This window comes from Pseudomonas sp. SDO5215_S409 (genome assembly GCF_054071325.1).
The window spans coordinates 1-56,715 of sequence record NZ_JBSVWN010000008.1; the positions used below are offsets into that span (position 1 = coordinate 1).

51 protein-coding genes, 1 pseudogene and 2 riboswitches (1 of these 54 only partly in view) are annotated in these 56,715 nt (G+C 62.8%); of the genes and pseudogenes, 24 read left to right on the top strand and 28 right to left on the bottom strand.

From position 1 onward, the window contains the following. Positions 1-408: transposase (locus ACW9H9_RS06325; RefSeq protein ID WP_457342305.1), on the bottom strand; the 408-nt coding region annotated here is incomplete at its 3' end. A 210-nt stretch (positions 409-618) separates the two neighbouring features. On the opposite strand from ACW9H9_RS06325, the gene ACW9H9_RS06330 reads away from it, so the two are divergent. After that, positions 619-1,125, top strand: coding sequence for an AAA family ATPase (locus ACW9H9_RS06330; RefSeq protein ID WP_457342306.1), 507 nt, complete (start codon positions 619-621; stop codon positions 1,123-1,125). Between the two features lie 65 nt (positions 1,126-1,190). After that, positions 1,191-1,391: pseudogene (locus tag ACW9H9_RS06335) on the top strand (transposase domain-containing protein); the annotation flags it as partial. A 36-nt stretch (positions 1,392-1,427) separates the two neighbouring features. Here the strand turns inward: ACW9H9_RS06335 and ACW9H9_RS06340 are convergent. From ACW9H9_RS06340 to ACW9H9_RS06380, 9 genes are all read right to left on the bottom strand, one after another. Further along, on the bottom strand, positions 1,428-2,048 hold the full coding sequence (locus ACW9H9_RS06340; protein WP_457342307.1) for a LysE family translocator: 621 nt from the start codon (positions 2,046-2,048) through the stop codon (positions 1,428-1,430). A gap of 330 nt (positions 2,049-2,378) precedes the next feature. After that, positions 2,379-5,036 carry an aminopeptidase N gene (gene pepN / locus ACW9H9_RS06345; RefSeq protein WP_457342308.1) on the bottom strand — a complete coding sequence of 886 codons (2,658 nt, stop codon included), beginning with the start codon at positions 5,034-5,036 and terminating at the stop codon, positions 2,379-2,381. A 13-nt stretch (positions 5,037-5,049) separates the two neighbouring features. Next, positions 5,050-5,880 (bottom strand): DUF2797 domain-containing protein, encoded by an 831-nt coding sequence (locus ACW9H9_RS06350; protein ID WP_457342434.1) that lies wholly within the window; start codon positions 5,878-5,880, stop codon positions 5,050-5,052. After that, entirely contained in the window at positions 5,877-6,137 is a 261-nt protein-coding gene (locus ACW9H9_RS06355; RefSeq protein WP_016972751.1) for a YeaC family protein, read from the bottom strand. Before ACW9H9_RS06355 ends, ACW9H9_RS06350 begins: the two co-directional genes overlap by 4 nt. A 78-nt stretch (positions 6,138-6,215) precedes the next feature. After that, complete coding sequence (locus ACW9H9_RS06360; protein ID WP_457342309.1) at positions 6,216-7,139, bottom strand: tetratricopeptide repeat protein; 924 nt, start codon at positions 7,137-7,139, stop codon at positions 6,216-6,218. Continuing rightward, the gene (locus tag ACW9H9_RS06365) at positions 7,139-7,624 is read right to left on the bottom strand and encodes a hypothetical protein (protein ID WP_457342310.1); all 486 of its coding nucleotides are present in this window, start codon (positions 7,622-7,624) and stop codon (positions 7,139-7,141) included. The genes ACW9H9_RS06360 and ACW9H9_RS06365 overlap by 1 nt, the downstream gene beginning before the upstream one ends. Beyond that, entirely contained in the window at positions 7,624-8,973 is a 1,350-nt protein-coding gene (locus tag ACW9H9_RS06370) for an AAA family ATPase (protein WP_457342311.1), read from the bottom strand. Before ACW9H9_RS06370 ends, ACW9H9_RS06365 begins: the two co-directional genes overlap by 1 nt. Before the next feature lie 26 nt (positions 8,974-8,999). Further along, positions 9,000-9,968 (bottom strand): metallophosphoesterase, encoded by a 969-nt coding sequence (locus ACW9H9_RS06375; protein WP_457342435.1) that lies wholly within the window; start codon positions 9,966-9,968, stop codon positions 9,000-9,002. Next, positions 9,965-10,855: an NAD(+) kinase gene (locus tag ACW9H9_RS06380; RefSeq protein ID WP_339531302.1), complete on the bottom strand. Its 891-nt coding sequence runs from the start codon at positions 10,853-10,855 to the stop codon at positions 9,965-9,967. The genes ACW9H9_RS06375 and ACW9H9_RS06380 overlap by 4 nt, the downstream gene beginning before the upstream one ends. Positions 10,856-10,967: 112 nt before the next feature. On the opposite strand from ACW9H9_RS06380, the gene ACW9H9_RS06385 reads away from it, so the two are divergent. Then, a complete protein-coding gene (locus ACW9H9_RS06385; RefSeq protein ID WP_457342312.1) occupies positions 10,968-11,918 on the top strand; it encodes a DUF1853 family protein in 951 nt (316 codons plus the stop codon). A 7-nt stretch (positions 11,919-11,925) separates the two neighbouring features. On the opposite strand, the gene ACW9H9_RS06390 is transcribed toward ACW9H9_RS06385, so the two are convergent. The 4 genes from ACW9H9_RS06390 to cobW are packed head-to-tail and all read right to left on the bottom strand — an operon-like array spanning position 11,926 to position 18,424. Beyond that, entirely contained in the window at positions 11,926-12,657 is a 732-nt protein-coding gene (locus ACW9H9_RS06390) for a vWA domain-containing protein (protein WP_457342313.1), read from the bottom strand. Further along, complete coding sequence (locus tag ACW9H9_RS06395) at positions 12,582-13,580, bottom strand: ATP-binding protein (RefSeq protein ID WP_457342314.1); 999 nt, start codon at positions 13,578-13,580, stop codon at positions 12,582-12,584. The genes ACW9H9_RS06390 and ACW9H9_RS06395 overlap by 76 nt, the downstream gene beginning before the upstream one ends. After that, positions 13,580-17,353, bottom strand: coding sequence for a cobaltochelatase subunit CobN (gene cobN, locus ACW9H9_RS06400; RefSeq protein WP_457342315.1), 3,774 nt, complete (start codon positions 17,351-17,353; stop codon positions 13,580-13,582). The genes ACW9H9_RS06395 and cobN overlap by 1 nt, the downstream gene beginning before the upstream one ends. 3 nt (positions 17,354-17,356) lie before the next feature. Continuing rightward, positions 17,357-18,424 (bottom strand): cobalamin biosynthesis protein CobW, encoded by a 1,068-nt coding sequence (gene cobW, locus ACW9H9_RS06405; RefSeq protein ID WP_457342316.1) that lies wholly within the window; start codon positions 18,422-18,424, stop codon positions 17,357-17,359. A 90-nt stretch (positions 18,425-18,514) separates the two neighbouring features. Continuing rightward, positions 18,515-18,715, bottom strand: a riboswitch (cobalamin riboswitch). Positions 18,716-18,756: 41 nt separating this feature from the next. Beyond that, positions 18,757-18,959: riboswitch (cobalamin riboswitch) on the top strand. A 96-nt stretch (positions 18,960-19,055) separates the two neighbouring features. Between cobW and ACW9H9_RS06410 the strand changes: the two genes are divergently transcribed. The 4 genes from ACW9H9_RS06410 (at position 19,056) to cobM (ending at position 21,170) form a co-directional block, all read left to right on the top strand. After that, complete coding sequence (locus ACW9H9_RS06410; protein WP_457342317.1) at positions 19,056-19,244, top strand: CbtB domain-containing protein; 189 nt, start codon at positions 19,056-19,058, stop codon at positions 19,242-19,244. Positions 19,245-19,255: 11 nt separating this feature from the next. After that, positions 19,256-19,948, top strand: a complete 693-nt coding sequence (locus ACW9H9_RS06415; protein WP_457342318.1) for a CbtA family protein — start codon at positions 19,256-19,258, stop codon at positions 19,946-19,948. Beyond that, positions 19,945-20,343, top strand: a complete 399-nt coding sequence (locus tag ACW9H9_RS06420; RefSeq protein WP_457342319.1) for a cobalamin biosynthesis protein — start codon at positions 19,945-19,947, stop codon at positions 20,341-20,343. The genes ACW9H9_RS06415 and ACW9H9_RS06420 overlap by 4 nt, the downstream gene beginning before the upstream one ends. Positions 20,344-20,423: 80 nt before the next feature. Beyond that, the gene (gene cobM, locus ACW9H9_RS06425) at positions 20,424-21,170 is read left to right on the top strand and encodes a precorrin-4 C(11)-methyltransferase (protein ID WP_457342320.1); all 747 of its coding nucleotides are present in this window, start codon (positions 20,424-20,426) and stop codon (positions 21,168-21,170) included. 60 nt (positions 21,171-21,230) lie between these two features. Here cobM and nfuA read toward each other — a convergent pair whose 3' ends face one another. Together nfuA and ACW9H9_RS06435 are read right to left on the bottom strand one after the other, a co-directional pair. Then, positions 21,231-21,815, bottom strand: a complete 585-nt coding sequence (gene nfuA / locus ACW9H9_RS06430) for a Fe-S biogenesis protein NfuA (protein WP_065876144.1) — start codon at positions 21,813-21,815, stop codon at positions 21,231-21,233. An 84-nt stretch (positions 21,816-21,899) separates the two neighbouring features. Next, positions 21,900-24,191 (bottom strand): fatty acid cis/trans isomerase, encoded by a 2,292-nt coding sequence (locus ACW9H9_RS06435; RefSeq protein WP_457342321.1) that lies wholly within the window; start codon positions 24,189-24,191, stop codon positions 21,900-21,902. Positions 24,192-24,355: 164 nt separating this feature from the next. Between ACW9H9_RS06435 and metH the strand changes: the two genes are divergently transcribed. Both metH and ACW9H9_RS06445 read left to right on the top strand, forming a co-directional pair. Then, positions 24,356-28,066, top strand: a complete 3,711-nt coding sequence (gene metH, locus ACW9H9_RS06440) for a methionine synthase (protein WP_457342322.1) — start codon at positions 24,356-24,358, stop codon at positions 28,064-28,066. A gap of 88 nt (positions 28,067-28,154) precedes the next feature. Further along, entirely contained in the window at positions 28,155-28,373 is a 219-nt protein-coding gene (locus tag ACW9H9_RS06445) for a DUF2970 domain-containing protein (RefSeq protein WP_457342323.1), read from the top strand. Here the strand turns inward: ACW9H9_RS06445 and ACW9H9_RS06450 are convergent. Then, on the bottom strand, positions 28,370-29,440 hold the full coding sequence (locus ACW9H9_RS06450; protein WP_457342324.1) for an ABC transporter substrate-binding protein: 1,071 nt from the start codon (positions 29,438-29,440) through the stop codon (positions 28,370-28,372). The two genes, ACW9H9_RS06445 and ACW9H9_RS06450, sit on opposite strands and share 4 nt — an antisense overlap. Before the next feature lie 422 nt (positions 29,441-29,862). Here ACW9H9_RS06450 and ACW9H9_RS06455 point away from each other — a divergent pair, with 422 nt between their 5' ends. Then, positions 29,863-31,521, top strand: coding sequence for a nitrite/sulfite reductase (locus ACW9H9_RS06455; RefSeq protein WP_457342325.1), 1,659 nt, complete (start codon positions 29,863-29,865; stop codon positions 31,519-31,521). Beyond that, on the top strand, positions 31,505-31,999 hold the full coding sequence (locus tag ACW9H9_RS06460) for a DUF934 domain-containing protein (RefSeq protein ID WP_457342326.1): 495 nt from the start codon (positions 31,505-31,507) through the stop codon (positions 31,997-31,999). The genes ACW9H9_RS06455 and ACW9H9_RS06460 overlap by 17 nt, the downstream gene beginning before the upstream one ends. A 24-nt stretch (positions 32,000-32,023) precedes the next feature. Here the strand turns inward: ACW9H9_RS06460 and ACW9H9_RS06465 are convergent, their stop codons facing one another. After that, positions 32,024-32,434 carry a MerR family transcriptional regulator gene (locus ACW9H9_RS06465; protein ID WP_457342327.1) on the bottom strand — a complete coding sequence of 137 codons (411 nt, stop codon included), beginning with the start codon at positions 32,432-32,434 and terminating at the stop codon, positions 32,024-32,026. Between the two features lie 72 nt (positions 32,435-32,506). Between ACW9H9_RS06465 and ACW9H9_RS06470 the strand changes: the two genes are divergently transcribed. Together ACW9H9_RS06470 and poxB are read left to right on the top strand one after the other, a co-directional pair. Next, complete coding sequence (locus ACW9H9_RS06470) at positions 32,507-33,739, top strand: NADH:flavin oxidoreductase/NADH oxidase family protein (RefSeq protein ID WP_457342328.1); 1,233 nt, start codon at positions 32,507-32,509, stop codon at positions 33,737-33,739. A gap of 66 nt (positions 33,740-33,805) precedes the next feature. Beyond that, complete coding sequence (poxB, locus tag ACW9H9_RS06475; protein WP_457342329.1) at positions 33,806-35,530, top strand: ubiquinone-dependent pyruvate dehydrogenase; 1,725 nt, start codon at positions 33,806-33,808, stop codon at positions 35,528-35,530. A gap of 51 nt (positions 35,531-35,581) precedes the next feature. Here the strand turns inward: poxB and ACW9H9_RS06480 are convergent, their stop codons facing one another. Then, complete coding sequence (locus tag ACW9H9_RS06480) at positions 35,582-36,139, bottom strand: NADPH-dependent FMN reductase (RefSeq protein WP_457342330.1); 558 nt, start codon at positions 36,137-36,139, stop codon at positions 35,582-35,584. A gap of 191 nt (positions 36,140-36,330) precedes the next feature. Between ACW9H9_RS06480 and ACW9H9_RS06485 the strand changes: the two genes are divergently transcribed. Then, positions 36,331-36,567 carry a hypothetical protein gene (locus ACW9H9_RS06485; protein WP_457342331.1) on the top strand — a complete coding sequence of 79 codons (237 nt, stop codon included), beginning with the start codon at positions 36,331-36,333 and terminating at the stop codon, positions 36,565-36,567. A gap of 62 nt (positions 36,568-36,629) precedes the next feature. Here the strand turns inward: ACW9H9_RS06485 and ACW9H9_RS06490 are convergent, their stop codons facing one another. The 3 genes from ACW9H9_RS06490 to gspG form a co-directional block, all read right to left on the bottom strand. Beyond that, positions 36,630-36,998: a hypothetical protein gene (locus ACW9H9_RS06490; RefSeq protein ID WP_457342332.1), complete on the bottom strand. Its 369-nt coding sequence runs from the start codon at positions 36,996-36,998 to the stop codon at positions 36,630-36,632. A 64-nt stretch (positions 36,999-37,062) separates the two neighbouring features. After that, a complete protein-coding gene (locus ACW9H9_RS06495; RefSeq protein ID WP_457342333.1) occupies positions 37,063-37,413 on the bottom strand; it encodes a hypothetical protein in 351 nt (116 codons plus the stop codon). A 139-nt stretch (positions 37,414-37,552) separates the two neighbouring features. Continuing rightward, the gene (gene gspG, locus ACW9H9_RS06500; RefSeq protein WP_457342334.1) at positions 37,553-37,999 is read right to left on the bottom strand and encodes a type II secretion system major pseudopilin GspG; all 447 of its coding nucleotides are present in this window, start codon (positions 37,997-37,999) and stop codon (positions 37,553-37,555) included. 155 nt (positions 38,000-38,154) lie between these two features. Here gspG and ACW9H9_RS06505 point away from each other — a divergent pair, with 155 nt between their 5' ends. Next, complete coding sequence (locus ACW9H9_RS06505; protein WP_457342335.1) at positions 38,155-39,072, top strand: LysR substrate-binding domain-containing protein; 918 nt, start codon at positions 38,155-38,157, stop codon at positions 39,070-39,072. Here the strand turns inward: ACW9H9_RS06505 and ACW9H9_RS06510 are convergent. The 5 genes from ACW9H9_RS06510 to ACW9H9_RS06530 form a co-directional block, all read right to left on the bottom strand. Beyond that, the gene (locus ACW9H9_RS06510) at positions 39,047-39,628 is read right to left on the bottom strand and encodes a GNAT family N-acetyltransferase (RefSeq protein WP_457342336.1); all 582 of its coding nucleotides are present in this window, start codon (positions 39,626-39,628) and stop codon (positions 39,047-39,049) included. The two genes, ACW9H9_RS06505 and ACW9H9_RS06510, sit on opposite strands and share 26 nt — an antisense overlap. An 8-nt stretch (positions 39,629-39,636) precedes the next feature. Next, positions 39,637-41,892, bottom strand: a complete 2,256-nt coding sequence (locus tag ACW9H9_RS06515; protein WP_457342337.1) for an Orn/Lys/Arg family decarboxylase — start codon at positions 41,890-41,892, stop codon at positions 39,637-39,639. An 85-nt stretch (positions 41,893-41,977) separates the two neighbouring features. After that, positions 41,978-42,712 carry a DNA polymerase III subunit epsilon gene (dnaQ, locus tag ACW9H9_RS06520; protein WP_457342436.1) on the bottom strand — a complete coding sequence of 245 codons (735 nt, stop codon included), beginning with the start codon at positions 42,710-42,712 and terminating at the stop codon, positions 41,978-41,980. Between the two features lie 70 nt (positions 42,713-42,782). Then, on the bottom strand, positions 42,783-43,235 hold the full coding sequence (rnhA, locus tag ACW9H9_RS06525) for a ribonuclease HI (RefSeq protein ID WP_457342338.1): 453 nt from the start codon (positions 43,233-43,235) through the stop codon (positions 42,783-42,785). An 84-nt stretch (positions 43,236-43,319) separates the two neighbouring features. After that, a complete protein-coding gene (locus tag ACW9H9_RS06530; protein ID WP_457342339.1) occupies positions 43,320-44,078 on the bottom strand; it encodes a class I SAM-dependent methyltransferase in 759 nt (252 codons plus the stop codon). Positions 44,079-44,143: 65 nt separating this feature from the next. Between ACW9H9_RS06530 and gloB the strand changes: the two genes are divergently transcribed. The 7 genes from gloB to ACW9H9_RS06565 all read left to right on the top strand — a co-directional run bounded on the left by gloB (position 44,144) and on the right by ACW9H9_RS06565 (position 53,996). After that, positions 44,144-44,911 (top strand): hydroxyacylglutathione hydrolase, encoded by a 768-nt coding sequence (gene gloB, locus ACW9H9_RS06535; RefSeq protein ID WP_457342340.1) that lies wholly within the window; start codon positions 44,144-44,146, stop codon positions 44,909-44,911. A gap of 98 nt (positions 44,912-45,009) precedes the next feature. Beyond that, positions 45,010-46,422: a transglycosylase SLT domain-containing protein gene (locus ACW9H9_RS06540; RefSeq protein WP_457342341.1), complete on the top strand. Its 1,413-nt coding sequence runs from the start codon at positions 45,010-45,012 to the stop codon at positions 46,420-46,422. Positions 46,423-46,620: 198 nt separating this feature from the next. Next, complete coding sequence (locus ACW9H9_RS06545; RefSeq protein WP_457342342.1) at positions 46,621-48,450, top strand: extracellular solute-binding protein; 1,830 nt, start codon at positions 46,621-46,623, stop codon at positions 48,448-48,450. Continuing rightward, the gene (locus ACW9H9_RS06550) at positions 48,447-50,285 is read left to right on the top strand and encodes an extracellular solute-binding protein (protein WP_457342343.1); all 1,839 of its coding nucleotides are present in this window, start codon (positions 48,447-48,449) and stop codon (positions 50,283-50,285) included. Before ACW9H9_RS06545 ends, ACW9H9_RS06550 begins: the two co-directional genes overlap by 4 nt. A gap of 1 nt (position 50,286) precedes the next feature. Continuing rightward, a complete protein-coding gene (locus ACW9H9_RS06555; RefSeq protein ID WP_457342344.1) occupies positions 50,287-51,360 on the top strand; it encodes a microcin C ABC transporter permease YejB in 1,074 nt (357 codons plus the stop codon). A 1-nt stretch (position 51,361) separates the two neighbouring features. Next, entirely contained in the window at positions 51,362-52,381 is a 1,020-nt protein-coding gene (locus ACW9H9_RS06560; protein ID WP_457342345.1) for an ABC transporter permease, read from the top strand. Position 52,382: 1 nt separating this feature from the next. After that, the gene (locus ACW9H9_RS06565) at positions 52,383-53,996 is read left to right on the top strand and encodes an ABC transporter ATP-binding protein (RefSeq protein WP_457342346.1); all 1,614 of its coding nucleotides are present in this window, start codon (positions 52,383-52,385) and stop codon (positions 53,994-53,996) included. A gap of 39 nt (positions 53,997-54,035) precedes the next feature. Here the strand turns inward: ACW9H9_RS06565 and ACW9H9_RS06570 are convergent, their stop codons facing one another. Then, positions 54,036-54,872, bottom strand: coding sequence for an oxidoreductase (locus tag ACW9H9_RS06570; RefSeq protein ID WP_457342347.1), 837 nt, complete (start codon positions 54,870-54,872; stop codon positions 54,036-54,038). Positions 54,873-54,982: 110 nt separating this feature from the next. On the opposite strand from ACW9H9_RS06570, the gene ACW9H9_RS06575 reads away from it, so the two are divergent. Together ACW9H9_RS06575 and ACW9H9_RS06580 are read left to right on the top strand one after the other, a co-directional pair. After that, positions 54,983-55,894, top strand: coding sequence for a LysR family transcriptional regulator (locus ACW9H9_RS06575; protein WP_457342348.1), 912 nt, complete (start codon positions 54,983-54,985; stop codon positions 55,892-55,894). Positions 55,895-55,997: 103 nt separating this feature from the next. Then, on the top strand, positions 55,998-56,715 hold the 5' portion of the coding sequence (locus tag ACW9H9_RS06580) for an NAD-dependent epimerase/dehydratase family protein (protein WP_457342349.1). Its footprint extends 299 nt past the window's final position; the window shows 718 of its 1,017 coding nt (coding positions 1-718); it begins with the start codon at positions 55,998-56,000; its stop codon lies off the right edge, out of view.

Consider the following 56,715-nt stretch of genomic DNA (forward strand, 5'->3'; position numbering starts at 1 on the left):
AGCCAGTCGGGAAACCTGACTTTTCGAAATACCGGACATACCCATGGCCTTGACCAATTCGTCCACCGAACGCGTCGAGACGCCTTGGATATAGGCCTCCTGGATGACAGCGGCCATGGCCTTCTCGGCGGTGCGTCGCGGCTCGAGGAAACCGGGAAAGTAGCTGCCCTGGCGCAGCTTGGGGATCTTCAGATCTACGTCGCCGGCGCGAGTTTGCCAGAGACGATCACGGTAGCCGTTACGGCTGTTTACTCGGTCAGGGCTTTTGACATCGAACCCCGCGCCGCAAAGGCTTTCGACATCGAACTCCATCATGCGCTGGGCAACGAACTGAATCATCTGCTTGAGCAGATCAGCGTCTGCCCCTTTCTCAACCAACTCGGTCAATGCGATAGTGGGCTTGGTCATCGTGGTTTCTCTGGTGAGTGTTTGGTCTTCGTAAACTCAACGTTAGCCAAGAACCATGATGACCAACCTCTTTCGCCCAAAGGGCGCCTTCGGTTGGTTCAGTTACACCACTTCCAGGGACACGATCCAGCGGGCGAGTGAGATTGGGCAACTATTACCGCATAACTGGCCAAGACCAGTATTGAGTTAACTCACGACGAAGGACAGATGATGCTTATCATATTTAGCGGCCTTCCAGGAACCGGAAAAACCACTATTGCCAAAGGGCTGGTCGATACGGTGGGCGCGTTCTACCTGCGGATCGATACTATTGAGCAGGCGATACGAAACTCTGGTGTACTTGCCCAAGGCGTAGGGCGCAGCGGTTACATGGTCGCTAATGAGCTTGCACTGAGTAATCTTGATCTAGGGCGCAACGTCGTCGTTGACTGTGTAAATCCAGTGATCGAAAGCCGAATGGCCTGGAGCGAAATCGCCTCAAGGGCTGGCGTTAGATTGATGAATGTTGAAGTGATTTGTTCGGATAAAAATGAACATCAGCGACGTGTAGAAACGAGATTGGGCGATATTCCCGGGCTGACTCCACCAACTTGGCAATCTGTGTTGGATCACGAATATGAAGCGTGGGCTGAAGCACCGTTTACGATAGACACAGCTGTGACTTTACCAGCTCAAGCCGTATCAATGCTCGCTGAACGCCTACTGACCGTTGTGTAGGGTGCGCTAAGTGCGATGCGGCAAGTTGTGATTGCGGGACGCTTACAAACCAGATACGGCTATGAGCGCTTGGCCGCTCGAACTGGCTGTTTGCCGGATCGCTGCGCAGTGGCAAGAGGGCGGCTGCAATCATGAGCCTGATCCAATCGGCGCGCATGAATGGGCATGATCCGTATGCCTATCTCAAGGATGTATTCACGCGCCTGCCGACGTTGGGGGCTAACCGCATAACGGAATTCCTCCCCCAGTGGTGGGCTCCGGCTTAAGGCGAGAGATAACGCAACTGGATCCTCGCAGTCGGATCAAACTTTACGTGCCATCAACAGCATGGAAGCAGCTGCGGACAACAAGCCCGCGCAACAGCGATTAAAAATCTTCTTACCTCTAGGCTGGGCGAGCCAGCGGCGCATGTGTAATCCGATATATGCGTAAACTCCGATGGCAATCCATTCTAGCCCGAGGAATAGCATTCCAAGCACAGTGAACTGGGAGCCGATATCCGCAGCCGGATCAACAAATTGCGGTAGAAAAGCGGTAAAAATCAGAATGGCTTTGGGATTACCTGCGGCAACGAAGAACTCCTGCCTTGCAAGCTCCCAGAGCCCGACCCGGGCGCCTTCTGACTCAACGTCTTGCTGCGGGGCAGCACGCCATAGCTGATATGCCAAGTAAAACAGGTACGCAGCACCGACTATTTTGATGCCATAGAAGACCAGTTCAGAGGTTTGCAGTACGACAGCCAGACCCGCCGAAGCGAGTGCAATCATGATCGCGAAGGCTAGCAAGCGACCAGCGCCTGCAATGCAGGAGATGCGAAGCCCGTACCGGGTTGCATTGCTAATAGACAGTAAATTGTTGGGGCCAGGCGCCATATTCAGCGCTAAACACGCGGGTAAGAATAACGCTAGCGTCGTAAGATCCATATACATCTCCAAACCTTTCTGCGGTTGATGGTAGAGCTTGAGCTTAAGATCCGCGACTTGGCGGGACGCTTACGGCTCCCCCGCAACGCGGGCCGGTCTACCGCCCAAAGAAAAGCCCCAGCGTTCGTGAGAACCCTGGGTTTTTGTCGCGTTCAGTTTGGATTGAGCACAGCCTGTGCGGCCCCCGACGTGTAGCGCTATCGTCGGGCAGGTCCGATTTTCTAGCCGTTTTTGGCGCGAAGCGACTGGGGTGCAGTTACCCCCATAAACAAACACCATCGCAGGCCAGCCACCTCCCCTTTCGAGTGGACTTGCCCGCGACGGGCCGCGTCAGGCCAGGCTTTTGCTGACCACTTCAAACACGTCGCTGGACAGTTCACCCGACGCGCGGATGCGCTCCAGTTCGCCCTTCATCAGCGCCTGCCGGGCGCTGTCGTATTTACGCCAGCGGGTCAGCGGCGCCAGTTGACGCGAGGCGATCTGTGGGTTGAACGCGTTCAACTCGATCACCAGGTCCGCCAAGAAGCGGTAGCCCGAACCGTCCGCCGCGTGGAAGTTGATCAGGTTCTGCCCGGCAAACGCGCCTACCACTGCGCGGACCTTGTTCGGGTTTTTGATGTTGAACGCCGGGTGTTGCATCAACGCCTTGACCCGCGCCAGGCCGCCGGGCAATACGCTGCCCGCCTGTACGCTGAACCACTGGTCCATCACCAGCGGGTTGTCCTTGAAGTTTTCGGCGAACACCGCCAAGGCTTTGGCCTTGTCTTCTTCGAACGGCGAATTCACCAACACCGCCAGCGCCGTCAACCGTTCGGTCATGTTGTCGCAGGTGTCGAATTGCGCGAGCGTCGCGGCCAGCACTTCAGGTTTGCCGCTGAGCATCAGGTACGACAGCGCGATGTTTTGCAGGGCGCGACGGGCGAAGTGTTCCGCTTCGGCCACGTACGGGGTGCGCTGCGACAGGTCACGGTTGGCCTGGTAACGCAGCCACAGGGCTTCATGCAGGTGGTCGGCCAATTGCTTGCGCGCGAATTCGCGGGCGGCGTGGATGGCGTCCACATCCGCCACTTCGCTGATTTCCGTGAGGTAGGCTTCGCTGGGCAGCGAGAGCATTTCGGCGACCATCGCCGGGTCCAGGCGCTCATCGCTCAACACGCTGCCTAGCGCGGTGACCAGGCGCTGATCCAATACCAGGGTTTCGCCCCGCTGGTGCTGACCGATCAATTCTTGCAGCACTTGCACCGACAATTGCTGGCCGGCATCCCAGCGGTTGAACCCGTCGCTGTCGTGCTGCATCAGGAACATCAACTGGTCGCGGTTGTAGGGAAAGCTCAGCTTCACTGGCGCCGAGAAGCCGCGCAGCAGCGAGGGCAGCGGTTGTTGTGCGATGCCTTCAAAGGTAAAGGTCTGCTCGGCCTCGGTCACCGAAATGACGCGGGAAGTAGCGCCCGCTGCTGCTTCACCGGCCAGGCGCAAGGCGATGCCGTTGCCCTGGGCGTCCAGCAGGCCCAGCGCCACCGGGATCACGAACGGGCGTTTTTCGGCTTTGTCTGGTGTTTGCGGGCAGCTCTGGCGGAACGTCAGGCTGTAGGTGTTCGCGGCGGCATCAAACGACTCGCTCACCGCCAACCGTGGCGTGCCCGCCTGGCTGTACCAGCGCTTGAACTGGCTGAGGTCGGCGCCGTTGGCGTCTTCCATGGCCTTGATGAAGTCGTCGCAGGTCACGGCCTGGCCGTCGTGGCGTTCGAAGTACAGGTCGCTGCCTTTACGAAAGCCTTCGGCGCCGAGCAAGGTGTGGATCATGCCGACCACTTCCGAGCCCTTTTCGTACACGGTGAGGGTGTAGAAGTTGGAGATCTCGATAAAGCTGTCCGGGCGTACCGCGTGGGCCATGGGGCCGGCGTCTTCAGCGAATTGGTGGGTACGCAGGTAGGCCACGTCCTGGATCCGCTTGACCGTGGCCGAGTTCATGTCGGCCGAGAAGCCCGAGTCGCGAAACACCGTGAAGCCTTCCTTGAGCGACAGCTGGAACCAGTCGCGGCAGGTCACGCGGTTGCCCGACCAGTTGTGGAAGTACTCGTGGGCCACGATGGCCTCGACCCGCTGGTGCGCGGCGTCGGTGGCGGTTTCGGCGCGGGCCAGCACGGCGCTGGAGTTGAAGATGTTCAGGCCCTTGTTTTCCATGGCGCCCATGTTGAAGTCGTTGACCGCCACGATCATGAAGATGTCCAGGTCGTACTCGCGGCCATAGGCTTCTTCGTCCCAGCGCATGGACTTTTTCAGGCTGTTCATGGCGTGCTGGCACTTGTCGATGTTTTCTGGCTCGACATAAATACGCAGCGCCACCGAGCGCTCGCTCATCGTGGTGAAGGTGTCTTCGACGCACCACAAGTCACCGGCCACCAGGGCGAACAGGTAGGCGGGTTTCTTGAACGGGTCTTCCCAGGTCGCCCAGTGCCGGCCGTCTTCGCCGGGGCCCGAGCCCACCGGGTTGCCGTTGGAGAGCAATACCGGGTACTTGTGCTGCTCGGCGATCACGGTGGTGGTGAAGGTGCTCATCACGTCCGGGCGGTCGAGGTAATAGGTGATCTTGCGAAAGCCTTCGGCCTCGCACTGGGTGCAGAACATGCCGCTGGACTTGTACAGGCCCTCCAGCGCGGTGTTGGTTTCGGGGTGGATGCGCACGCTGGTGTCGACCGTGAAGGTGTCACCGGTGGGGTGCAGGGTCAGGTGGCTGTCGGTCAACTGGTAGTCGGCGGCGCCCAGTACTTGGTCGCTCAGGCTGACGCTCAACAGTTCCAGTTGCTGCCCGTCCAGCACCAACGGCGGCAAACCGGCGCCGCGCGCGGGGTTGCGGCGCATCACCAGTTGCGCGTGGACCAGGCTGTGGTCCTCGAACAACTCGAAGGTCAGGTGCGTTTCTTCGATCAGGTAATCCGGCGCCTGATAGTCCTTGAGGTAAATCATCTTCGGTTGTTCGGTGCGCATGCGTGGGATCCTTCTACTGATGCACGGCCAGCTGGTAAGCCGTGTATTTACGAATATTGATAACGCCGGTGTCGAAGATCAGGTACTGGCCCTTGATGCCCAGCAGCGTGCCTTCGGCAATCGGGTTTTTGTCCAGGTTGAAGCTGACGATCTTGGTGGGGTACGCCTGGACCGGGTAGCGGATGTCGATAGGCTCGATATCCGTCACAGGCTGGATGGCCTGCAAGCCAAAACGCGCCTGCAAGCCCGTCAGCCCCTCGGCGCAGGTGGCGAACAGTTCGTCGCGCACCTGTTTCAAATCCACCGCCTGGGCGTCGCCCTTGAGCAGCGCGCGCCAGTTGGTCTTGTCGGCCACCTGGCTTCTGAACAGATCCTCGACAAACCCGGACTGCTGGCGCGTGGCAACACGCATGATCGGCAGCGCCTGGCTCGCGCCCTGGTCCAGCCAGCGCGTGGGCAACTGCGTGGCGCGGGTGATGCCGACCTTGATGCCCGACGAATTCGCCAGGTACACCACGTGGTCGGTCATGCAGAATTTTTCACCCCAGGCCGGCTCGCGGCAGGTGCCCGCGTCAAAGTGGCAACGCTCGGGGCTCATGATGCACAGGTCACACTGGGCCAGCTTGGTCATGCACGGGTAGCAGTAACCCTGGCTGAAGCTGGTCTTGGTCTTGCGGCCGCAATGGCTGCAATGGATCGCGCCCAGGTATTCCAGGCGCACGTGCGTGCCGATCAAGGGGTTGACCGGCACTTCGGTGTCGCCCAGGCGAAAGGCGTATTGAACGGTCGGCTCACCCAATTGCGCCGACATTTTGCTGACTGCACCCCGGCCGATCTCGATCAATGGATGGCATCCGACTTGAACAGGATGTTCGGCACCGGTGCCGATTTGGACGCGCATTCCTGCGGGCCCATGTAGCCGGTGCGCTGGTCTTCCGGCAGGTTCTGGATCTCCCAGGCGATGACCGCTTGCAACGACAGCTCGCGCTGTTCGGCGGTGAGTTTGCGGCCATCGGACCATTTGCCGATTTCCACGGCCAGCTTGAGGCTCTCGTAGATGTCGGGGGTGATGTTTTCGATCATTTCTGCAAACGATGACATGGGGGCAACCTCTGATAAATCTCGCGGATCACGCGAATGCGAGTATGACAACTCAATGCCGGGCATGACGCCGGCTCGTCAGAATTCCTTGGACAACTTGACCTGCGTCATTTCCTTTTCCAGCAACCGCCGGAAGATCTGCGGCGCGGCAAAGGTGTAGGCGGCAAAGGCCAACCAGGCGTAATCCACCATCTGCGCCGTTTGCGCATAGCCCTGGGTGGTCAAGGTGATGACGACCACACGGTAGACCACGAACATAAACAGCAGCAGGACGATCGCGCGGGTGGCGCTGCGCTCGTTCAGCCAGTTGTTGAACCGCCACCAGGCGCCCAGGAACACACTGCTGCGGGCTTTGACCGCCGTGAGCAGGTGCAGGGCCGAGGCGTTGGTGGCGTTTTCTTGCAGGGCCCAGATCGCGTGTTCGCGGGCGCCGCTGGTGTCGCCTTCACGCAGCAGCAAGTGGCCAAGCACCACCACCGCCCCCGCATTGCCCGGGTCGGCCTGCAAGGCCTGGCGCGCAAACTGGTAGGCCTGGTCCCAGTGCCCGCTGGCGCGATGAAACTGCGCCATGGCCACCAGGTTGGCGGCGTTGTCCGGCGCCAGTTCCAGGGCTTTCAACAGCGGCTCGCGGCTTTGTTCCAGGCGCCCGGTCAGCTGGTACAGGTCGGCCAGGCAGCGATGGTTGACCGGGTTGAGCGGCTCCATGTCCAGCAGCTGGGTCAGGTGTTCCTGGGCCAGCGCGAACTTGCGCAGGGCAATGGCCACCTGCGCCGCCGCGTAATGCGACAACGGCAACTGCGCGTCCGCTGCCAGGGCCAATTGCACCTCGCGCTTGGCGGCATGCACGCGGCGCATGTTCATCAGGCAGATCGCCAATAATGCATGGCCCTCGCCCGAATGAGGGTCGCTGGCCAGCAATTGGCGCAGCGCGTCGATCGCGCCGTCGTTATGGTCGGCCTGCAGACGCTGGTAGGCCAGTTGCAGCAAATACTCGGTATTCATCAGCTGACCACCAGATACCAGAGGGTGTAAGGCAACCACTTGACGACCGCGCCCTTGAGCACAAACCCGCCAATCAGCGCCAGAGGCAAACCAAAGCGGCTCAATTCACCGCCGTAGTACTGATAAATCTCGATGGTTTCGTTCTGCTGCATATACAGCAGGTAGCCGATGCTCAGCTTCCACACCACCAGCACCAACAGCGCGTATTGCACCTGGGCCTGGGATTGGATGACGCCTGAGCCCACCAGTTGGATCAGTCCATAACCGATCACCAGGCTGCCCACCAGCGCCACCGCCGCCAGTGTCCACTCCCGCACGCGTGTCGGGCTGCCCACGGCGATCGAGTTGAACATGAACCAGGGCAGGCCCAGCCAGGCGCCGCCAAGCATCAGGCCCAGCAACGGCCAAAACGGCGAAACTGCAAATTTTGCCCACGCACCCGGACGCGGTTCGTCCTCGATGCGGTACCCACCGTATTGCGCCATCAGCGGCCCTTCCCGTGTTTGTCGAGGAACGCCAGCACTTCGTCGTACTGGTTGCCTTCGTTGGCGTAGCGCGCGTAATTGCGCGCCGTGGTCAGCCACTCCAGGGTGGTCGCACGGACCTCTTTGAGCGCCTGCTTGAAATGACGGTCGCTGATAGGTTGCTCGGCGCCGTTCTCGATGGAGTCCTGGATAGCCTCGTCGGCGGCGGTTTCCACCAGCTCGCTGAGGTCGGCCCCGGAGAAGCCCGAGGTGTTCTTGGCCAGGAACGCGAAGTCGATGTCGGCCGTCATGGGCCGCTCGTTCATCATCATCTTCAGCATGCTTTCGCGGGCCGGACGATCCGGCGGCGGCACAAACAGCACGCGGTCAAACCGGCCGGGGCGACGGAAGGCCGAGTCTACCGACCAGGGCACGTTGGTCGCCGCCAGGATCAGCACGCCGTCGTTGTCGTTGGTAAAGCCGTCCATCTCCGACAGAAATTGGCTGACCAGCTTGGAGGACGTCGACTCGCGGGTGTTGGAACGCTTGCCGCCCAGCGCTTCAACCTCGTCAAAAAACATCACCGCCGGGGCCTTGGCCCGTGCCTCCTCGAACAGCGCATGCAGCTTGCGCTCGGACTCGCCGATGTACATGTCCAGTACATCGGAGATGGCGATGTTGAAAAACGTCGCGTTGCACTCCCCCGCCGTGGCGCGGGCCAGCAAGGTCTTGCCGCACCCCGGCGGGCCATACAGCAGCACGCCGCCGCCGACTTTCTTGCGAAAGCGCTGGAACAGGCCGGGCTTCTGGTACGGCAGGATGATCTTTTTGTGGATGGTCTTTTTCAGCTCATCCAGGCCGCCGATGTCGGCAAAGGTGACGGTTTCTTTTTCCGGCACCAACAGGCGCACCACTTCGCTCTTGTCGGTGTCGTCGTTGGAGATCACACGCAGGCGCGGGCGGCCCTCGGCGCCGGGAAAATCCACCACCGACACGCTCAAGCGGCGCCACAGCGCCAGGTCTTCCAGCGCAGGGTTGGCCTCCACCGCGGCGCGGTAGTGCACCTGGGCTTCTTTCAATTGGTCCAGTTCGGCCAGGGCACGGGCCTTGAGCAGGCGCGTCGCCGCGTCGCTGCCGTCGGCCAGTTGCAAGGCGCGTGCGGCGTCACCGCCTGCCAGGCACACCCGGGCGGCGGCCAGCTTGAGGGCCTGGGCGTCGGCCCATTGCTCAAGGTCGGCGGGCACCAGGTCAAGCCCGCGCGCGTGCTCGCCGCGCTCAAGGCTGGCGTCGAGCAACATTGTCAGCAGTGCGACGTTACCGGGGGCCGCCCTTAGCGCGGCCTCCAGCTGGTCGAACGTCGAATCATCCATGGTGCTTCCTCAAAAACAGGCTCATTTCAATACGTCGGCCGCTCGACATCCACCCACACAAACTTGTTCGGGTCCAGGCGGGTTTCCTGGTCCAGGCGGTAAGCCACCAGCTTGCCGTACAGCACCGCGCTGTAGTCCAGGCAGGCCAGGTTCGGGCGGATGGGCGCGGGTTGGCCACTGCGCCAGTAATGGCCGACGAACAGCAGGGGCTCGTCGATGCCATAGCGCAGCAGGGAGTTTTTTTGCGTGGCCGACAGCGGCGTGCGGGCCACCGGCTCAGGCAGCGCATCAGGCTGGAACACGATGTCGCCATAGGTCTTGGGGTCGTCTTCCCAGAACTTGGTGCGGAAAAACGAGCGGGTCAGGCCGTCGCCGCCGGTCAGGGTCAGGCCGTCCGGCAGGCGCATGTCGGTGCCGCGCAGCAGGCGGTCGAACGCATTGCTGGCAAAACTGCCCGGCACGGCGGCGGCCTGCACAAAGTGCGGGTCGATGCAGCCGTCCGGGAACGTGCCGCGCAAGGGCTCGATGAAACCGTTGTCCCAGCAGGCGTGCACCACGCGAAAACGCCCGGCGTCGACAAACAGCGGCATGTCGTAGAACCAGCCGAGGAAGTCATGCCAGTCACCCGGGTGGTGCTCGAACTGGGTCAGGGTTTCGTGGATCAGCCGCGCATGGCGCGGGGTGTGCTCGCGCACGAACTGCTTGCCGCTGCCTGGCGGCGCGGGCGTGGTCCAGCCCAGCGCGTTGAACTCATGGTTGCCCATGATGCACAGCGCCTGCCCGGCTTCGGTCATGTCATGCACGATGTGCAGCGCTTCGCGAATACGCGGGCCGCGGTCGATGATATCGCCGAGGAACACCGCCATTCGCGACGGATGACGCCACGTACCGCTTTGCTTGTGGTAGCCCATGCGGTCGAGCAGGTGCTCCAGCGTATGGGCGCAACCATGCACGTCGCCAATCAGGTCGTAGCTGCGCGCGGGATCGAGCATCAGTCGCCTCCACCCCCCAAGCGGCTGCCCCAGCCCAGCTTGGTGCGGCACACTTCGTAATAGTTGTGGTCCAGCGGGTGGATCAACCGCAGCTTCTGCGCCTTTTTGCTCACGGTGATGGTGTCACCGGGGGCGCAGGTGAAATGGTTCTGCCCGTCGCAGGAGACTTGCGGGTAGATCTGCATGTCTTTGGACACCACGATTTTCAGCTCACTGTTGCCATCCACCACAATCGGGCGACTGGACAGCATATGGGGGTACATCGGCACGATCACAATGGCGTCCAGCTTGGGGTGCATGATCGGGCCGCCCGCCGACAGCGCATAGGCGGTGGAGCCGGTGGGCGTGGCCACGATCAGGCCGTCGGCCTTCTGGCTGCACACGAACTGGCCGTCGATGTACAGCTCGAACTCGATCATGCGCGTCGACTTGCCGGGGTGCAGCACCACGTCGTTGAGGGCGTCGCCCTGGCCGATCGCCTCGCCATGGCGGCGCACTTCGGCTTGCAGCAAAAAGCGGTTCTCTACCAGGTAATGGCCGTCGAGCACCTTGGCCACTTCCACTTCCAGCTCGTCGGGGCGGATGTCGGTGAGGAACCCCAGGCTGCCCCGGTTGATCCCCAGCACCGGCACGTTGTGCCGCGCCAGGGCCCGGGCGGCGCCCAGCAAGCTGCCGTCGCCGCCCACCACAATCACCATGTCGCACACCTCGCCCAGCATCTTGCGTGACGAGGTTTGCAGGCCGTGGCCCGGGAGGATCTCGGCGATGGTGTCTTCGAGGATCACATGCAGGTGGCGCTCGAGCAGAAACGTTTTCAGCCGGCGGACGGTGTCCAGGACCTGCGTGCTGCCCAGGCGGCCAATAATGCCGATATTGCGAAATTGCTCCATGGGGCTCCTGCGGGGTTCGGGTTCTGGCCAAAAGCACGATTATGGGCGAAAGGCGGCGTTACACAAAATCCTTTGTCGCCCTGGCCCCCTGCTTAAAGGCTATGCTCGGACCATGACGCCCTTCCCTCACCTGCAAAACCTGCCCCGCCAGTTGCGCCACCCCGAAGTGCGCGACCTGGCCTGGGTGGTGCTCGCCCCGCCGATGCTGGCGCAAACGCCCTGGCCCCAGCGTCACCCGTTGGCCGGCAGTGACTGGGTGCACGCGCCGCACCGCCTGGAACAGTGGCTGTGGCAGCTGGACCAGGACAGCAGCGCCTTGCAGCACTGGCTGAGCCAGGCCCGCACGCGTCGCCTGGGGCTGTATTACGAGCGGTTGTGGCAGTTTGCCGTGCAACACGCACCGGGCGTGGAGCTGCTGGCGGCCAACCTGCCTATCCGCCAGGCCGGGCATACGCTGGGGGAACTGGACATGCTGCTGCGCGACCGCGACGGCGTGCACCACCTGGAACTGGCGATCAAGCTGTATTTGGGCCCCCAGGACGGGAACGGGCTGGACGCCGCGCAATGGCTGGGCCCGGGTTGCCACGACCGGCTGGACCGCAAGCTGGCGCACCTGGCCCAGCATCAGTTGCCCATCTCCGCCCGGCCAGAAAGCCGCGAGGCCTTGGCAGCGCTGAATATCGGCTCCTTCGATGCGCATTTATGGCTGGGCGGGTATTTGCTGTACCCCTGGCCCGGCGAAGCACAGGCACCGGCGGGCGCCCATGCACAGCACTTGCAGGGCCGCTGGCTGCATCAACGCGACTGGGCCCGCTTTGTCCGCCAGCGCCCCGGCGGGCGCTGGCAGCCCTTGCCCCGTCACGCCTGGCTGGCGCCTGCGCATTACCCGGCGGAGCAGGTCTGGGAAGCCGCGCACATGCAGGACTGGCTCGCGCAATTGGCGCCGATGGCCCCGGCGCAACTGCTGGTGCGCCTGGTCGAGAACGCCGACGGCGAATGGGAGGAAGCCGAACGCCTGTTTTTAGTGGCCGACCTTTGGCCCAATGTGCCGGGCACCGGCTGACAGGCGCCTACACACCGTCGATATGCCGGTATTCCAACCCCAGCCCGTCTGCCAGTGCTTGAGCCCGCCCCAACCGGATGGGCCCGCGCTCGATATCCAGCAGCACGCCCGGGCACTCAAGGGGCGCCACCCCGGTCAGCGCCTTGAGCCGACCATCGGTGATCACCAGCAAGCGTTGCTCCTCGGCGGGGTAACGCTTGCGCCGCGCTTTTAGCCATTCGCCTGCTTGAGCCAAGGCCGCGAGCAACGGCGTGCCGCCGCCTGCGCCGAGGCCGTCGAGCCAGCCCCTCAAATGCGTCGCCGCCTTCAACCCCTGCACCTGCCACATGGGCGCTTGCCCGCTGGCGGTCAGCAATGCCAGTCGGGCCCGTTGCCGGTAGGCATCGTCGAACAGCTGCGCCAACACGCCCTTGGCATCGCTCAACGCCTGGTGACGCCGGGTGGACGCCGACGCATCGACAATCACCAGCCACAGCTCATGGGGCGCGCGGCTGCGCAGTTGATACAGCAGGTCTTCACGCCGCTGTGGCCGCCCGCCGAGCAGCGTGCCCGGCCAGTTGATCATGCCGTCGCGGGCGCTGCGGGCGCGCCCTTGCCGGCCTTTGTCCAGTCGGCCCGAGGTGGGCCGGGCATCCGCCCCCGCGTCAGGCCGGGGGCGGATGCCTAGGGCTTTTTTGGCCAGGTGGGCACATCTCGGCGGGCGCCCGTGGGCAAGGCCGGTGCAGGCAAGTCGCCCCACTGGCCCTGGCCAACTGAAGGCTCGGCGCTGTGCGGGGCTTGACCGCCCCCCGGCGGGCTCGCAGGCGGGGACGACTCCCGGCGACGATGGCGCAAGGCAAATTCTGCCACCGCGTCGATGTCTTCCAGGGCGATAGCGCTGGCGCCGCGCCAGGCCGCATGGGCACGGGCGCCGCGCAGCCACACCAGGTCGGCACGCAAACCATCGACCCCCGCCGCAAAGCAGCGCTCGGTGATGCGGGCCAGGGCGTCATCGTCCAGCGCGATGCTGGCCAGGGCCGCACGGGCTGCGGTGCAACGCGCCTGCAGCGCTGCTTGCGCGTCGGCCCATTGCGCACAGAAACCCACCGGGTCGCTGTCAAAATCCAACCGACGACGAATGATCTGCCCGCGCTCGCCGGGCAGGGTATGCCCGCTCAACGCCACGTTAAAACCAAACCGGTCGAGCAGTTGCGGGCGCAGCTCGCCCTCTTCCGGGTTCATGGTGCCGATCAGCATGAAACGCGCCGCATGCCGATGGGAAATGCCGTCACGCTCGATCAGGTTGGTGCCGCTGGCGGCCACGTCCAGCAGCAGGTCCACCAGGTGGTCGGGCAACAGATTCACTTCGTCCACGTACAGCACGCCGCCATCGGCCTTGGCCAGTACGCCGGGAGAAAACTGTGCACGGCCCTCCCCCAGCGCAGCGTCCAGGTCCAGGGTGCCCACCAGGCGCTCCTCGGTGGCGCCCAACGGCAGCGTGACGAACTGGCCGCTGGCCAACAGGTCCGCCAGGCCACGGGCCAGGGTGGACTTGGCCATGCCGCGCGGGCCTTCGATGAGCACACCGCCGATCTTCGGGTCGATGGCACTCAGGCACAGGGCCAGCTTGAGGGCATCGGCGCCCACCACGGCGGCCAGCGGGAAATGCGGGAGGTCGGTCATCAGCTGTCTTCTTCTATATCCAGCAACAGGTTTTCCAGTGCCTCGCGGTACGCGCCCGGCGCCTGCCACAGGCCGCGCTGCTGGGCCTCCAGAAGGCGCTCGGTCATGTCGCGCAGGGCCGCCGGGTTGTGCTGCTGCACAAATTCACGGGTGTGCGGGTCGAGCAGGTAAGCCTCGGCCAGCAACGCGTATTGGTGGTCGTCGATCAGCGCCGTGGTGGCGTCGAACGCGAACAGGTTGTCCACGGTGGCGGCCAGTTCGAACGCACCTTTATAGCCATGGCGATTGACCCCTTCGATCCACTTGGGGTTGGCCGCCCGGGCCCGGATCACTCGGTTCAACTCTTCCTTGAGGGTGCGGATTTTCGGCAGGTCGGGCTGGCTGTGGTCGCCGTGGTAACTGGCGGCTTTTTCGCCGCTCAGGGTTTCGACGGCGGCCAGCATGCCGCCCTGGAACTGGTAGTAGTCATTGGAGTCGAGCACGTCGTGCTCGCGGTTGTCCTGGTTCTGCACCACCGCCTGCACCTGGCTCAAGCGCGTGGCGAACTGTGCACGGGCAGCGGTGCCCTCGTCGCTCGCGCCATAGGCGTAGCCGCCCCAGTTGAGGTACACCTCGGCCAGGTCCTCGCGGCTCTGCCACAGGCGCCCGTCGATGGCGTCCTGCACGCCCGCGCCATAGGCGCCCGGCTTGGCGCCAAAGATGCGCCAGCCCGCTTGCTTGGCTGCGGCGGCGTCATCCAGGCCCGACTGGCGCAGGGCCTGCCGCTCGCTACGCACTTTGGCCGCCAGCGGGTTTTGATCATCGGGCTCGTCGAGCGCCGCCACGGCCTGCACGGCGGCGTCGAACAGGCGGATGAGGTTGGCGAAGGCATCGCGGAAAAACCCCGAAACCCGCAGCGTGACGTCCACGCGAGGGCGGTCCAGCAGGCTCAGCGGCAAAATCTCGAAGTCATCCACCCGCTGACTGCCCGTGGCCCACACCGGCCTCACGCCCATCAGCGCCATGGCCTGGGCGATGTCATCCCCGCCGGTGCGCATGGTAGCGGTGCCCCACACCGACAGGCCCAACTGGCGCAAGTGGTCGCCGTGGTCCTGCAGGTGCCGCTCCAGAATCAAATTGGCCGACTGGAAACCGATGCGCCACGCGGTGGTGGTGGGCAGGTTGCGCACGTCCACCGAGAAAAAGTTGCGGCCCGTGGGCAGCACATCCAGGCGCCCACGGCTCGGCGCACCGCTGGGGCCTGCGGGCACAAAGCGCCCGCTGAGTGCCTCCAGCAACCCGTGCATTTCCGCCGGCCCGCAGGCGTCCAGGCGCGGCGCGACCACACTGCGCAGGCTGTCGATAACAGCATTGACGTCTTCCCAGCCCGGCGCGTCGAGTTGTGCGACAGGGCCTTGCAGCGCCTGCTCGATCAGTTGCGCGGCATACACCTCCAGGCGCTCGCGGGTATCGCCCGCCGTGCGCCACTGCTGCGCGTCAACCTGTTGCAGCAGCGCCGGGCGCGGCCCGGTCCAGGGTTCGGCCAGGGCACAGTCCAGCGGGTCGAAGCCCAGCGCGAACGCGGTGGCCAGCACCCGCAACAGGCTCGATTGCGCGCCCCGGCCATCGCCACGCGGAATGCGCAGCAACGCCAGCAAGGTGTCGATGCGCAGGCGCCCGTCGGGCGACTCGCCAAAAATGTGCAGGCCATCGCGGATCTGCGACTCCTTGAGGTCGCACAGGTAGGTGTCCAGGCGCGGCAACCAGATGGCCGCGTCGGCGTCGCTGTCCAGGTTCGCGTCCAGCATCAATTCCTGGTCGATACGGGTTTCGCGCACCAGGGTGAGGATGTCCTTTTGCAGCTCGCGGGCGCGGCGCGGGTCGAGCAGTTGGGCTTCGTAATATTCGTCGGCCAACAGTTCCAGGTTGCGCAGCGGGCCGTACGTTTCGGCGCGGGTCAGCGGCGGCATCAGGTGGTCGATGATCACCGCCTGGGTGCGGCGCTTGGCCTGGGCGCCCTCGCCCGGGTCGTTGACGATAAACGGGTAGATGTTCGGTAGCGGCCCCAGCAGCGCGTCCGGCCAGCAGTGTTGCGACAGGCCCACGCCCTTGCCGGGCAGCCATTCCAGGTTGCCGTGCTTGCCCACATGGATCACGCCATGGGCGCCATAGGTGTGGCGCAACCAGAAATAGAACGCGAGATAGCCATGGGGCGGCACCAGGTCCGGGTCGTGGTAGACGGCGCTGGCGTCCACCTGGTAACCCCGGGCGGGCTGGATGCCGACAAAGGTCAGGCCAAACCGCAGGCCCGCGATCATCAGGCGGCCGTCGCGGAACATCGGGTCGTTTTGCGGCGCGCCCCAACGTTCCAGCACGGCCTGGCGATTGGCCTGTGGCAGGCGCAAAAACATCGCCTCGTAGTCGTCCAGGCTCAGGCTTTGGTGGCAGGGGCGCAGGTCGAGGCTGTCGAGGTCGTTGGTGACGCCGCCGAGCAATTGATGAATCAACGCGGTGCCGCTGTCCGGCAGCTGCGCCGGCAGCGGATAACCTTCGGCCTGCAACGCCCGCAGGATATTCAGCGCGGCGGCCGGGGTGTCCAGGCCTACGCCGTTGCCGATGCGGCCATCGCGGGTCGGGTAGTTGGCCAGGATCAACGCGACGCGTTTTTCGGCGTTCGGCACCCGGGCCAGTGCTACCCAGCGCCGCGCCAGTTCGGCGACAAAGTCCATACGCTCGCTGGAGGCGCGGTAGCACACCACGTCCGACTGGCTGCGCTCGCTGCGCCAGGCCAGGTCTTTGAAGCTGATGGGACGGCTGATGATGCGCCCGTCCAGTTCCGGCAGCGCGATGTGCATCGCCAGGTCGCGCGGGCCCAGGCCCTGCTCGCTGGCTTGCCAGCCCGGTTCGTTGTCTTGCGCGCAAATGGCCTGGATCACCGGGATATTGCGGCGAAACGGCCGCAAATGCGGCGCTTCGGGGCTGGACTGCGCAAAGCCTGTGGTGTTGAGAATCACCGCGGCTTCAACGGCGTCCAGCAGGTCCTCGACCACCGTCAGGCAGCCGGGCTCTTTCAAACTGGCCAGCGCGATGGGCAACGGGTTGAGGCCCGCCGCCTGGAGGCGCTGGCAGAACACATCGATAAAACCGGTGTTGGCCGCCTGCAAGTGCGAGCGGTAGAACAACACCGCTGCCACCGGCAGGCCAGCCTGCCAGTCGGCTTGCCAGTGCTGGAGTTCAGCGCAGGCCTTGCGCGGGTGGTAAATCGCCGTGCGGGGCAGGGTCTGCGGCGCTTGCCAGGCGTAGTCGCGGCCCAGGTAAGTGCTGGCCAGGCAGCGGTAAAAATCCAGCGCATTGCCCAGGCCGCCCTGACGCAAAAAGTGCCAGAGCCGGTCGCGCTCAGGCGCGTCCACCGTACTGAGTTTGCTCAGTTCCGGGTCGGGACGGTCGTCCCCGGGCACCAGAATCAGTTGCACGCCGCGCTGCGCCAGTTCCACCAGCCGCTCGATGCCATAACGCCAATAGGCGATGCCGCCGTGCAGCGAGATCAGGATGACCTTGGCGTGGCGCAGCACCTCATCCACGTACAGGTCGACCGAGGCGTGGTTCTGCACCTGCATCGGGTTGGCCAGGCGCAGGCTGGGGTAGTCGTCGGGCAATTGCTGCGCCGCTTCGGCCAGCAGCGCCAGGCTCGAATCCCCGCTGCACAGGATCACCAGCTCAGCGGGGGTTTGCCCAAGGTCAGCGATGTTGTCATCGGAGACGAAACCGCCGGGCTGAGTCCTGAGCAGGTGCATGGGTTAAACGCTTAGGGCAGCGCGCAATTGCGCTTCAAGGCCTGCCGCGTCCAGTTCCTGGCCGATCAGCACCAGGCGCGTGGTGCGCGCTTCGTCAGCGCCCCAGGCACGGTCAAAATGCTTGTCGAAACGGGTGCCCACGCCCTGGATCAGCAGGCGCATCGGTTTGTTCGGGATGGCGGCAAAACCCTTGATGCGCAGGATGCCGTGTTGCACCACCAATTGGGTCAGCGCGTCGAGCAGCAGCGCTTCGTCGGCTTGCGGCAGGTCGATGGAGATCGAATCGAAGGCGTCGTGATCGTGGTCGTGATCGTCATCACCGTCGTGGTGGTGGTCGTGATGGCTGTGGCGGTTGTCGATGTGTTCTTCGGAGCCCGCGCCCAAACCGATCAGCACGTCCAGCGGCAGGCGCCCGCTGCTGGCTTCGATGATTTTCACCGCAGGCGGCAGTTCTTCGGCGACTTCCAGGCGCACACGGGCCAGGTCGTCGGGGTTGATCAGGTCGGTCTTGTTGAGGATCACCAGGTCGGCGCTGGCCAGTTGGTCGGCAAACAACTCGTGCAGCGGCGACTCGTGGTCCAGGTTAGGGTCGAGTTTGCGCTGGGCGTCTACCTGGTCCGGGAACGCGGCGAACGTGCCAGCGGCCACGGCCGGGCTGTCGACCACGGTGATCACCGCATCCACGGTGCAGGCGCTGCGGATTTCCGGCCACTGGAACGCTTGCACCAAAGGTTTGGGCAGGGCCAGGCCCGAGGTTTCGATGAGGATGTGGTCAAGGTCGCCGCGACGGGCCACCAGTTCGCGCATCACCGGGAAGAATTCTTCCTGCACGGTGCAGCACAGGCAGCCGTTGGCCAGCTCATACACACGGCCGTTGGCCTCTTCTTCGGTGCAGCCGATGGAGCATTGCTTGAGGATTTCACCGTCGATGCCCAACTCGCCGAATTCGTTGACGATCACAGCAATGCGGCGGCCCTGGGCGTTGTCCAGCATGTGGCGCAGCAAGGTGGTTTTGCCCGAGCCGAGAAAGCCGGTAACGATGGTGACGGGGAGTTTGGCCAGTGTTTTCATCGGATGCCCTATGGGGCGGGCATACGGGACGGCAGGCCGGCGCGGGTACGCGAGGCTGCGTTCGTCACCGGATCACCCCGCCCGGTTGAAGTAAAAATCGGTTGCGAGGCAGGTCTCCTGGCTTGGGGCTTGCCGATGCGTACACCGGCGCTGGCTGCGCCTTCCCGCCGAATCAGGCAGTGGCGTGGCAGTCAGATGAACCCTTCACAGTTGCGGGGGCAGCCGCGGCTTGGACCGCGTTCCCGTCTTAGCTCCGGCCTGGGCCGAAGAACCTCGAAGGTGCAAGGCTACAGGGGCTCGGGCCATTTGACTACCGTCACCCGGCATGCTCTCCTACACACCTTGTTTCGGGTGCCCTTCACAGGGTGAAACGGGAAACCGGTGCGTCATGCCTGCATGACCAGTCCGGTGCTGCCCCCGCAACGGTAAGCGAGCGAAGCGTCAGAGCCACTGTGCCAACGGCATGGGAAGGTGATGCTTTTTAGGCCCAAAGCCCCTCGCAAGCCCGGAGACCGGCCCGAAAAAATCAGATAACAAACCCGCGGTGGGCGGGCGCTGTTCAAACCCTGCGTGCCCGGCTCGCGGGGTTTTCATGCGCTCGTTTCACCCTGACACCCCGAAGGGACGCGCCATGTCGATCATCACCAGCACCTCGCACGCCGCCAGCGGCACCACTACCCTGAGCCAACGCCTGACCGCCGCCATCGGCGCGTCGATCCTGGGCGCGTGCCTGGTGTACTTCGCCGGTTTCTCGCACATCGAAGCGGTGCACAACGCCGCCCACGATACCCGCCACAGCGCCGCGTTCCCGTGCCACTGAGACTTGCCGACATGATCAAGCGTATTGCTCAAACCGCCGGTTTCACCGGCCTGCTGGCGGCCTTGCTGCTGACCCTGCTGCAAAGCTTGTGGGTCGCCCCGCTGATTCTGCAGGCCGAAACCTTTGAAAACGCCCCCGCCGCCACCCAGGCGCACGAACACGCCGAGGGCACTGCCGAGCACAGCCATGACGCCGAAGCCTGGGAGCCCGAAGACGGCTGGCAACGCGTGCTGTCCACCACCGGCGGCAACCTGGTGGTGGCCGTGGGCTTCGCGCTGATGCTGGCGGGGCTTTACACCCTGCGTGCCCCTACCCGCACGGCCCAAGGCCTGTTTTGGGGCCTGGCCGGGTATGCCACCTTCGTACTGGCGCCGACCCTGGGCCTGCCGCCCGAATTGCCGGGCACCGCCGCGGCCGATCTGGCCCAGCGGCAACTCTGGTGGGTCGGCACGGCGGCCTCTACCGCTGCCGGTATCGCGTTGATCGTGTTTGGCCGCAACGTGCTGCTCAAGGCCCTGGGCGCGGCGATTCTGGTGGTGCCCCATGTGATCGGCGCACCACAGCCGGAGGTGCATTCGATGCTGGCGCCTGAAGCCCTCGAAGCGCAGTTCAAGATTGCCTCGCACCTGACCAACGTCGCGTTCTGGCTGGCACTGGGCCTGATCAGCGCGTGGCTGTTCCGCCGGGGCCAGCAGTCGGCATGACCCGCGTGCGGGTGGTGGGCGTAGGTTGCCAGCGCGGCTGTGACGTCAACCACCTGCTTGACCTGTTCAACACCGCCCTCGCCGAGGGTGGCGTTGACCGCCCTTCCATCACCGCGCTGGCCAGTATTGACCTCAAACAGCACGAGCCCGGCCTGCTCGCCCTGGCGCAACGGCTGAAGCTACCGCTGCATTGCTTCAGCGCCGAACAATTGGCCGCTTACGAAGGCCGGTTGAGCCATAAATCAGCCGTGGCCTTTGCCCACACCGGCTGCCACGGTGTCGCCGAAAGTGCCGCCCTGGCGCTGGCCGAGCAATTGGCCCAGCGCCCCGCTTCCCTGCAAATCACCCGCAAAAAAACCGCCCAGGCCACCTTTGCATTGGCGTACGCCGACTGAATTCCTGATAATCGCCCCACCCAACATGAGCACTCTTCATCTGAGGCCCTGCTCGCCCGCTTTTTTACAGGAATGGACCCATGACTGTTTTTTTCATCGGCGCAGGCCCCGGTGATCCGGAATTGATCACCGTCAAAGGGCAGCGGCTGATCCACAACTGCCCGGTGATTATCTATGCAGGCTCCCTGGTGCCAGCAGCGGTACTGGATGGCCATCAGGCGCAACAGGTGGTCAACAGCGCGCCACTGCACCTGGAACAGATCATCGACCTGATCAAGGCCGCCCACGAAAAGGGCCAGGACGTGGCGCGGGTGCATTCCGGCGATCCGAGCCTGTACGGCGCGATCGGTGAGCAGATCCGCTGTTTGCGCGAGCTGGGCATTCCGTTCCAGATCATCCCCGGGGTAACGGCGGTGGCGGCCTGCGCGGCATTACTGGAAACCGAGCTGACGCTGCCAGACATCGCGCAAAGCGTGATTTTGACGCGCTATGCCGACAAGACCCGCATGCCTACAGGCGAGGCGTTTGCCAGCCTGGCGCAACATGGCACCACCATGGCGGTGCATTTGGGGGTCAGCCATCTGGACAAGATCGTCGCCGAACTGCTGCCACACTACGGGGCCGATTGCCCGATTGCCGTGGTGCACCGGGCTACATGGCCCGACCAGGACTGGGTGATGGGGACACTCGCCGACATTGCCGACAAAGTGACGGCCAAAGGCTTTCGGCGCACGGCGCTGATTATCGTGGGGCGCGTGCTGGCCAGCGACAGTTTCAGTGAATCCTCGCTGTACCGCGCAGGCCACGCCCACCTCTACCGCCCCTGAATCCCGGGAAATAAAAAACGGCGCTCACGGGGCGCCGTTTTTCGGTTTGCAGCGAACGCTTTAGTAGTAGGCGTTTTCTTTCTGCGTATGGTCGGTCACGTCACGCACACCCTTGAGCTCGGGAACCCGCTCAAGCAAGGTGCGCTCGATGCCTTCACGCAAGGTCACGTCTGCCTGGCCACAGCCCTGGCAACCGCCGCCGAACTTGAGCACCGCGATGCCGTCGTCCACCACGTCGATCAGGCTGACCTGACCACCGTGGCTGGCCAGACCGGGGTTGATCTCGGTTTGCAGGTAGTAGTTGATGCGCTCGTTCACCGGGCTGTCGGCGTTGACGTTCGGCACCTTGGCATTCGGCGCCTTGATGGTCAGTTGGCCGCCCATGCGATCGGTAGCGTAGTCCACCACGGCATCGTCCAGAAAGGCTTCGCTGAACGCGTCGATGTAAGCCGTGAAGCTTTTGAGCCCCAGGGCGGTGTCTTCAGGTTTTTCTTCCCCTGGCTTGCAGTAGGCAATGCACGTCTCGGCGTACTGGGTACCAGGCTGGGTGATAAAGACGCGAATGCCGATACCGGGGGTGTTCTGCTTGGACAGCAGGTCGGCCAGGTAATCGTGGGCGGCGTCGGTAATAGTTATGGCGGTCATGGAAACTCCTCACAGGCTTGCGGGGAGTTTACGCCAATCATCGAGGCGGCACAAAGCCCTACTGTTTTTGTCGGGAAATAAACCTCACAGGTTTTCATAGCGATTCATATCCAGCACGCCCTCTTCCACCGGGGTGGTTTCACGAAGGTACTGCGACAGGCCATGAAAGTACTGCCAGAACTGCGGGTGGCTGCGCCGCACGCCCCAGCGGTCGACGATCTTCTCGAAACGCTTGGCGTCCTTGGCGTTTTCCATGGCCGCGACGAACTCCGGCACTTGCTCGGCCGGGATGTTGAACATGAAGTTGGGGTAGCTGCTGAGTACACCCGGGTAGATGGTCAAGGTGTCCAGGCCCGGCTGGTAGCGGTACGCCTCGCCAAGCATAAACGCCACGTTACTGTGGGCGCGGTTGCGCAGCATGCTGTACACCCCGCGTTTGCCGCTGCGGGTTTCGATGCGCAACAGAGTGGCTTCCGGCAGCTGCTCGATCACCTTCAGCCCGGCTGCCGGGCGTGATGTGAGGCGGCTCAAGACCTGCTCAGCGTCCTGCAGGGCCGGGTCGATACCCGGGCGTGAGCAATAGGCGCCAGTGCAGCGGTTGATCGGGTCGGGGCTGGCGTTCAGGTCACCGTAGCGGGTGAGCAACTGGTTGGCGAAGTCGCGCTTGGGGTCTTTCCCGTTCAGTTTCAGGCCCGTGGGGGTGCTGTCGTCAATGGACTCGTAGTCCAGCCACAATTTGACTTTGCCACTGTTCTGATACCAGTCGTCGACGAAGTCTTCACGGGTGTTTGCCGGCATCAGTCGTAAAAAGTTCAGCTCGGCGCCGTTGCGGATCAGGTCGAAATACAAGCGCGTCTGCGCCTGGTGCGACACGTTGCCGAACACGTCGAAATTCACCGCCAACTGGTAATAGGTACGCTCAAGCAGAGGGTAGTCGAACAGCCACATCGTCTGCGGAACGTCCCCGATCAGGCCTTTGGTCACCGAGGCGCTGTCGAAGTGGCGGAAAATACTGAGCAGCGCGTTGTCGTTACCGGCCCACAGGCTGGACCAACTCGGCGCGGGCAGTTCGGCATAGCTGTCCCGGCGCAGCGCCTCGTAGGCATTGCGCTTGTCACGGTAAGCCAGCCATAGGCTGAGCACGCTGCCCACGTCATCGTTCTGCCCCGGCATGGCCAGCAATGGCGTGGCCTGGCCGCGATAGCGGGCATCGGTCACGTACAGGTCGTGGTCGGGCTCCTGGAACAGCACCCAGAAGTTGTCGCGGATCACGTCTGTGGCAATTTGCCCACGGCACACCGGCCCACGGATAAAGGTGCGCACAAAGTATTCGGCGTTATCGAGCATGAACTGGTAGCGCGCCTTGGCCGGAATGGCTTCAAAGGTTTCAAACGGGTTGGCCCGGCGGCCCGGCCCGTAGCCCGGCAAGGCGTTCACTTGCCAGTCGTTGCCATAGAACAGCGACTTGATGCGCGCCATTTTTGCCGCACTGAAGGGGTAAGTGATGTGGGTCTTGTGCACGATCACACCCTGCACCGGCCACAGGCGGTAGTACACCTGGGTGCCGGGGTCGTCGTTAGGGCGACGGGTGTTGATCAAGTCGATCGGCTGGCCGCTGGGCGTGCGTGAACGCACCCACTGGAAGAAATGCCCCGGTTCGCCGTTCTCAAAATAGATGTGCGCCAGGAACAGGTGCTCGTATAACCAGCGCGCCACCAGGCTCTCACGGGCGCCGGGCTGGTTGAACAGGGTTTCCCACTGTTGCACCTGCAACGCTTCCTTGGCGCTGGGGGCCAGGCCTTGCTCGTCAATGGGGGCGCCAGAGGCCAGCCAGCGTTGCAGGGTCTGGTATTGCTGGTCGGTCAGGCCGGTGACCGCCAGCGGCATGCCTTCCTTGGGGTGCGCGCCCGCATACGCATCGAACTCACCGGGCAACGGGCACATGTTTTCGCGGTTCAGGCTCAGCGCGATTTCGTCGGGCAGCTTGGCATTGGGTGCCAGGGGCGCGTTATGGCCCAATTCGAGCATGCGCGTCATCAGCGTAGCCTGGCTGCCCTGGGCGTCCAGCACCGAATAAAAGCCCTTGTTCTGCCAGGCACGTTTGCCAAAGGCGTCATAAAACAGCCGGGTCGGCGCTGTGGCGGTGCTGCGTTCACCGTCGTACACAGGGGTTTTGCTCGCGCCACGCGCGGCGCCTTCGGCACTGCCCAGGTTGAGCTGGCAGGCGGAGTCATAGCAGGCGTGGCAGGCCACGCACTTCTCGGTAAAGATCGGCTGGATATCACGGGTGTAAGAAATCGCCGGAGCGGGACCTTGTGCCTGCACAGTGCTGGCGATCAGCGCAAGGACGGCGCTGGCAATTAGGCGAAGTGACATGTGTGCGGATCCCGATCCAGTGCGTCCAGTGAAAAGCCCGGCAATTCTACCGATGTCGGCGCCCTGCCAACATGAGCGATATTCATGAAAATGCCAATATGCTCTGAAACCACTCAGGTTTGCTATGATCGTTGCCCTCCGTGATACCTGACCAGAGTAGTCCCATGTCCGATCGTAGCGCTCGTCTGCAAGCCCTCCAACGCGCCCTCAAGGAACGCATCCTGATCCTCGACGGCGGCATGGGCACGATGATCCAGAGCTACAAACTCGAAGAGCAGGACTACCGTGGCAAACGCTTCGCCGACTGGCCGAGCGACGTCAAGGGCAACAACGACCTGCTGCTGCTCAGCCGCCCGGATGTCATCGCCTCGATCGAAAAAGCCTACCTGGACGCGGGCGCCGACATCCTCGAAACCAACACCTTCAACGCCACCCGCGTCTCCCAGGCCGACTACGGCATGGAAGAACTCACCTACGAGCTGAACGTAGAAGGTGCCCGGGTGGCGCGCAGGGTGGCCGATGCAAAAACCCTGGAAACCCCTGACCGCCCGCGTTTTGTCGCAGGCGTATTGGGCCCGACCAGCCGTACCTGCTCGCTGTCGCCCGATGTGAACAACCCGGGCTACCGCAACGTGACCTTCGACGAGTTGGTGGAAAACTACACCGAGGCCACCAAGGGCCTGATCGAAGGCGGTGCGGACATGATCCTCATCGAAACCATCTTTGACACCCTCAACGCCAAGGCCGCGATCTTTGCCGTGCAGGGCGTGTACGAAGAACTGGGGTTCGAGCTGCCGATCATGATTTCCGGCACCATCACCGACGCCTCCGGCCGTACCCTCTCGGGCCAGACCACCGAAGCGTTCTGGAACTCGGTGGCGCATGCCAAGCCGATTTCCGTGGGCCTGAACTGCGCCCTGGGCGCCCGCGAGTTGCGCCCCTACCTGGAAGAATTGTCCAACAAGGCCAGCACCTACGTGTCGGCCCACCCGAACGCGGGCCTGCCCAACGAATTTGGCGAATACGACGAACTGCCGTCGGAAACCGCCAAGGTCATCGAAGAGTTCTCCCAGAGCGGCTTTCTCAACATCGTCGGCGGCTGCTGCGGCACCACGCCGGGCCACATCGAAGCCATCGCCAAGGCCGTGGCCGGGTATGCACCGCGCCAGATCCCGGACATCCCCAAGGCCTGCCGCCTGTCGGGCCTGGAGCCCTTCACCATCGATCGCAGTTCATTGTTCGTCAACGTCGGCGAACGGACGAACATCACCGGCTCCGCACGGTTTGCCCGCCTGATCCGCGAAGAGAACTACACCGAAGCCCTGGAAGTCGCCTTGCAGCAGGTGGAAGCCGGTGCCCAGGTGATCGACATCAACATGGACGAAGGCATGCTGGACTCGAAGAAGGCCATGGTGACCTTCCTCAACCTGATTGCTGGCGAGCCGGACATTTCCCGCGTGCCGATCATGATCGACTCCTCCAAGTGGGACGTGATCGAAGCGGGCCTCAAATGCATCCAGGGCAAGGGCATCGTCAACTCCATCAGCATGAAAGAAGGCGTGGAGCAGTTCATTCACCACGCCAAACTGTGCAAACGCTATGGCGCCGCCGTGGTGGTGATGGCTTTCGACGAAGCCGGCCAGGCCGACACCGAAGCGCGCAAGAAAGAGATCTGCAAGCGCTCCTACGACATCCTGGTGAATGATGTCGGCTTCCCGCCGGAAGACATCATCTTCGACCCGAACATCTTCGCGGTCGCCACCGGTATCGAAGAACACAACAACTACGCCGTCGACTTCATCAACGCCTGCGCCTACATCCGCGACGAGCTGCCGTATGCACTGACCTCGGGCGGGGTGTCCAACGTGTCGTTCTCGTTCCGGGGCAACAACCCGGTGCGCGAGGCGATTCACTCGGTGTTCTTGCTGTACGCGATCCGCAACGGCCTGAGCATGGGCATCGTCAACGCCGGTCAGCTGGAGATCTACGACCAGATCCCGGTGGAACTGCGCGATGCGGTGGAAGACGTGGTGCTCAACCGCACCCCCGAAGGCACCGACGCCTTGCTGGCTATCGCCGACAAATACCGTGGCGACGGCAGCACCAAAGAAGCCGAAACCGAAGAGTGGCGCGGCTGGGACGTGAACAAGCGCCTGGAGCACGCGCTGGTCAAGGGCATCACCACGCACATTGTGGAAGACACCGAAGAGTCCCGGCAGTCGTTCGCCCGCCCGATCGAAGTGATCGAAGGCCCGCTGATGTCCGGCATGAATATCGTGGGCGACCTGTTTGGCGCCGGCAAAATGTTCCTGCCCCAGGTGGTGAAGTCCGCCCGCGTGATGAAGCAGGCCGTGGCCCACCTGATCCCGTTCATCGAGCTGGAAAAAGGCGACAAGCCCGAAGCCAAGGGCAAGATCCTGATGGCCACGGTGAAAGGCGACGTGCACGACATCGGCAAGAACATCGTCGGCGTGGTGCTGGGGTGCAACGGCTATGACATCGTCGACCTGGGCGTGATGGTGCCTGCCGAGAAAATCCTGCAGGTGGCCAAGGACGAAAAGTGCGACATCATCGGCCTGTCCGGCCTGATCACCCCGTCGCTGGACGAAATGGTGCACGTGGCCCGCGAGATGCAGCGCCAGGACTTCCACCTGCCGCTGATGATCGGCGGTGCCACCACGTCCAAGGCGCACACCGCGGTGAAAATCGAGCCCAAGTACAGCAACGATGCCGTGGTGTACGTCACCGACGCCTCGCGTGCTGTGGGCGTGGCGACGCAGTTGCTGTCCAAGGAGCTGAAGGCCGGGTTTGTCGAGCGCACCCGCGAGGAATACGTGGAAGTGCGCGAGCGCACCGCCAACCGCAGCGCCCGCACCGAGCGCCTGAGCTACGCCGCCGCCATCGCCAAGAAGCCGCAGTTCGACTGGAGCACCTACACGCCGGTCAAGCCGACCTTCACCGGCTCGCGCGTGCTGGACAATATCGACCTGAACGTGCTGGCCGAGTACATCGACTGGACGCCGTTTTTCATTTCCTGGGACCTGGCCGGTAAATTCCCACGCATCCTGGACGACGAGGTGGTCGGTGAAGCGGCCACCGCGCTCTACGCCGATGCGCGGGAAATGCTGACAAAGTTGATCGACGAAAAACTCATCAGCGCCCGTGCCGTGTTCGGGTTCTGGCCGACCAACCAGGTGCAGGATGACGATCTGCACGTGTACGGCGACGACGGCCAGCCCCTGGCCAAGTTGCATCACCTACGCCAGCAGATCATCAAGACCGACGGCAAGCCGAACTTCTCGCTGGCCGACTTCGTGGCCCCTAAAGACAGCGGCGTGACCGACTACATCGGGGGTTTCATCACCACCGCGGGCATTGGCGCCGAAGAAGTGGCCAAGGCCTACCAGGACGCGGGCGACGACTACAACTCGATCATGGTCAAGGCCCTGGCCGACCGCCTGGCCGAGGCTTGCGCCGAATGGCTGCACGAGCAGGTGCGTAAAGACTATTGGGGTTATGCCAAGGACGAGCACCTGGACAACGAGGCGCTGATCAAGGAGCAGTACAGCGGCATCCGCCCTGCCCCGGGCTACCCCGCCTGCCCGGACCACACCGAAAAGGGCACGCTGTTCCAACTGCTGGACCCCCAAGCCCGCGAAATGGAACCGGGCCGCAGCGGGGTGTTCCTCACCGAGCATTACGCGATGTTCCCGGCAGCGGCGGTCAGCGGTTGGTACTTCGCGCACCCGCAGGCTCAATATTTTGCCGTGGGCAAAATCGACAAGGACCAGGTCAACAGTTACACCGCACGTAAAGACCAAGACCTGAACGTGACCGAGCGCTGGCTGGCGCCCAACCTGGGTTACGACAACTGATCGGCGGGGGAGCTGGCGCGCCAGCTCCCCCCCTTTGAACGCATTGTTTGAACTATGCTCTCCCCAGGTTTCTTCTTGCGGGGGATGTATGGACGATCCAGCCGACCACAAACCACCTACTTTCTGGCAGATGCTCCACAGCGTGATGGCCGCCGCGTTTGGCGTGCAAAGCGGCAAAAACCGCGCCCGCGACTTTACCCACGGCAAGCCCAGCCACTTTGTGGTGCTGGGCATTGTGTTTACCGCGGTGTTTGCATTGACGCTGTTTGGCATCGTCCAGCTGGTGCTGCACTTGGCGGGGGTTTAGTGCAGCAACAGTTGCAGGCTGAACGGGTAACGGTAGCTGTCCGGCTTGCCCTGGGCCGACAACGCGACAAAATCCACGCCGTAGTTCTGCTGCGCGTTTATCTCTTTTAAGCGCCGTGCCTGGGACGGGTTGATCAACTGGAACAACGTTTCCTGGCGCTCCAGCCCGCCATGTCGGCGAATGTCGACGCCTGCCGCATCGTCATGCAGCAACACCATCGCCCAGCCGCCCACCGTAAAGTGCCCCGCCACCAGCGCACTCAAGCGCCCGTCCAGCAACGCTTCCAGCACGTGGGGCGAACTGTTGACCGCGCTGAACAACACGTCCTCGCCCGGCTTGCCCCCACGGTCCTGCAACGCCTGCATCGCCCCCAGCGCCATCTCGTCGTTGGCCGACCAGACCAGGGCGGTTTGCGGGTAGCGCACAAACAACTGCGTGGCCTGTTCAAAGGCGCGCTGGCGGTTCCACTCGCCGTACACCAATTGCCGCAAGCGCACCTGAGGGTGCTCGGCCAGGGCGCGCTGTAGGCCGGTTTCGCGGCGCTGGGCGGCCGGGGTGTTCTTGACGCCGGAAAAGGCGATCAGGTCCAGGGTCTGCCCCGGCGCGACGGGGCCGTGACGGCGCAGCAGCTCGTTGAGCATCAGGTAGCCTGCGTCTTCATCGTTGGACACCACGCTGCCGAGCAGGTCGGGGTAGTGGCGGGTGTCCAGACGCTGCTGTTGATCGGCCGTCAGCGCGTTATTGACGATCAGCAATTTGACCCCACTGCCCTGGGACAGCCGCAAGATTTGCGGGGCGACGTATTGCTCGTTGACCAGCACCAGGTAATCCGGCCGATGGGCGCCCGAAAACGCCTCACGCGCCTGGGCCAGCGTATTTTGCGGGTCGCGCTCGGAATAGCGCACGCGCAAATCCAGGCCGAGGTCCTTGGCGGCGGCCTGCATGAATTGCGCGTAACTGACCCAGAAGGTTTCGGTTGACGTGCCAGGGTTCAGAAACACCACCGACGTGGCGTGCGCCGCCGTCGCTCCCAGCATCCATAAACACGCGAACAGAACCTTCAACATGATGACCCGAACCTGGCGATTGACCCCTGCCATCATAGTGGCAACCGATAGGTCAATCGAGGTTGCGCCCGCCTTTACTGATGACTGACCCAGAACACAGCGGTTGAAACCACCAGCACAATCAGGAACAGAATGGCCCAGGCGTCCACGGTACTGTCGCTTTTGCGGGCTTTGGTCGGATTGCTCATAGCATCGCCTCTTGTCGGTTTTATAGGTGATTGCACGAAGACTCGAGCAGAGTAAAGTTGATGATTGCCCGCATGACAAATGTGGGTATGGCGATAACCCTTCTCACTTAGGCGATTTGGTTCTTTGCATATACTCAAACTTCACTTTTGCGCATAAACGCAAACTGGTATCGTGCGCCGGCTCCGTTGGGAGTGCGCGGCCGTGCGCGCAGATTTGCCGAGAACAGGACCTATATGTACGTATACGACGAATACGATCAGCGCATCATCGAGGACCGCGTCAAGCAGTTCCGTGATCAGACCCGACGCTATCTGGCAGGTGAACTGAGCGAAGAAGAGTTCCGCCCTCTGCGCCTGCAAAATGGCCTTTATGTTCAGCGCTTTGCGCCGATGCTGCGGGTTGCCGTGCCCTATGGCCAACTGACCTCCCGTCAGACCCGCATGATGGCCAAGATTGCCCGCGACTACGACAAAGGCTACGCCCACATCAGTACGCGCCAGAACGTGCAGTTCAACTGGCCGGCCCTGGAAGATGTGCCGGACATCCTGGCTGAATTGGCCACCGTGCAGATGCACGCCATTCAGACCAGCGGTAACTGCCTGCGTAACGTCACCACCGACCAATTTGCCGGTGTGGCCGCTGACGAGCTGATCGACCCGCGCCCCTGGTGCGAAATTGTCCGTCAATGGACCACCTTCCACCCCGAATTCGCCTACCTGCCACGCAAGTTCAAGATCGCCATCAATGGCTCGACCTCGGACCGCGCGGCAATCGAAGTGCACGACATTGGCCTTGAGCCCGTATACAACGCCGCCGGGGAGCTGGGCTTCCGGGTTCTGGTGGGTGGCGGCCTGGGCCGTACGCCAGTGGTCGGCGCGTTCATCAACGAATTTTTGCCGTGGCAAGACCTGTTGAGCTACCTCGACGCCATCCTGCGTGTGTACAACCGCTATGGCCGTCGCGACAACAAGTACAAGGCCCGCATCAAGATTCTGGTCAAGGCGCTGACGCCTGAAGTGTTCGCCCAGAAAGTCGACGCCGAAATGGAACACCTGCGCGGCGGCCAGACCACCCTGACCGACGCCGAAGTGCACCGCGTGGCCAAGCATTTCGTCGACCCGGACTACAAGGCCCTGAGCAATCAGGACGCCGAGCTTGCCGCGCTGGACCTGCAACACCCAGGCTTCGCCCGCTGGCGCACCCGCAACACCCTGGCCCATAAAAAGCCGGGTTATGTGGCCGTGACCCTGTCGCTCAAACCAACCGGCGTAGCGCCGGGCGATGCCACCGACAAACAGCTGGACGCGATCGCTGACCTGGCCGACCAGTTCAGCTTCGGCCAACTGCGCACCTCCCACGAGCAGAACGTGATTCTGGCCGACGTGGAACAGAGCCAGTTGTTCACCCTGTGGGGCGAGCTGCGCGAAAACGGTTTTGCCACGCCCAACATCGGCCTGCTGACCGACATCATCTGCTGCCCGGGCGGCGACTTCTGCTCCCTGGCCAACGCCAAGTCAATCCCGATTGCCGAGTCGATCCAGCGCCGTTTCGACGACTTGGACTACCTGTTCGACATCGGCGAACTGGACCTGAACATTTCCGGCTGCATGAACGCCTGTGGTCACCACCACGTGGGCCACATCGGCATCCTGGGCGTGGACAAGAAAGGCGAAGAATTCTACCAAGTGTCCCTGGGCGGCAGCGCCAGCCGTGACGCGAGCCTGGGCAAGATCCTCGGCCCGTCCTTTGCCCAGGAAGCCATGCCTGACGTGATCGGCAAACTGATCGACGTGTACGTCGAACAGCGCACCGAAGATGAGCGCTTCATCGACACTTACCAGCGCATTGGCATCGACCTGTTCAAGGAGCGCGTCTATGCAACGAATCATTAAGAACAACGAGGTCATCGACGAAACCTGGCACCTGCTGCCCAAGGATACGAGCTTTGACAGCATCTCCAACTGCGACGACCTGATCGTGCCGTTGGCGCTGTGGCGCGAACACGGCCACGCCCTCAAGGCCCGCGACGGTGGCCTGGGTGTGTGGTTGGACGCCGATGAAGAAGCCGAAGAAATCGGCACCGACGTGGAGCACTTCCAGGTCATCGCGCTGAACTTCCCGGCCTTCACCGACGGGCGCAACTACTCCAACGCCCGCCTGCTGCGTGACCGTTACGGCTACAAAGGTGAACTGCGTGCGATTGGCGATGTACTGCGCGACCAGCTGTTCTACCTGCGCCGCTGCGGGTTCGATGCCTTCGCCTTGCGCGCCGACAAAGACCCGTACGAAGCCCTGGAAAGTCTCAAGGACTTCTCGGTGACGTACCAGGCGGCGACGGACGAGCCGTTGCCGCTGTTCAGACGGCGCTAGGCAATACGCGGCAAGCTTGCAGCTTCACGCATCAAGCTTGCCGCACAACACTTGCCCTACCTGCCACCTCCCGACCGAACACGCCACCCCTTCCGGCTGCGCCCTTATCACCTCGATCACACCCAGCAACTGCGCTTTATTGCGCGCCAATTGCGCCTGCAGGGTTTCGATCTGCCGGACTTTGCTCTCTAGCCCCTCGATCAATACCTCCCGCTTGTGCTCGCCCGGCGTGGGCATCAACGCCTTGAGTTCCTGCAGCGTGAACCCGGCCTGTTGTGCGCTCTGGATCAACTGCAGCATCTGCAAGGCCTCCGGCGCATAACGCCGGTAGCCATTGGCCTGGCGTCCTACCTGGCTGATCAAGCCTTGAGCCTCATAGAAGCGGATGCGCGAAGCAGCCAAGCCGCTCTGTTTTGCCAACTCGCCAATATTCATCGTCACGCCCCGCTTGACATTAAAGTTAACTTTAAGCTTAGCCTGAGGCCTCCCCCGCTCAGGAGTCAACCCATGTCACCCTTTGAAGCCTTGCCACTGCCCAACGGCCAGACCTTGTCCAACCGTATCGCCAAGGCGGCGATGGAGGAGAACATGGCCGACGCCCATCAGGCACCGTCACCCGCCCTGATGCGTCTTTACCAGGCCTGGGCCGAGGGCGAAGCCGCGCTGTTGTTGACCGGAAATGTGATGATCGACCGCCGCGCCATGACCGGCCCGGCAGGCGTGGCCCTGGAAGACGAGCAGCAATTGGAGGCGTTCCAGCGCTGGGCCGCCATTGGCCGGGCCAAGGGGGCGCATTTCTGGGTGCAACTCAACCACCCCGGCCGCCAAATGCGCGCCAACCTGGGCCAGGTTGCGCGGGCGCCGTCGGCGGTTCCGCTGGAGCTGGGTGGTTTTTCCAAGATGTTCGCGCCGCCCAAGGCCATGCGTGAAGAGGACATCCGGGACGTCATCGCACGCTTCGCCAACAGCGCACGCCTGGCAGAGAAAGCAGGCTTTACCGGGGTGCAGATTCATGCGGCGCACGGTTACCTGATCAGCCAGTTCCTGTCGCCCGTGAGCAACAAGCGCGAAGACGCTTGGGGAGGTTCATTGGCCAATCGCGCCCGCCTGCTGATCGAAGTGGTGCAGGCCGTGCGGGCCGTGGTCAGCGCCACGTTCTGCGTGTCGGTAAAACTCAATTCGGCGGATTTCCAGCGCGGCGGCTTTGACGCCAACGACGCCCGGGCCGTGGTGGCGTTACTCAACGCGCTGCCCATCGACCTGCTGGAATTGTCGGGCGGCAGCTATGAAGCGCCTGCGATGCAGGGTGAAGCTCGCGACGGGCGCACGCTGGCCCGTGAAGCGTACTTTCTCGACCTGGCCAGCGAGCTGGCGGCGCTGGCTCAGATGCCAGTCATGGTGACCGGCGGCATCCGTCGCTTACCCGTGGTCCAGCAAGTGCTGGACAGCGGCATCGCCATGGCGGGCATCGCCACGGCCCTGGCGCTGGAGCCCAAGCTGGTCAAACACTGGCGCGAAGGCCGCGACCTCAACCCGCAACTGCAACCTATCCGCTGGAAACGCAAGCCGCTGGCCAGCCTGGCCAGCATGGCGGTGGTGCGTTATCAACTGAAGCGCCTGAGCCGTGGCCGCCTGCCTAAACCTGACGTCGCGCCATGGCTGGCACTGGTCCAGGACCAGCTGTACCTGGCCCGGCGCACACGGCAATACCGCGCGGCCATGGCACATTCTTCACATTAAAAAGGGAGCATTCGCCGCCGCGGGGTTGTCCTCTGTTGATCGACTCACTGACCAATGGAGTGCCTCATGGCTAAAATCACCCTGGCCCGCCAACTGGCGACCACCCTGGAACAGGCCGGCATCAAGCGCATCTGGGGCCTGACCGGCGACAGCCTCAACGGCCTTACCGACGCCCTGCGCAGCATGGACAGCATCGAGTGGATGCACGTACGCCACGAAGAGGTGGCCGCCTTTGCCGCCGGTGCCGAAGCGGCGGCCACAGGCGAGCTGACGGTGTGTGCCGGCAGCTGCGGGCCGGGCAACCTGCACTTGATCAACGGCCTGTTCGACTGCCATCGCAACCATGTCCCGGTGCTGGCGATTGCCGCGCAAATCCCCTCCTCGGAGATCGGCCTTAATTACTTTCAGGAAACCCATCCCCAGGAGCTGTTCAAGGAGTGCAGCCACTTCATTGAGCTGGTGACCAACCCCGAGCAGATGCCGCAGGTGCTGCACCGCGCCATGCGCTCAGCGATCCTCAACCGCGGCGTGGCCGTGGTGGTGATTCCCGGCGACGTGTCGCTGCTGGAAGTCCAAGACACGCTCAAGCCATGGCCCGCGCTGATGACGCCGCGCACGCTGCCCGCCGAACAAGACCTGCAACGCCTGGGCGACATCCTTGAGCGCAGCACGTCCGTCACTCTGCTGTGCGGCAGCGGCTGCGCCGGTGCCCATGACGAGGTGGTGGCCCTGGCCGACGCCCTCGGCGCGCCGGTGGTGCACGCGCTGCGCGGCAAGGAGCATGTGGAATGGGACAATCCGTTCGACGTGGGCATGACCGGGCTGATCGGGTTCAGCTCCGGTTACCACGCCATGCTCAATTGCGACACGCTGATCATGCTCGGCACCGACTTCCCGTATCGCCAGTTCTACCCCACGGACGCCACCATTATCCAGGTCGACCGCAACCCGCAAGCGCTTGGCCGACGCGTCACCCTGGACCTGGGCATCGCCGCCGATGTGGCTGAAACCCTGCGTGCCCTGCTGCCGCGCCTGACCCGCAAGGCCGACCGCAGTTTCCTCGACACCTCGCTCAAGCATTACCAAAAAGCCCGCCAGGGCCTGGACGACCTGGCGCAACCGTCCAAGGCCAACCGGCCGATTCACCCGCAATACGTCACCCGCCTGCTGAGCGAGCTGGCGGACGACGACGCGATCTTCACCGCGGATGTGGGCTCGCCCACCGTCTGGGCCGCACGCTATTTGAAGATGAACGGCAGGCGCCGGTTGATCGGCTCGTTCAACCACGGCTCGATGGCCAATGCCATGCCCCAGGCCATTGGCGCGCAGGCGGCGTTTCCCGGGCGTCAGGTGATTTCACTGTCTGGCGATGGCGGTTTCAGCATGCTGATGGGGGACTTCATTTCACTGGCCCAGTTGAAGTTGCCGGTGAAAGTGGTGGTGTATGACAACGCGTCGCTGGGTTTCGTCGCCATGGAGATGAAAGCGGCGGGCTACCTGGACACCGGCACCGACCTGAAAAACCCGGATTTTGCCGCCATGGCCAATGCCATGGGCATTCTGGGCATCCGCGTGGATCAATCCGAAGACCTGGAACCGGCCCTGCGCCGCGCGCTGGCCCATGACGGGCCGGTGCTGGTGGACGTGATCACCGCCACTCAGGAGCTGGCGATGCCGCCCAGCATCAAACTGGAACAGGCCAAGGGGTTCAGCCTGTACATGCTCAAGGCAGTGATGAGTGGCCGGGGTGACGAGGTCATTGAACTGGCGCGGACCAACTGGTTCAGGTAACTGCGCAACACGTCAGGCAGGAGCGGGTTCGCCCGCCCCTGCCTGGCGGTATCAGCCCGCCTGCTTGGCGACCCACTTGGCGTACGCGTCGATAAACGCTTGCAGGAACGGCCGGGTTTTCTCCGACAACGCCCCCGACTCATCAAACACACTGCCCGCGCCGCCCAGGTAGGCCTCGGGTTGCTGCATGCACCACACATCGAGAAACACCAGGGATTGACGCAAATGATGGTTGGCGCCAAAACCGCCGATGGCACCGGGCGAGACGCTGATAATGGCGCCCGGCTTGGCGCTCCAGACACTTTGGCCATAGGGGCGCGAGCCCACATCAAGGGCGTTTTTCAACGCAGCCGGCACAGAGCGGTTGTATTCCGGCGTGACGAACAGCACCGCGTCGGCGGCCTTCACGTGCTGGCGAAACGGCGCATACGTTGCGGGGGCGCTCGCTCCGTCATGGTCTTCGTTGTAGAGCGGCAGGTCGCCGATCTCGACGATGTTCAACTGGAGGTTGGCCGGTGCCAGTTCGGCCAGGGCCAGCGCGACTTTGCGGTTGATCGACGCTTTTCTCAAGCTGCCCACCAGGACGGCAACGGTATAGACCTTGCTCATTGGGTTTCCCTGCGTTTGATTGAACAGCCTGTAGTTATAGAGCCTGCACCGCTCGATCACCAGCGGGCCGTCGCAACCGTGCTCGCTGCATGCCTGCCCGCAGTATTTTTTTGCGCCCCGGTAAACTACCGGGGTTTCAGACGGTCTACAGAACCGCAAATCGAGTGTTAATCCCCAGAGGTTCTAAAGAGATGGCAGCAGTACTTGTCGGACAGTTTCATGCCAGAGACGCAGAAGGCCGCGTTTATTCGGTGCATGAGTTCCAGGAATCCACCCCGCCCCTCGACGGCCTGACAGGCTCGACGCCTGCCACCACCTACAAGCTGGCGATCGGCGACCGTGTAGAAAAACTCGACGGCAATGAGTTCAAGCTGGTTCAGACAGGCACCATCATCGTGCGCGAACCCGAAACCGCCCACGCGTCATAACCCCTGCCTGCCCAGTCCTGGCCCTCCCGGCCGCGTGACTGGGCCCAGGTTGCGTGCAGGGCTTAAAGGTCGTGCATCTGGGTGAGTTCGATGCGGCGTTCACCGTCCATCTTCTTGACCTCGACCACCACCTTCCCCCGTTCGCCTGCCACCTGGTAAAGACCCAGCCTGAACCCCACCTTTTTGCCGTCAGCCCCCTGCGGCCAGCTGTAGTGATGGGAAATCTTGCGCACATCGACAGCGGACACCACACCGACCCGCTCGGTGACTTGCGGGTGCGTGCGAACAAACGCCTGAAACTGCACATTGGCAGGATTGCTCGCCAGGTAGCGGCTGGTAAAAAAATCAACGCCTGCCCAAAACACCAAGGCCCCGATAACGACGGCTGCTATCAGCAGGTACCTGCCTTTTCCGTGATCGAACGCAATCATGGCTCACTCCTTGCGCGCCTGTTGATACAACAGTAGTCGCACAACGCCATAACGCCAGGGCCAGTCACGGGCTGCGTATTTCAGTCATCTGGATCGCCTGCTCACCCTCCACGGCCTTGAGCGTGACGATCAACCGGCCCCGCTCGCCCTCGACCGAAAACATCGAACGCGTATAACCCGGCGTATCGCCCGCAGGCCCGTAACCGGGATAGGCCACCACCTGCCTGACCAACGCGATGTCGATCACCGCGCCCACCCGCTCGGTCACTTGCTCCTCTGAGCGGATAAAGGCTTCAAGCGCCTGGTTTTCCGGCGAGGGTTCGAGGGAACGGTCCAGCAGGTAACCGATTGCCCACCCCAGGATCACAATGACCAGGATGTGCTTGATCGATACCCCGAAAATTGTCGTGGGCATGGGTGTGAGGGACCTGACCTGTTTTTGTTGTAAGTGCCAGCGAGCCGGCAGTGGTCGTTCACGATCGAACGCGCCATTTTAATCAGGCCCTGGCGCAATGCCAGCGGTCATCTGTCGCCAGGACGCAGATAGCAAGGTGCTAGTCGCCGTAGGTGATGTCCACGTTATCGCCGACGCCGCCTGGCGTGCGGTCCTTGCCAAACGAGAACAGCTCGAAAGGCACCGCTGGCAGGGTCGACGGGTAGTGGTACTGGTAGGCAACGCCCCAAGGGTCGGTCAACAGCGTGTCTTGCACATACGGCCCCTTCCAGCGGCCTTCGCCCGCAGGCTGGCGCGTCAAGGCGGCCAGGCCTTCGTCATCGGTGGGGTAGCGGCCGGTGTCCTGATGGAACTGTTCGACCGCCTTGCCCAACTCGGCCACCTGGCGTTTGGCCGTGGCGATTTCCACCAGCGCCACATCACCGAACAGTCGTGGCCCCAGGGCCAGGGCAAGCACGCCGATGATGAGCAATACCACCAGCACTGCCCACCGCGTGAAGCCTCGGTGGGCACGCCAGCCGCCCCGTCTTGTGGTTTTACCGGACATCCTAAGGCTCCCCCCGTGGATCCTTGTTGATACGCGTTTTGTGTGACCCGTGTGTGGCAGCGCCCGCCAGGCTAACGGTAGCTGATCGCGCACGCCGTTTGCGCTGTTTTTTGCCCACCCTTGAATCCGCGGGGCACTGAACATAGACTCCGGCGATGCGTTTACGTCATATCGAAGTGATTCAGGCCATTTTGCAGACCGGACACCTCGGCACGGCCGCCGAATGGTTGCAACTGCCCGTGCCCGATGTGGACGCTACGCTCAAGGATGCCGAGCAGCAACTGGGTTTCATGCTCTTTGCCAGTGTGCGCGGGCGTTTGCAGGCCACCCGCGAAACCCTTGAGCTGCAAGGCCACATCGCCCAGCTCTATGAAGCGCTGGAACCGGTGCAGCGCCTGGCCAGCAGCCTGAAACACCATCACGCGCCACCGCTGCGCGTGTTGTGCACCCCGCCGCTAGCCAATCAGTTGCTGCCCCAGGCCATCGCGGCGCTGCGTCGGCGCTTTCAAGACACCCCCTGCAACCTCGCAAGCCAGCCCACCCGTGACATCGTCAAAAGCCTGCTGCTGCACGAGGCGCAACTGGGCCTGAGCCTGCACGACCCCGAACACCCGCAGATCGATTGCACGCCACTGGCCCAGGGCAAGCTGCAATTGCTGGCGCCCCACGGCTGGCTCAAGCCCAAGCAGAAATACATCGCCCTGCAGGACCTGGCCGGGCAGTCGATGATCGGCCTGGAGGGCCAGGACCCGTTGAGTCGACTGCTGGACAGCAAGCTGCAGGCGCTGCGCCCGCTGCCGGTGGTGCAGACGCGCGTGCAAACCTACCAAATGATGCGCAGCATGGTGGAGGCCGGAGAAGGCCTGGCGATTGTCGACCCCTTCACCGCTACCGGCGCACGCGAGGCCGGGTTGGACGCGTGCCCGCTGTCACCGCCGATCATGGTGACCCTGCACGTACTGACGCTCAAGGACAGCCCGACCTCGCCCGCCCTCAACGCCCTGCTGCACATCATCACCGAAAAGGCCGAACAGCTGCTTGCCGGGGCTACACCGCCTCCAAGTCAGCCTTGAACAAGCGATACCAGAAAATCGCGACTTCGCGGGTCTGCGGATCGATGCCGCGATAGCGCAGGTGATCGATCCCGCCCACCACATACCCGCAACGCTCATACAACCGACAGGCACCCAGGTTGTTGTTCTGGGTTTCGAGCATCATGCCGGGCAGGTTTTTCTTGCGGCTCCAGAACTGCGCCACGTCCAGCAACGCCTTGGCCACCCCAAAACGCCGGGCGGGCGCGGCGACGGCCAGTTCGTCGACATGGGCAAACCCGTTCCAGTTGGTGCTGACCACGATGTGCCCCACCGGCTGGTCATCCAGGTAGGCCATAAACACCACACTGTCGGGTGCATTGCGAAAACTGGCGAATTCTTCGGGGTCGATGCCATAGCATTTGCGGTACGGCACCACGGTTTCCACCGCCCATTGATCGACACGCTTGCCAATCTGCGGCACACCGTAGGCGCTCACCTCAAAGCTGAAGTCGCTGCCCCATACGTAAGCGTCAAATCCTTCATCGGCAACCCGGACACTGAGCCCGGGGTATTTCGGGTTCACCACAGCGTGCATAACCTTCCCTAACCCTTTATGCAATCGACGGTATAACAACGACCACTGCCGTCGTCTTCGTGTTGCAGTCCATGAACATCTGCGACAAATCCTGGAAAACTGCTGTCAAACGTCCTGGCAAACGCCAGGTAATCGATGATCGAGCGTGTCGACTCAGTAAACCGCTCACCTGGCATGATCAGCGGGATACCCGGCGGATACGGTACCAGCATCACCGCTGCAATGCGCCCCGCCAAGGCATCGATGGGCACGGCCTCGATATCGCCACGCACCAGTTGGTCGTAGGCATCGGCCGGTTTCATCGCCACTTCCGGCAGCACCGTGTACATGCGCTTGAGGTGCTTGGCCGTGGCATTGCTGCGGTAACAACCGTGCAACTGGTCACACAAGTCCTGCAAACCCAGGCCCTGGTAACGGGTCGGCCCCTGCTCGAATACCGAGGGCAGGCAACTGGCCAGGCTGACATTGGCGTCGTAGTTGCGCTTGAACTCCAGCAATTCGGTGAGCAGGGTACTCCACTTGCCCTTGGTGATGCCCATGGAAAACAGGACGAGGAACGAATACAACCCAGTCTTTTCCACCACCAGCCCGCGCTCCCACAAAAACTTGCTGACCACGGCTGCCGGAATACCGTGCTCGGCCAGGGCGCCACTGGCGTTCAGGCCGGGCATCACTAGCGTGACTTTGATCGGGTCCAGCAACACGTAGTCTTCGGCGACTTCGCCAAAGCCGTGCCAGTCGGCATCAGGTTGTAGCAGCCAGTCTGCCGTGGCCACGCGGTCGATGCCCTCCACCATCGGCGGCTGCCAGATGGAAAACCACCACTGCTCGGCGGCGATGTGCTGGCGCAGGTTGGCCAGCGCACGCCGGAAGCTCAGCGCCTCGTCAAACATCTCTTGCAACAGCGAGCGGCCAGCCGGGCCTTCCATCATGGCCGACGCCACGTCCAGCGAGGCGATGATGCTGTACTGCGGCGACGTGGAGATATGCATCATGAACGCTTCGTTGAAACGGTCGCGGTCCAATTGCTTCGCGCCACCGTCCTGCACGTGGATCATCGAGGCCTGGCTGAACGCCGCAAGCAACTTGTGCGTAGAGTGGGTGGTGAACACCAGCGGGCTGTCCGCACTGCGCGAGGTGCCCATGCCGTAGCGCCCGGCAAAGAACTCATGAAACGCCGCGTAGGCGTACCAGGCCTCATCGAAATGCAGCACCTCGACGCTGTTACCCAGTTGTTGCTTGATCAGCTCGGCGTTGTAGCACAGGCCGTCATAGGTGGAGTTGGTCACCACCGCCATCTTGACCTTGGCCGCACGGCCACGGGTCAGCGGGCTGGCGTCGATCTTGGCGCGGATCGACGCAGGGCTGAATTCGCTCAGCGGGATGGGGCCGATAATCCCCAGCTCGTTGCGCTCCGGGCACAGGTACAGCGGGATCGCGCCGGTCATGATGATCGAATGCAACACCGATTTGTGGCAGTTGCGGTCGACCAGCACCAGGTCATCGCGCGCCACCATGGAATGCCACACGATCTTGTTGGCGGTGGAGGTGCCGTTGATGACAAAAAACGTGTGGTCCGCGCCAAAATTGCGGGCCGCCCGCGCTTCGGCGTCGGCCAAGGGCCCGGTGTGATCGAGCAGCGAACCCAGCTCCGGCACCGACACGGAGAGGTCCGAGCGCAGGGTGTTTTCCCCGAAGAACTGATGAAAGGCTTGCCCCACCGGGCTTTTGCGATAGGCCACCCCGCCGCCATGACCGGGGGTGTGCCACGAATAGTTGGAGTCGGCGGTGTGCTGCACCAGCGCCTTGAAAAACGGCGGCAGCAGGCCATCGAGGTAGGCGCGGGCAGCGCGGGCCACTTGCCGGGCCAGAAACGGCACGGTGTCTTCGAACAGGTACAAAATGCCGCGCAACTGGTTGAGTTCGCTCATGGCATCCGCCGGGGCGTTTTCCAGGGTGACTTGCTCACCGAGGGCAAAGATCGGCAGGTTGGGCGCCCGTACCCGGGCCAGACGTATCAGCTCCACCATGTTTTGCAGCAGGTGGGTGTTTTCCCCGGCGCCCTCGGCGGCGATCAACATGCAGGCGAGGCCGTGATGGGTGGAGGCCACCAGGCGGCCTTCGGCGTAATCCACAGCGCAAAAAATACTGAAGCCTTCCTGTTCCAGCTCCCGGGCGATGCCTCGCACCCGGTCGCCAGCGACGGTGTCGGCCTTGATGTCGCGGTGCACGATAAGGACAGGGAACTTCAGGTCTTTATACATGGGCCGAACATCCTGAGGGCGATGTACTCAGGGTAGAAGCTCGGGCCCGATGTGGCGAATGAAGATAAGGACAGCGTCAGGAAAATTACTGGGACAGCTGCGACCACAGCGCCGGTGCACCCGCCGACTTGGCGATCGCCTCGAGGCGCCCGGCATGTTCGGCCAGGTCGTGCTCGCTGGCACGAATGATCGCGGTGGGCTTGCGGTCGGCCGGCAAGCGGCGGATTTCGGAGGGCCGGTTGCCCGAGCCTTCTGCGCCGCTACCGTCGGCACCGTTGCCTGCCAGCGAGAGGCTGGTCTGGCCACCGGTCATGGCCAGGTAGACGTCGGCCAGAATCTCGGAGTCGAGCAACGCGCCGTGCAGCTCACGGCCCGAGTTGTCGACACCGTAGCGTTTGCACAACGCATCGAGGCTGTTGCGCTGCCCCGGGTGACGCTCGCGCGCCATCATCAGGGTATCGAGGATCGAACAGTGACGGGAAAGGTCAGTGCGATCCGCGGCCCCCATCAGGGCGAATTCGTTGTTGATGAAGCCGACGTCAAACGCCGCGTTGTGGATGATCAGTTGTGCGCCGTTGATGAACTCGAAGAATTCGTCAGCCACTTCGGCGAAACGCGGCTTGCCCTTGAGGAACTCGTCGGTAATACCGTGGACGCCGATCGCGCCCTCGTCACTTTCACGGTCCGGTTGCAGGTACACGTGGAAGTGACGACCGGTGAGGCGCCGGCCCATCAACTCGACACAGCCGATCTCGATGATCCGGTGGCCGTCGGTCACCGGCATGCCGGTGGTTTCGGTATCGAGTACTACAGATCGGATGGCCATCAGGGTTCAGCTCTCAGCGGGTCGGTACACATCAAGGGGCGGGATATTAACACGGCGGCGGGCATCAGTTCTGCTTGTAGCCGCGCACTTCGTCCACGCCACGGTTGGCCAACTGGTCGGCCCGTTCGTTACCGTGATGGCCGATGTGCCCGCGCACCCACTTCCAGGTGATGTTGTGGCGGTTGCACTGCTCGTCGAGCAACTGCCACAGGTCGGCGTTTTTCACCGGTTCCTTGGCTGCGGTTTTCCAGCCGCGCTTCTTCCAGTTGACCATCCACTCGTTGATGCCCTTCATCACGTATTGAGAGTCGGTCACCAGCAACACGTCGCAGTGGCGCTTGAGTTCTTCAAGGCCACGGATAGCGCCCATCAGCTCCATGCGATTGTTGGTGGTGTTGGCTTCGCCGCCCCACAATTCCTTCTCCACGCCCTTGCACACCAGCAAGGCGCCCCAGCCGCCGGGGCCGGGGTTGCCCTTGCAGGCGCCATCGGTGAAGAGTTCTACGCTGTCTGTCATTTCACTGTCCTGGAACGGCCCGCCGACAAACGATCGGCACAGGCCCGAGGCCGGAAAACCCGACCTGCAATCAAAAAGGTATTTTTACGGTTTGCCCTGTTCGCGATTGACCTTGGCCAGCGGCATCGGCACCAGCTTGCCCATCGGTTCGCGCCGTACCTGGCGAACGGGCCGCAACCCCACCGCGATCTTGCGGGCCACCAGTAAATAGAAGCCACCGCCCGACAACTGCCAACTGCCTGCGCGGCGCTCCCAGCCCGCCAGGCGGCCCTGCCATTTGGTGGACGCAAGCGGCGGACGATAGCACCCGAAGCGGCGTTTCTCCAGCGCGAAGCCCAGCAGGTTCAACCAGTCGCTAACCCGCGACGGCGAGATACAGCGCGCCTGGCGCAAGCCGTCATGGGCAAAGAAATGCCGCAGGCCCCAACTGCTCCAGGGGTTGATGCCCACGATCAGCAAATGCCCGCCGGGGCGTACGCTGCTCGCCGCCTCACGCAGCAAACCGTGGGGCGACAGGCAAAAGTCCAGCCCGTGCTGCAACACCACCACATCGGCGGCGTGCTCGCTCAACGGCCAGGCCTGTTCTTCACAAACGATCTCGACCCCGGGCAACGGTGCGCCCAGGCGTACAGTGCGCTGCACCTGCGGCGCGACCGGCGGGGTTTGCGCCGACGGGCCGTAATGCACCAGGTAACCCCCAAAAAAACGGCCCAGCTCGTCTTCGAGCATGCGCCGTTCTTCTTCCAGCAAAAATTGCCCGACAGGCCCGGACAGCCATTCACGGGCTGCTCCGATCAAGGCCAGCCACTCGGGATCGGCCTGGGCGAACGCTTTATCAGTCATTGCATTCTCCAACTCGCCAAGACGCTCTAAGATGCACCAATGTGTTCAGCTTGGCGAATCGAAGAATGATACAGATCAGTGCCCTGCCCGCCTTCACCGATAACTACATCTGGTTGTTACAAGACCCACACACCCAACGCTGCGCCGTGGTCGACCCCGGCGACGCCGCGCCCGTGCTGGCCTGGCTTGAACAACACCCTGGCTGGACCCTCAGCGACATCCTCATCACCCATCATCACAATGATCACGTCGGCGGCGTCGAGCAACTTAAACGTGTTTGCGGGGCGACGGTCTACGGCCCGGCCCATGAAAAAATCCCGGCGCGGGACGTGGCCCTCGACGACAACGCACGCATCACCGTGCTCGGCTGGGCGTTCGAGGTACTTGCCGTGCCAGGCCATACCCTGGGCCATATTGCCTATTATCACGAGGGCGTGCTGTTTTGCGGCGACACCCTGTTTGCCGCCGGGTGCGGCCGCCTGTTCGAGGGCACGCCGCAACAAATGCACACCTCGCTCGAGCGCCTGGCAGCGTTGCCGGCCAGCACGCGGGTGTACTGCACGCACGAGTACACGCAAAGCAACCTCAGGTTTGCCCAGGCGGTAGAGCCGGACAATGCCGATATCGCCGAACGCGTAGAGAACGTCAGGAAACTACGGGAAAACGGTGAGATTACGCTGCCGTCGACCCTGGCGCTCGAAAAACGCACCAATCCCTTCCTGCGTACAGCCGAAACATCTGTTAAAGAAAAAGCAGACGAACGGAGCGGTCGCGATAACCACAGCGCAAGCGAGGTATTTGCTAGCTTGCGGTCCTGGAAAGATTCTTTCTAAGAAGAAGGATTTTGGTACGTAATTTCTGAATGGTTGACCGCAACCAAAGCGCTTTCTAGAATCGCCCGACATTTTTGCCCGGAACTTACTTCCAGCCAATGTCGTCATCTATTCGTAAATCCAACCATTCAGACGCATTGACCCGCCTGGCCCAAGCCGTGGCGGTGGCTGTGTCCGCCACCCTGGCGGGCTGCCAATCGACGAATTTCGCCGCACAATCCACCGTGCAACCCAAGCCGAACCTCACTGCCAAAATCAAGCAAAAACCGATCTGGCTCACCGAGAAGGCCAACCCCGATGTACCCCAGGATGTCTGGGAACGCATGCGCCGGGGCTTTCAATTGCAGGACGGGCTGGGCGTGAACCCGCGCATCGAGCAACAGCGGCTGTGGTTCGCCAGCAACCCTTCCTTTTTAGAGAACGCCGGAGAACGCGGCAGTCTCTACATGCATTACATCGTCGAACGTCTTGAAGAACGCAACATGCCCCTGGAACTGGCGCTGCTGCCAGTGATTGAAAGCGCCTACAACCCGATGGCCTATTCGCGCAGCGACGCGGTCGGGTTGTGGCAATTCATCCCTTCCACCGGGCGCTACTTCAACCTGCGCCAGACCCGCGCCTACGATGGCCGCCGTGACATCACGGCCTCCACCACCGCCGCCCTGGACTACCTGACCCGCCTGCATGACATGTTCAACGGCGACTGGCTGCTGGCCCTGGCGGCCTATAACGCCGGCGAAGGCACCGTCAGCCGGGCCATCGAGCGCAACGAAAAGCTCGGCCTGCCCACCGACTACTGGAACCTGCCGCTGCCCCAGGAAACCCGCGACTACGTGCCCAAGTTCCTGGCGCTGTCCCAGGTGGTGCTGGCCCCGGAAGCCTATGGCGTCAACCTGAACCCCATCGCCAACCAGCCGTATTTCGAAGTGGTTGAAGTCAAGCAGAGCATGGACCTGTCTCGCGTCGCGGCGCTGGCCGAGATCGACGAGGACGAACTGTTCCAGCTCAACCCGGCCCTGAAGCAACGCACCACCCTGGATGGCCCGCAGCACCTGCTGGTGCCGACCTCCAAGGCGCACTTGCTGGCCAGCAGCCTGCAGGCGATGAAACCTGAAGAACTGTTGAGCATGCGTCCCAAGAAGCCGGTGTTCGATGAGCCTGAACACCAGGCTGTCGCCGGGCGCAGCCGCAACTACAAGGTCAGGAACGGCGACAACCTGACGCTGATCGCCAAGGCCAACAAGGTCGATGTCCATGACCTGCAACGCTGGAACAAGCTCAATGGCCAGGCCTTGAAGGTGGGCCAGACCCTGGTGATGCAGGACACGCGCAAGCTGGTGGCCAAGGCCGACAGCAAAAAGCCGATGCAGTACAAGGTCAAGAAAGGCGACTCGCTGTACATCGTCGCCAAGCGCTTCAACGTCGAGATGCAACATCTCAAGCGCTGGAACCCGCGCACTGGCCAGGCCCTCAAGCCCGGGCAAATGCTGGTGGTGTCCGGGCCGCGCTGAACCGGCCCCTCACCGCACAACGCTAGCCGACACGTGATGGCGGCAGGCCAGTCAAGCTGAACAGCGACTGATCTGCCGCCGCCACCGCCAAACCAGCGCCCCCATCGAATCACCGCCCTTCAACAGCCTTTTTCCAGCCGGAACAAGCTGTTACTGTACCGACCACAAAGCCCAAGCCGCCTGGATCGGATTCCTGACTTGAAGCGTCCCCTCCTTCTACTAATAAGTCTGGCCTTGAGCTTTTGCGCGAACGCGACCATCACCGAGAGCCACGGTTATGCGCAGTTCGGCACGCTCAAGTACCCGGCCAAATTCACCCACTTCGACTGGGTAAACCCTGCAGCGCCAAAAGGCGGCACCTTGCGGGTGATGGCCTTTGGCACGTTCGATACGCTCAACCCTTACACCTTCAAGGGTTCAAGCCCGGTCTCCACTGCCAACTTCCTGCAATACGGGGTCAACGAGCTCAACGAGCCGCTGATGGTGGGCACCGGCCAATACGCGCCCTCCGGCGACGAACCCACCTCAAGCTACGGCCTGATCGCCCAATCGGTGGAATACAGCGAAGACCGCAGCTGGGTAGTGTTCAACCTGCGCCCCGAAGCGCGCTTTCATGATGGCAAGCCGATCACCGCCTATGACGTGGCGTTTTCCTATCGCACCCTGCTCACCGAAGGCCACCCCCAATACCGCACCAGCTTGCAGGAAGTGGCCCGGGTCGACGTGCTCAACCGCCATCGCATCCGCTTTGTGTTCAAACGCGCGGGCAACCCGCTGCTCATCCTGCGCCTGGGCGAACTGCCGGTACTGCCCCAACACTATTGGAAAAACCGCGATTTCAAGGCCACCACCTTTGAGCCGCCCTTGGGCAGCGGGCCCTATCGCATCAGCAAGGTCACGCCCGGGCGGCAACTGGTGTTTGAACGGGTCAAGGATTACTGGGGCAAAGACCTGCCGGTCAACCGCGGCTTTTATAACTACGACAAGGTCGAAGTGGAGTTCTACCGCGACAGCGACGTGGCCTTTGAAGCCTTCAAGGCGGGCGAATTCGACATTTATATCGAGCACCAGGCCAAGAACTGGGCCAACAACTACACCTTCCCGGCGGTCAATCGTGGCGAAGTGATCAAGGCGCAGATCGCCCACCAGATCCCCACGCAAAGCCAAGGCCTGTTCATGAACACCCGGCGCCCGGCCTTCAGCCAGGCCAAGGTGCGCGAGGCGTTGGGGCTGATGTTCGACTTTGAATGGACCAACCGCACGCTGTTCAGCAGCTCTTACAAACGCAGCCTCAGCTATTACCCCAACAGCGAATTCTCCGCCACCGGCGTGCCCGTGGGGCATGAATGGCTGATGCTTTCGCCGTACCGCGACCAACTGTCGCCCAGGCTGTTCACCCAACCATTCAGCCTGCCGCAGACCGACGGGCGTGGCATCCCCCGCGACACCCTGCGCCAAGCCCTGGCCCTGCTCGCCGAGGCCGGCTGGAAACTCTCCGGCCAGCGCCTGCTCAACAGTGACGGCCAGCCGTTGCGTGTGGAGATTCTGCTGGTTAACCCGAACCTTGAGCGCATCCTGCAACCTTATGTCGAAAATCTGCTGAGCATCGGCGTGGACGCGCGCTTGCGCACCGTGGACAGGGCACAGTACAAACAACGCCTCGATCAATTCGACTTCGACATGATTCTGATGACCCTCAACCAGACCCTGAGCCCCGGTCTTGAGCAGTGGCAGTACTTTCACTCCAGCCAGGCGGCCATCAAGGGCAGCAAGAATTATGCGGGCATCGCCAACCCGGTGGTCGACCGTCTGCTGGAGCAACTGCTGGCCGCGCAAACCCGCGAAGAACAACTGGCTGCCGGCCGCGCCCTCGACCGGGTCCTGCTCTGGCAGCACTACAGTATTCCCAACTGGTATCTCAACTATCATCGCCTGGCGTACCGCAACCGGTTCGCCTTTGTCACCACGCCGCCCTACAGCCTGGGCCTGAGCGCGTGGTGGCTGAAAGCTTCGGAGAAAGCCCAATGATGCCTTTGCGTACTGCGATACTCGGCAGCCTGCTGTTTTGCGCCGCGATCCAGGCGGCGCCGCAACATGCCCTGACCCTGTACAACGAACCGCCCAAGTACCCCGCCAACTTCAAGCATGTCGACTACGTGAACCCCGACGCGCCCAAGGGCGGCACGTTTCGCGAGTCGAGCATCGCAGGTTTCGACAGCCTCAACCCGTTCATCAGCAAAGGCGTGCCCGCCGACAATATCGGGCTGATCTACGACACGCTCATGACCCAGAGCATGGACGAGCCGTTCACCGAGTACGGCCTGGTGGCCGGCAAGATCGAAAAAGCCCCGGACAACAGCTGGGTGCGCTTCTACCTGCGCCCCGAAGCACGCTTCCATGACGGCCACCCGATCCGCGCCGAAGACGTGGTGTTCACGTTCGACACCCTGACCAAGGTCGGCACCCCGCTCTACCGCACCTACTACGCCGATGTCGACGAAGTGGTCGCCGAAGACCCGTTGCGCGTGCTGTTCAAGTTCAAACGCACCAACAACCGCGAACTGCCGCTGATCCTGGGCCAACTGCCGGTGCTGCCCAAGCACTGGTGGGCCACCCGCGATTTCAGCAAGGGCAACCTGGAAATACCGTTGGGCAGCGGCCCGTACCAGGTGGCCGACGTCAAGGCCGGGCGCTCGGTGCGCTATGAGCGGGTCAAGGATTACTGGGGCAAAGACCTGCCGATCAACAAGGGCCTGTACAACTTCGACTACCGCGTGACCGACTATTACCGCGACAGCACCGTCGCCCTTGAGGCGCTCAAGGCCGGGCAGTTCGACTACTGGCAGGAAATCAGCGCCAAAAACTGGGCCAACGCCTACAACGTCCCAGCCGTGACCCAGGGCCGCTTGATCAAGGAACAGATCCCCAACGGCAACCCCACCGGCATGCAAGGGTTTGTGTTCAACATCCGCAAGCCCATGTTCCAGGACGTACGCGTGCGCAAGGCCATCAGCCTGCTGCTTGACTTTGAGTGGAGCAACAAGCAGCTGTTCAACGGCGCCTACACCCGTAGCCGCAGTTACTTTGAAAACTCGGAAATGGCCGCCACCGGCCTGCCCAGCCCCGATGAACGGGCGATTCTTGAACCGCTGCGCGAGAAAATCCCGCCCCAGGTCTTCACCGAAGCCTTCGAGCCGGCCAAAACCGACGGCAGCGGCATGATCCGCACCCAGCAGCGCGAGGCTTACCAATTGCTGCAGGAAGCCGGCTGGAAAATCGTCGACGACAAGATGGTCGACACCACCGGCAAACCGGTGACCATCGAGTTCTTGCTGGCGCAGACCGAGTTCGAGCGCATCCTGTTGCCGTTCAAGCGCAACCTGGCAGACCTGGGGATCGACCTGGTGATTCGCCGCGTCGACGTTTCGCAATTCATCACCCGCGTGCGCTCGCGAGACTTTGACATGATCGTCGGCAGCTTTCCGCAATCCTCCTCGCCGGGCAACGAACAGCGCGAGTTCTGGAAGTCCAGCAGCGCCGACAAGCCCGGCAGCCGCAATTACATCGGCCTCAAAGACCCGGCCATCGACCAGCTGGTAGAAGCGCTGATCGACTCAGGCTCGCGCGACAGCCTCATCGCCCATGCGCGGGCGCTGGATCGGGTGCTGCAATTTGGCTACTACGTGATCCCCAATTGGCACATCAAGACGTTCCGCGTGGCGTACTGGAATCACCTCGGCCATCCAGCGATTTCACCGCTGTATGACGTGGGCACCGCCACCTGGTGGAGCAAACCCGATGTGACCCCGGCGGTCACCGTCGATACCTCTCACAGCGCCGATCCGGCCAATGGAGGCGACTGAGATGCTGGCCTATATTTTTCGCCGCCTGCTGCTGATCATCCCCACCCTGTTCGGCATTTTGCTGATCAACTTCGTGATCATCCAGGCCGCGCCCGGCGGCCCCGTCGAACAGATGATCGCCAAGCTCGAGGGCTTTGAGGGCGCCACCAGCCGCATCGCGGGCGGCGGCGCCGAAGTCTCGGTGGCGGGCTCCAACTACCGTGGCGCGCAAGGCCTGGACCCGACACTGATCAAGGAAATCGAAAAAATGTACGGCTTCGACAAGTCGGCGCCGGAACGGCTGTGGATCATGGTCAAGAACTACGCCCGGCTCGACTTTGGCGACAGTTTTTTCCGCGACGCCAAGGTCATCGACCTGATCAAGGAAAAGATGCCGGTGTCCATTTCCCTCGGACTGTGGAGCACGCTGATCATGTACCTGGTGTCGATCCCGCTCGGCATCGCCAAGGCCACGCGGCATGGCAGCCATTTTGACGTGTGGACCAGCTCGGCCATCATCGTCGGCTATGCCATCCCTGCGTTCCTGTTCGCCATCCTGTTGATCGTCGTGTTCGCGGGCGGCAGCTACCTGGACTGGTTCCCGCTGCGCGGGCTCACCTCCAACAACTTTGACGAACTGAGTGCGGGCGGCAAGGTCCTCGATTACTTCTGGCACCTGGCCCTGCCGATTACCGCGCTGGTGATCGGCAACTTCGCCACCATGACCCTGCTCACCAAAAACAGCTTCCTGGACGAGATCAACAAGCAATACGTGGTCACCGCCAAGGCCAAGGGCCTCACCAATAACCGCGTGCTGTACGGCCATGTGTTTCGCAACGCCATGCTGTTGGTCATCGCCGGTTTCCCGTCGGCCTTCATCGGCATTTTCTTCACCGGCTCGCTGCTGGTCGAAGTGATCTTCTCCCTCGACGGCCTGGGCCTGATGAGCTTTGAAGCCGCTATAAACCGCGATTATCCAGTGGTGTTCGGCACGCTGTTCATCTTTACCCTGCTGGGCTTGGTGGTAAAACTGATCGGCGACCTTACTTACACCCTGGTCGATCCGCGTATCGACTTCGGCAGCCGGGAGCATTGAGATGAACCTGTCCCCCCTCAATCGTCGCCGGTTTGAACGTTTCAAGGCCAACAAGCGTGGCTGGTGGTCGCTGTGGCTGTTCCTGGTGCTGTTTGTGCTGAGCCTGGGCGCCGAGCTGATCGCCAACGACAAACCGCTGGCCGTGCACTACGACGGCGGCTGGTATTTCCCGGCGCTCAAGCGCTACCCCGAAACCACCTTTGGCGGTGAATTCCCGCTGGAAGCCAACTACAAGAGCCCCTACATCCAGGAACTGCTCAAGGCCAAGGACGCCTGGACACTGTGGGCGCCGATCCCGTTCAGCTACCAGAGCATCAACTACGACTTGAAAGTGCCCGCTCCCGCCCCGCCCTCGCGGGACAACCTGCTGGGCACCGATGACCAGGGCCGCGACGTGCTCGCCCGGGTAATCTACGGCTTTCGCGTGTCGGTGTTGTTCGCCCTGACCCTGACCGTGCTCAGCTCGATCATCGGCGTCATCGCCGGGGCCTTGCAGGGTTTCTACGGCGGCTGGGTGGACCTGGCCGGCCAGCGTTTCCTGGAGATCTGGTCCGGCCTGCCGGTGCTCTACCTGTTGATCATCCTGGCCAGCTTCGTGCAACCCAACTTCTGGTGGCTGCTGGGCATCATGCTGCTGTTTTCGTGGATGAGCCTGGTAGACGTGGTGCGCGCCGAGTTCCTGCGCGGGCGCAACCTGGAATACGTGCGCGCCGCCCGCGCACTGGGCATGCAGAACGGCGCGATCATGTTCCGCCACATCCTGCCTAACGCGATGGTGTCCACCATGACCTTCATGCCGTTCATCCTGACCGGCGCCATCGGCACCCTCACCGCCCTGGACTTCCTGGGCTTTGGCCTGCCCGCAGGCTCGCCCTCCCTGGGGGAACTGGTGGCCCAGGGCAAATCCAACCTGCAAGCACCGTGGCTGGGCATCAGCGCCTTTGCGGTGCTGGCGATCATGTTGAGTTTGCTGGTGTTTATCGGCGAGTCCGCTCGCGACGCCTTCGACCCGAGGAAATGAGATGAATCAGGACAATCTGATCGAAGTCCGCGACCTCAGCGTCGAGTTCGTCACCGGCACCCACCACCAACGCGTGGTGGAACACATCAGCTTTGACATCAAGCGCGGCGAAACCCTGGCGCTGGTGGGCGAAAGCGGCTCGGGCAAATCCGTGACCGCGCATTCGATCCTGCGCCTGCTGCCCTACCCGCTGGCGCGCCACCCCACGGGCACCATCGAGTACGCCGGGCAGGACCTGCTCACGCAAAAAGAGAAAACCATCCGCCACATTCGTGGCAACCGGATTGCGATGATTTTCCAGGAGCCAATGACCTCGCTGAACCCGCTGCACTCCATCGAGAAGCAGATCAACGAGGTCCTGGGCCTGCACAAGGGCCTGACCGGCAAAGTGGCCACCCGGCGCACACTCGAACTGCTGGAACTGGTGGGCATCCCCGAACCGCACAAGCGGCTCAAGGCCCTGCCCCACGAACTGTCCGGCGGCCAGCGCCAGCGGGTGATGATCGCCATGGCCCTGGCCAACGAGCCGGAACTGTTGATCGCTGACGAGCCGACCACCGCCCTCGACGTAACGGTGCAACTGAAAATCCTCGAACTGCTCAAATCGCTACAAGCCCGCCTGGGCATGGCCTTGCTGCTGATCAGCCACGACCTGAACCTGGTGAGGCGCATCGCCCACCGGGTGTGCGTGATGCAAAAAGGCCGCATCGTCGAACAGGCCGACTGCGAAACACTGTTCCAGGCGCCGCAGCATCCCTATACCCAGGAATTGCTGGCCGCCGAGCCCAGCGGATTGCCGGCCACCAACCTCATCGGCCCGCCGTTGCTGGAAGTCGATAACCTGAAAGTCTGGTTTCCCATCAAAAAAGGTGTGTTGCGCCGCACCGTCGATTACGTCAAGGCGGTGGACGGCATCCACTTCAGCCTGCCGCAAGGCCAGACACTGGGCATCGTCGGCGAAAGCGGCTCGGGCAAATCCACCCTCGGCCTGGCGATTTTGCGGTTGATCGCTAGCAAAGGCGGCATCCGTTTCGAAGGCCAGCCCCTGGACCGACTGAGCCAACAACAGGTGCGCCCCCTGCGCCGGGAAATGCAGGTAGTGTTCCAGGACCCGTTCGGCAGCCTGAGCCCGCGCATGTGCGTCAGCGAAATCGTCGGCGAAGGCCTGCGCATTCACAAGATCGGCACCGCCGCCGAACAGGAAGCGGCCATCATCGCCGCGCTGGAAGAAGTGGGCCTGGACCCGCAAAGCCGCCACCGTTACCCCCACGAGTTCTCCGGCGGGCAACGCCAGCGCATCGCCATCGCCCGCGCCCTGGTACTCAAGCCCCGCCTGATCCTGCTGGACGAACCCACCTCGGCCCTGGACCGCACGGTGCAGCGCCAGGTGGTGGAATTGCTGCGCAACCTGCAGGCCAAGTACAACCTGACCTACCTGTTCATCAGCCACGACCTGGCGGTGGTCAAGGCCTTGAGCCACCAACTGATGGTGGTCAAGCACGGGCAAGTGGTGGAACAAGGCGAGGCCCAGGCGATTTTCGCCAACCCGCAACATGCCTACACCCGGCAGCTGCTGGAGGCGGCGTTCCTGGTGCCCTGCCCGAAAACCGCCTGATCCGGTGTTGGGGGAGCCCACTCCCCCAAGCGGCCTGGATCAAAAATCCGTCGAGGCCGACAACGTGCGCCAGGCCTGTGTTTCTGCCTGCACATGGGCAAGCTTGGCATCGATCACCCGCAAGGTGTCGGTGCCCAATGCCAGGCGCAGCGGTGCGTCCGGCGCCTCCACCAGTTTGAGCATGGCCACCGCCAGCTTGTACGGGTCGCCGGGCTGCTGCTGGTTGTAGACCTTGGCCAACTTGCGCACCTCGCCCGCCGTGGCCGCGTAATCCTCGATGCTGGCCGGTGATTCCACCAGGGAGTTGCTGTCCAGGAAATCGGTACGGAAATAGCCCGGCTCCACCACCGTCACCTTGATGCCCAACGGAGCCAGCTCCGTGTGCAAGGCTTCACTCAAGCCCTCGACGGCAAACTTGGTGGAGCAATACACGCCATACCCCGACGCCGACTGAAACCCGCCCACCGACGAAATGTTGATGACGTGCCCGCTGCGTGCCTTGCGCATAAATGGCAACACACCGCGCGTCACGTTAAGCAGGCCGAACACGTTGGTTTCGTACAACCGGCGCGTCTCCTCGGCAGACGCCTCCTCCACCGCCCCCAGCAAGCCGAAACCGGCATTGTTGACCAACACGTCGATGCGCCCGAACTGCGCCACGGCCGCCTCGGCCACCGCTGCGGCCTGGGCTTCGTCGGTCACGTCCAACTGCGCCGCCAACAGCCCTGGCTGAGCGCCGAACCGGTCGGTCACGGCCTGTACATGACGGGCGGTGGCGACCACTGCGTCACCTTGGGCCAGCGCAGCAGCGACGATTTTGGCGCCGATACCACGGGATGCACCGGTAACCAGCCAGACACGTTTAAAAGAACTCATGTTGCGTACCTCGGTGAATGAATGTGAGGCCACGATACGCGCTGGCATTAACACGAAAAATGGCCTCATACTGCACGCACTATAAAATTCAATTTCATAATGAACCTGTCATGAACAGCGATCCTTTCAGTGGCCTGACCGAGTTTCTGGCGGTGGCCGAACTCAAGAATTTCACCCAGGCCGCCGCCCGCCTGGGCGTGACGCCCACCGCCGTGAGCCACGCCGTCAAAACCCTGGAAAAACGCACCGGTGTACTGCTGTTCCAGCGCACCACCCGGCGGGTCGCGCTGACCGAAGCCGGTGTGACGCTGTACACCCGGCTGCGCCCCGCCGCCGGGGAAATCGACGAGGCGTTGGCAGCGCTCGGCAATTTTCGCGATCGCCCCATGGGCACCCTGCGCCTGACCGTGCCGCGCCTGTCGGGCAAGCTGCTGATTGAGCCGTTGATCCCGCGTTTTCGTCAGGCGTTTCCGGATGTGATGCTCGATATTTCGCTGGATGACGCCACGGTCGACCTGGTGACCCAGGGTTTCGACGCGGGCATCCGCCTGGGCGATTCCATCGACAAAGACATGATTGCCGTGCGCCTCACCCCCGACTTGAGCTGGTCGGTGGTGGGCTCTCCGGCCTATTTCGCCAGGGCAGGCATCCCGCTCGCCCCCGAAGACCTGACCGCGCACGACACCATCGGCTACCGCTTCCTCACGTCCGGCATGGCCCACCGTTGGGAGTTCACCCGCGCCGGGCGGGAGTTCACCATGGGGGTTCAGGGCGCTCTGGTCGTCAATGACCGCAACCTGATGATCGCCGCCGCCCGCGCAGGCCAGGGGCTGGCGTACGTCAGTGACTTCGAGGTCCGGGACGACCTGGCCTCTGGCGCGCTGGTCAAGGTCTTGGCGCCTTTCGTCCCGCCCAGCGCCGGGCTGTACCTGTACTTTCCCAGCCGCACCCAGAGCCAACCCAAGTTGCGCGCGTTTATCGACCTGGCCACGGCGTGGGTCGCCGAAACGCGCGCCGGCTGAACCGGGGCCGTGCACTTCGTCGAAGTCTTTGTATACACATGTAGACTTATAAACTGTTCAGCCCTAAAGTCGGCACTGTCTCATTCCCTTCTCGGAGAAACGCATGGCAGAAACCGTTTTGGTCACAGGGGGCACCGGCTACGTCGCCGGGTGGTGCCTGGCGGGCCTGTTGCAACAGGGCTACACCGTGCGTACCAGCCTGCGCGACCTGGGCAAGGCCAGCAGCGTGCGCAGTGCGTTGCTGCACCAGGGCATCGACGATTCGCGGCTGAGTTTTTTCTGCGCCGACCTGACCCGTGACGACGGCTGGGACAGCGCCATGACCGGCTGCGACTACGTGCTGCACGTCGCCTCACCGCTGGGCCTTGAGGCCACGCAACAGCCACAGGACCTGATCGCGACCGCCCGGGACGGCACCTTGCGCATCCTGCGCTCCGCCACCCGGGCCGGTGTGCGCCGGGTGGTGATGACCAGCGCTGCCACGGTGGCCACACCCCCGCTGCAAAGCCCCGACAGCATGAGCGACGAATGGGTCTGGTTCGACCCCGACGAAACCGGCGTGCCGCCCTACCGCCAGGCCAAGCGCCTGGCCGAACGGGCTGCCTGGGACTTCATGGCAGACCAGCACGGCACCACGTTGACCACCGTTCTGCCGGGCGCCGTGTTTGGCCCGATCATGAGCCGTGACACCCTGGGCTCGGTGCAAGTCATCGCCCGGCTGCTGCAAGGCCGGGCCAAGGGCAACCCACGCCTGGGGTTTGAAGTGGTCGATGTACGCGACCTGGCCGACCTGCATATTCGTGCCATGACCTCACCGACCG

Bases quoted from the DNA above. Each gene is read 5' to 3' on its own strand.
- gloB (WP_457342340.1), top strand. From the start codon at position 44,144: ATGATACAGATCAGTGCCCTGCCCGCCTTCACCGATAACTACATCTGG.
- ACW9H9_RS06380 (WP_339531302.1), bottom strand. From the start codon at position 10,855: ATGGAGCAATTTCGCAATATCGGCATTATTGGCCGCCTGGGCAGCACG.
- pepN (WP_457342308.1), bottom strand. From the start codon at position 5,036: ATGCGCACCGAACAACCGAAGATGATTTACCTCAAGGACTATCAGGCG.
- ACW9H9_RS06410 (WP_457342317.1), top strand. From the start codon at position 19,056: ATGTCGATCATCACCAGCACCTCGCACGCCGCCAGCGGCACCACTACC.
- gspG (WP_457342334.1), bottom strand. From the start codon at position 37,999: ATGTCCGGTAAAACCACAAGACGGGGCGGCTGGCGTGCCCACCGAGGC.
- ACW9H9_RS06455 (WP_457342325.1), top strand. From the start codon at position 29,863: ATGTACGTATACGACGAATACGATCAGCGCATCATCGAGGACCGCGTC.
- ACW9H9_RS06420 (WP_457342319.1), top strand. From the start codon at position 19,945: ATGACCCGCGTGCGGGTGGTGGGCGTAGGTTGCCAGCGCGGCTGTGAC.
- ACW9H9_RS06370 (WP_457342311.1), bottom strand. From the start codon at position 8,973: ATGGATGATTCGACGTTCGACCAGCTGGAGGCCGCGCTAAGGGCGGCC.
- ACW9H9_RS06490 (WP_457342332.1), bottom strand. From the start codon at position 36,998: ATGATTGCGTTCGATCACGGAAAAGGCAGGTACCTGCTGATAGCAGCC.
- ACW9H9_RS06355 (WP_016972751.1), bottom strand. From the start codon at position 6,137: ATGTCATCGTTTGCAGAAATGATCGAAAACATCACCCCCGACATCTAC.
- ACW9H9_RS06510 (WP_457342336.1), bottom strand. From the start codon at position 39,628: ATGCACGCTGTGGTGAACCCGAAATACCCCGGGCTCAGTGTCCGGGTT.
- metH (WP_457342322.1), top strand. From the start codon at position 24,356: ATGTCCGATCGTAGCGCTCGTCTGCAAGCCCTCCAACGCGCCCTCAAG.
- cobN (WP_457342315.1), bottom strand. From the start codon at position 17,353: ATGCACCTGCTCAGGACTCAGCCCGGCGGTTTCGTCTCCGATGACAAC.
- ACW9H9_RS06530 (WP_457342339.1), bottom strand. From the start codon at position 44,078: ATGACTGATAAAGCGTTCGCCCAGGCCGATCCCGAGTGGCTGGCCTTG.
- nfuA (WP_065876144.1), bottom strand. From the start codon at position 21,815: ATGACCGCCATAACTATTACCGACGCCGCCCACGATTACCTGGCCGAC.
- ACW9H9_RS06460 (WP_457342326.1), top strand. From the start codon at position 31,505: ATGCAACGAATCATTAAGAACAACGAGGTCATCGACGAAACCTGGCAC.
- ACW9H9_RS06470 (WP_457342328.1), top strand. From the start codon at position 32,507: ATGTCACCCTTTGAAGCCTTGCCACTGCCCAACGGCCAGACCTTGTCC.
- ACW9H9_RS06505 (WP_457342335.1), top strand. From the start codon at position 38,155: ATGCGTTTACGTCATATCGAAGTGATTCAGGCCATTTTGCAGACCGGA.
- ACW9H9_RS06415 (WP_457342318.1), top strand. From the start codon at position 19,256: ATGATCAAGCGTATTGCTCAAACCGCCGGTTTCACCGGCCTGCTGGCG.
- ACW9H9_RS06575 (WP_457342348.1), top strand. From the start codon at position 54,983: ATGAACAGCGATCCTTTCAGTGGCCTGACCGAGTTTCTGGCGGTGGCC.
- ACW9H9_RS06465 (WP_457342327.1), bottom strand. From the start codon at position 32,434: ATGAATATTGGCGAGTTGGCAAAACAGAGCGGCTTGGCTGCTTCGCGC.
- ACW9H9_RS06445 (WP_457342323.1), top strand. From the start codon at position 28,155: ATGGACGATCCAGCCGACCACAAACCACCTACTTTCTGGCAGATGCTC.
- cobM (WP_457342320.1), top strand. From the start codon at position 20,424: ATGACTGTTTTTTTCATCGGCGCAGGCCCCGGTGATCCGGAATTGATC.
- ACW9H9_RS06435 (WP_457342321.1), bottom strand. From the start codon at position 24,191: ATGTCACTTCGCCTAATTGCCAGCGCCGTCCTTGCGCTGATCGCCAGC.
- rnhA (WP_457342338.1), bottom strand. From the start codon at position 43,235: ATGACAGACAGCGTAGAACTCTTCACCGATGGCGCCTGCAAGGGCAAC.
- poxB (WP_457342329.1), top strand. From the start codon at position 33,806: ATGGCTAAAATCACCCTGGCCCGCCAACTGGCGACCACCCTGGAACAG.
- ACW9H9_RS06480 (WP_457342330.1), bottom strand. From the start codon at position 36,139: ATGAGCAAGGTCTATACCGTTGCCGTCCTGGTGGGCAGCTTGAGAAAA.
- ACW9H9_RS06365 (WP_457342310.1), bottom strand. From the start codon at position 7,624: ATGGCGCAATACGGTGGGTACCGCATCGAGGACGAACCGCGTCCGGGT.
- ACW9H9_RS06540 (WP_457342341.1), top strand. From the start codon at position 45,010: ATGTCGTCATCTATTCGTAAATCCAACCATTCAGACGCATTGACCCGC.
- ACW9H9_RS06560 (WP_457342345.1), top strand. From the start codon at position 51,362: ATGAACCTGTCCCCCCTCAATCGTCGCCGGTTTGAACGTTTCAAGGCC.
- ACW9H9_RS06550 (WP_457342343.1), top strand. From the start codon at position 48,447: ATGATGCCTTTGCGTACTGCGATACTCGGCAGCCTGCTGTTTTGCGCC.
- ACW9H9_RS06395 (WP_457342314.1), bottom strand. From the start codon at position 13,580: ATGACCGACCTCCCGCATTTCCCGCTGGCCGCCGTGGTGGGCGCCGAT.
- ACW9H9_RS06485 (WP_457342331.1), top strand. From the start codon at position 36,331: ATGGCAGCAGTACTTGTCGGACAGTTTCATGCCAGAGACGCAGAAGGC.
- ACW9H9_RS06515 (WP_457342337.1), bottom strand. From the start codon at position 41,892: ATGTATAAAGACCTGAAGTTCCCTGTCCTTATCGTGCACCGCGACATC.
- ACW9H9_RS06360 (WP_457342309.1), bottom strand. From the start codon at position 7,139: ATGAATACCGAGTATTTGCTGCAACTGGCCTACCAGCGTCTGCAGGCC.
- ACW9H9_RS06450 (WP_457342324.1), bottom strand. From the start codon at position 29,440: ATGTTGAAGGTTCTGTTCGCGTGTTTATGGATGCTGGGAGCGACGGCG.
- ACW9H9_RS06340 (WP_457342307.1), bottom strand. From the start codon at position 2,048: ATGGATCTTACGACGCTAGCGTTATTCTTACCCGCGTGTTTAGCGCTG.
- ACW9H9_RS06555 (WP_457342344.1), top strand. From the start codon at position 50,287: ATGCTGGCCTATATTTTTCGCCGCCTGCTGCTGATCATCCCCACCCTG.
- ACW9H9_RS06570 (WP_457342347.1), bottom strand. From the start codon at position 54,872: ATGAGTTCTTTTAAACGTGTCTGGCTGGTTACCGGTGCATCCCGTGGT.
- ACW9H9_RS06495 (WP_457342333.1), bottom strand. From the start codon at position 37,413: ATGCCCACGACAATTTTCGGGGTATCGATCAAGCACATCCTGGTCATT.
- ACW9H9_RS06565 (WP_457342346.1), top strand. From the start codon at position 52,383: ATGAATCAGGACAATCTGATCGAAGTCCGCGACCTCAGCGTCGAGTTC.
- cobW (WP_457342316.1), bottom strand. From the start codon at position 18,424: ATGAAAACACTGGCCAAACTCCCCGTCACCATCGTTACCGGCTTTCTC.
- ACW9H9_RS06330 (WP_457342306.1), top strand. From the start codon at position 619: ATGCTTATCATATTTAGCGGCCTTCCAGGAACCGGAAAAACCACTATT.
- ACW9H9_RS06385 (WP_457342312.1), top strand. From the start codon at position 10,968: ATGACGCCCTTCCCTCACCTGCAAAACCTGCCCCGCCAGTTGCGCCAC.